Annotated in this window: 48 protein-coding genes (1 of these 48 running past the window's edge); 20 read left to right on the top strand and 28 right to left on the bottom strand. The window is 71.1% G+C overall.

Going from position 1 to position 57671, the window contains the following annotated elements; genetic code table 11:
* Nucleotides 1–449, top strand: partial view of a serine hydrolase domain-containing protein gene (locus tag C503_RS0103025; RefSeq protein WP_018680723.1) — the 3' end only. The gene continues 640 nt to the left of window position 1, outside the view; the window shows 449 of its 1089 coding nt (coding positions 641–1089); the start codon falls outside the window, past its left edge; it ends in the stop codon at nucleotides 447–449.
* A gap of 52 nt (nucleotides 450–501) precedes the next feature.
* Here C503_RS0103025 and C503_RS0103020 read toward each other — a convergent pair whose 3' ends face one another.
* The 3 genes from C503_RS0103020 to icmF all read right to left on the bottom strand — a co-directional run bounded on the left by C503_RS0103020 (nucleotide 502) and on the right by icmF (nucleotide 5516).
* Entirely contained in the window at nucleotides 502–1251 is a 750-nt protein-coding gene (locus tag C503_RS0103020; RefSeq protein ID WP_018680722.1) for a hypothetical protein, read from the bottom strand.
* Between the two features lie 128 nt (nucleotides 1252–1379).
* On the bottom strand, nucleotides 1380–2237 hold the full coding sequence (locus C503_RS0103015) for a 3-hydroxybutyryl-CoA dehydrogenase (protein WP_018680721.1): 858 nt from the start codon (nucleotides 2235–2237) through the stop codon (nucleotides 1380–1382).
* A 39-nt stretch (nucleotides 2238–2276) separates the two neighbouring features.
* Nucleotides 2277–5516, bottom strand: coding sequence for a fused isobutyryl-CoA mutase/GTPase IcmF (gene icmF / locus C503_RS0103010; RefSeq protein WP_018680720.1), 3240 nt, complete (start codon nucleotides 5514–5516; stop codon nucleotides 2277–2279).
* A gap of 125 nt (nucleotides 5517–5641) precedes the next feature.
* Between icmF and paaI the strand changes: the two genes are divergently transcribed.
* Nucleotides 5642–6007, top strand: coding sequence for a hydroxyphenylacetyl-CoA thioesterase PaaI (gene paaI, locus C503_RS0103005; protein ID WP_033400179.1), 366 nt, complete (start codon nucleotides 5642–5644; stop codon nucleotides 6005–6007).
* An 18-nt stretch (nucleotides 6008–6025) separates the two neighbouring features.
* Here paaI and C503_RS0103000 read toward each other — a convergent pair whose 3' ends face one another.
* On the bottom strand, nucleotides 6026–6721 hold the full coding sequence (locus C503_RS0103000) for a methyltransferase domain-containing protein (protein ID WP_026315923.1): 696 nt from the start codon (nucleotides 6719–6721) through the stop codon (nucleotides 6026–6028).
* Between C503_RS0103000 and C503_RS0102995 the strand changes: the two genes are divergently transcribed.
* Complete coding sequence (locus C503_RS0102995) at nucleotides 6720–7151, top strand: MerR family transcriptional regulator (protein WP_245572390.1); 432 nt, start codon at nucleotides 6720–6722, stop codon at nucleotides 7149–7151. The genes C503_RS0103000 and C503_RS0102995 overlap by 2 nt on opposite strands.
* A gap of 80 nt (nucleotides 7152–7231) precedes the next feature.
* On the opposite strand, the gene C503_RS0102990 is transcribed toward C503_RS0102995, so the two are convergent.
* The 3 genes from C503_RS0102990 to C503_RS0102980 form a co-directional block, all read right to left on the bottom strand.
* Nucleotides 7232–8260, bottom strand: a complete 1029-nt coding sequence (locus tag C503_RS0102990) for a hypothetical protein (protein ID WP_156892937.1) — start codon at nucleotides 8258–8260, stop codon at nucleotides 7232–7234.
* A gap of 368 nt (nucleotides 8261–8628) precedes the next feature.
* Nucleotides 8629–10068, bottom strand: a complete 1440-nt coding sequence (locus C503_RS0102985) for a hypothetical protein (RefSeq protein ID WP_018680715.1) — start codon at nucleotides 10066–10068, stop codon at nucleotides 8629–8631.
* 13 nt (nucleotides 10069–10081) lie between these two features.
* Complete coding sequence (locus tag C503_RS0102980; protein ID WP_156892936.1) at nucleotides 10082–10696, bottom strand: hypothetical protein; 615 nt, start codon at nucleotides 10694–10696, stop codon at nucleotides 10082–10084.
* Between the two features lie 559 nt (nucleotides 10697–11255).
* Here C503_RS0102980 and C503_RS37665 point away from each other — a divergent pair.
* Both C503_RS37665 and C503_RS0102970 read left to right on the top strand, forming a co-directional pair.
* Nucleotides 11256–13130 carry a YVTN family beta-propeller repeat protein gene (locus tag C503_RS37665; protein ID WP_018680713.1) on the top strand — a complete coding sequence of 625 codons (1875 nt, stop codon included), beginning with the start codon at nucleotides 11256–11258 and terminating at the stop codon, nucleotides 13128–13130.
* A gap of 128 nt (nucleotides 13131–13258) precedes the next feature.
* Nucleotides 13259–13840: a hypothetical protein gene (locus tag C503_RS0102970; RefSeq protein ID WP_018680712.1), complete on the top strand. Its 582-nt coding sequence runs from the start codon at nucleotides 13259–13261 to the stop codon at nucleotides 13838–13840.
* 310 nt (nucleotides 13841–14150) lie between these two features.
* Here the strand turns inward: C503_RS0102970 and C503_RS0102960 are convergent, their stop codons facing one another.
* Entirely contained in the window at nucleotides 14151–14879 is a 729-nt protein-coding gene (locus tag C503_RS0102960; protein ID WP_018680710.1) for a TetR/AcrR family transcriptional regulator, read from the bottom strand.
* Nucleotides 14880–15009: 130 nt separating this feature from the next.
* Between C503_RS0102960 and C503_RS0102955 the strand changes: the two genes are divergently transcribed.
* On the top strand, nucleotides 15010–16458 hold the full coding sequence (locus C503_RS0102955) for an MFS transporter (protein WP_018680709.1): 1449 nt from the start codon (nucleotides 15010–15012) through the stop codon (nucleotides 16456–16458).
* Between the two features lie 33 nt (nucleotides 16459–16491).
* Here the strand turns inward: C503_RS0102955 and C503_RS0102950 are convergent, their stop codons facing one another.
* Nucleotides 16492–17079, bottom strand: coding sequence for a YwiC-like family protein (locus tag C503_RS0102950; RefSeq protein WP_018680708.1), 588 nt, complete (start codon nucleotides 17077–17079; stop codon nucleotides 16492–16494).
* Between the two features lie 232 nt (nucleotides 17080–17311).
* Between C503_RS0102950 and C503_RS0102945 the strand changes: the two genes are divergently transcribed.
* Genes C503_RS0102945 through C503_RS0102935 form a run of 3 tightly spaced genes read left to right on the top strand, consistent with a single transcriptional unit; the run spans nucleotide 17312 to nucleotide 19823 of the window.
* Nucleotides 17312–18598, top strand: a complete 1287-nt coding sequence (locus tag C503_RS0102945) for a class I SAM-dependent methyltransferase (RefSeq protein ID WP_033400177.1) — start codon at nucleotides 17312–17314, stop codon at nucleotides 18596–18598.
* Entirely contained in the window at nucleotides 18595–19362 is a 768-nt protein-coding gene (locus C503_RS0102940; RefSeq protein ID WP_018680706.1) for a DUF1295 domain-containing protein, read from the top strand. Before C503_RS0102945 ends, C503_RS0102940 begins: the two co-directional genes overlap by 4 nt.
* Nucleotides 19359–19823 (top strand): peroxiredoxin, encoded by a 465-nt coding sequence (locus C503_RS0102935; RefSeq protein ID WP_018680705.1) that lies wholly within the window; start codon nucleotides 19359–19361, stop codon nucleotides 19821–19823. The genes C503_RS0102940 and C503_RS0102935 overlap by 4 nt, the downstream gene beginning before the upstream one ends.
* Before the next feature lie 51 nt (nucleotides 19824–19874).
* On the opposite strand, the gene C503_RS0102930 is transcribed toward C503_RS0102935, so the two are convergent.
* The 6 genes from C503_RS0102930 to C503_RS0102905 all read right to left on the bottom strand — a co-directional run bounded on the left by C503_RS0102930 (nucleotide 19875) and on the right by C503_RS0102905 (nucleotide 25998).
* Entirely contained in the window at nucleotides 19875–20594 is a 720-nt protein-coding gene (locus C503_RS0102930; protein ID WP_026315921.1) for a peptidylprolyl isomerase, read from the bottom strand.
* 137 nt (nucleotides 20595–20731) lie between these two features.
* Nucleotides 20732–21937 carry an LCP family protein gene (locus C503_RS0102925; protein WP_018680703.1) on the bottom strand — a complete coding sequence of 402 codons (1206 nt, stop codon included), beginning with the start codon at nucleotides 21935–21937 and terminating at the stop codon, nucleotides 20732–20734.
* Between the two features lie 114 nt (nucleotides 21938–22051).
* A complete protein-coding gene (locus C503_RS0102920; protein ID WP_018680702.1) occupies nucleotides 22052–23284 on the bottom strand; it encodes an SAM-dependent methyltransferase in 1233 nt (410 codons plus the stop codon).
* Nucleotides 23281–24006, bottom strand: a complete 726-nt coding sequence (locus C503_RS0102915; RefSeq protein WP_026315920.1) for a DUF1365 domain-containing protein — start codon at nucleotides 24004–24006, stop codon at nucleotides 23281–23283. Before C503_RS0102915 ends, C503_RS0102920 begins: the two co-directional genes overlap by 4 nt.
* Nucleotides 24003–25277, bottom strand: coding sequence for an NAD(P)/FAD-dependent oxidoreductase (locus tag C503_RS0102910; RefSeq protein ID WP_018680700.1), 1275 nt, complete (start codon nucleotides 25275–25277; stop codon nucleotides 24003–24005). The genes C503_RS0102915 and C503_RS0102910 overlap by 4 nt, the downstream gene beginning before the upstream one ends.
* 10 nt (nucleotides 25278–25287) lie before the next feature.
* Nucleotides 25288–25998 carry an alpha/beta fold hydrolase gene (locus C503_RS0102905; protein WP_018680699.1) on the bottom strand — a complete coding sequence of 237 codons (711 nt, stop codon included), beginning with the start codon at nucleotides 25996–25998 and terminating at the stop codon, nucleotides 25288–25290.
* An 86-nt stretch (nucleotides 25999–26084) separates the two neighbouring features.
* Between C503_RS0102905 and C503_RS0102900 the strand changes: the two genes are divergently transcribed.
* From C503_RS0102900 to C503_RS0102890, 3 genes are read left to right on the top strand one after another with little or no spacing between them, the layout of a single operon-like run.
* Complete coding sequence (locus C503_RS0102900) at nucleotides 26085–26909, top strand: alpha/beta fold hydrolase (RefSeq protein ID WP_018680698.1); 825 nt, start codon at nucleotides 26085–26087, stop codon at nucleotides 26907–26909.
* A gap of 19 nt (nucleotides 26910–26928) precedes the next feature.
* Nucleotides 26929–27525 (top strand): nucleotidyltransferase family protein, encoded by a 597-nt coding sequence (locus tag C503_RS0102895; RefSeq protein WP_018680697.1) that lies wholly within the window; start codon nucleotides 26929–26931, stop codon nucleotides 27523–27525.
* Nucleotides 27515–28240, top strand: a complete 726-nt coding sequence (locus C503_RS0102890; protein WP_018680696.1) for a sugar isomerase domain-containing protein — start codon at nucleotides 27515–27517, stop codon at nucleotides 28238–28240. The genes C503_RS0102895 and C503_RS0102890 overlap by 11 nt, the downstream gene beginning before the upstream one ends.
* A 50-nt stretch (nucleotides 28241–28290) precedes the next feature.
* Here the strand turns inward: C503_RS0102890 and C503_RS37660 are convergent, their stop codons facing one another.
* Both C503_RS37660 and C503_RS0102880 read right to left on the bottom strand, forming a co-directional pair.
* Nucleotides 28291–28989 carry an ABC transporter permease gene (locus tag C503_RS37660; protein ID WP_018680695.1) on the bottom strand — a complete coding sequence of 233 codons (699 nt, stop codon included), beginning with the start codon at nucleotides 28987–28989 and terminating at the stop codon, nucleotides 28291–28293.
* A complete protein-coding gene (locus C503_RS0102880) occupies nucleotides 28986–29903 on the bottom strand; it encodes an ABC transporter ATP-binding protein (protein ID WP_033400162.1) in 918 nt (305 codons plus the stop codon). Before C503_RS0102880 ends, C503_RS37660 begins: the two co-directional genes overlap by 4 nt.
* A gap of 146 nt (nucleotides 29904–30049) precedes the next feature.
* Here C503_RS0102880 and C503_RS37655 point away from each other — a divergent pair, with 146 nt between their 5' ends.
* Nucleotides 30050–31195 (top strand): sensor histidine kinase, encoded by a 1146-nt coding sequence (locus tag C503_RS37655; RefSeq protein WP_018680693.1) that lies wholly within the window; start codon nucleotides 30050–30052, stop codon nucleotides 31193–31195.
* A complete protein-coding gene (locus C503_RS0102870; RefSeq protein WP_018680692.1) occupies nucleotides 31192–31788 on the top strand; it encodes a response regulator transcription factor in 597 nt (198 codons plus the stop codon). Before C503_RS37655 ends, C503_RS0102870 begins: the two co-directional genes overlap by 4 nt.
* Nucleotides 31789–31800: 12 nt before the next feature.
* Here the strand turns inward: C503_RS0102870 and C503_RS0102865 are convergent, their stop codons facing one another.
* Nucleotides 31801–33657, bottom strand: coding sequence for an ABC transporter ATP-binding protein (locus C503_RS0102865; protein WP_018680691.1), 1857 nt, complete (start codon nucleotides 33655–33657; stop codon nucleotides 31801–31803).
* A 172-nt stretch (nucleotides 33658–33829) separates the two neighbouring features.
* Between C503_RS0102865 and C503_RS37650 the strand changes: the two genes are divergently transcribed.
* Complete coding sequence (locus C503_RS37650) at nucleotides 33830–35200, top strand: glycosyltransferase 87 family protein (RefSeq protein WP_018680690.1); 1371 nt, start codon at nucleotides 33830–33832, stop codon at nucleotides 35198–35200.
* Nucleotides 35201–35230: 30 nt separating this feature from the next.
* On the opposite strand, the gene C503_RS0102855 is transcribed toward C503_RS37650, so the two are convergent.
* Nucleotides 35231–35440, bottom strand: a complete 210-nt coding sequence (locus tag C503_RS0102855) for a helix-turn-helix domain-containing protein (RefSeq protein WP_018680689.1) — start codon at nucleotides 35438–35440, stop codon at nucleotides 35231–35233.
* Between the two features lie 186 nt (nucleotides 35441–35626).
* Nucleotides 35627–37255 (bottom strand): ABC-F family ATP-binding cassette domain-containing protein, encoded by a 1629-nt coding sequence (locus C503_RS0102850; RefSeq protein WP_018680688.1) that lies wholly within the window; start codon nucleotides 37253–37255, stop codon nucleotides 35627–35629.
* A 194-nt stretch (nucleotides 37256–37449) separates the two neighbouring features.
* On the opposite strand from C503_RS0102850, the gene C503_RS0102845 reads away from it, so the two are divergent.
* Nucleotides 37450–38217, top strand: a complete 768-nt coding sequence (locus C503_RS0102845; protein WP_018680687.1) for an SDR family oxidoreductase — start codon at nucleotides 37450–37452, stop codon at nucleotides 38215–38217.
* Between the two features lie 320 nt (nucleotides 38218–38537).
* On the opposite strand, the gene C503_RS0102840 is transcribed toward C503_RS0102845, so the two are convergent.
* Both C503_RS0102840 and C503_RS0102835 read right to left on the bottom strand, forming a co-directional pair.
* Nucleotides 38538–38972, bottom strand: a complete 435-nt coding sequence (locus tag C503_RS0102840) for a hypothetical protein (RefSeq protein WP_156892935.1) — start codon at nucleotides 38970–38972, stop codon at nucleotides 38538–38540.
* Nucleotides 38973–39278: 306 nt separating this feature from the next.
* The gene (locus C503_RS0102835; RefSeq protein WP_018680685.1) at nucleotides 39279–39944 is read right to left on the bottom strand and encodes an acVLRF1 family peptidyl-tRNA hydrolase; all 666 of its coding nucleotides are present in this window, start codon (nucleotides 39942–39944) and stop codon (nucleotides 39279–39281) included.
* 301 nt (nucleotides 39945–40245) lie between these two features.
* Between C503_RS0102835 and C503_RS0102830 the strand changes: the two genes are divergently transcribed.
* Nucleotides 40246–41463, top strand: coding sequence for an IS30 family transposase (locus tag C503_RS0102830; protein WP_018680684.1), 1218 nt, complete (start codon nucleotides 40246–40248; stop codon nucleotides 41461–41463).
* Nucleotides 41464–41527: 64 nt separating this feature from the next.
* Here C503_RS0102830 and C503_RS0102825 read toward each other — a convergent pair whose 3' ends face one another.
* Together C503_RS0102825 and C503_RS0102820 are read right to left on the bottom strand one after the other, a co-directional pair.
* Nucleotides 41528–44347, bottom strand: a complete 2820-nt coding sequence (locus tag C503_RS0102825; protein ID WP_425393497.1) for a S8 family serine peptidase — start codon at nucleotides 44345–44347, stop codon at nucleotides 41528–41530.
* A 186-nt stretch (nucleotides 44348–44533) separates the two neighbouring features.
* Nucleotides 44534–46069: a deoxyguanosinetriphosphate triphosphohydrolase family protein gene (locus tag C503_RS0102820; RefSeq protein WP_026315917.1), complete on the bottom strand. Its 1536-nt coding sequence runs from the start codon at nucleotides 46067–46069 to the stop codon at nucleotides 44534–44536.
* A gap of 284 nt (nucleotides 46070–46353) precedes the next feature.
* On the opposite strand from C503_RS0102820, the gene C503_RS0102815 reads away from it, so the two are divergent.
* From C503_RS0102815 to C503_RS0102805, 3 genes are all read left to right on the top strand, one after another.
* Nucleotides 46354–47475: a lycopene cyclase family protein gene (locus C503_RS0102815; RefSeq protein WP_018680681.1), complete on the top strand. Its 1122-nt coding sequence runs from the start codon at nucleotides 46354–46356 to the stop codon at nucleotides 47473–47475.
* A gap of 96 nt (nucleotides 47476–47571) precedes the next feature.
* Nucleotides 47572–49257, top strand: coding sequence for a bifunctional diguanylate cyclase/phosphodiesterase (locus C503_RS0102810; RefSeq protein WP_018680680.1), 1686 nt, complete (start codon nucleotides 47572–47574; stop codon nucleotides 49255–49257).
* An 89-nt stretch (nucleotides 49258–49346) separates the two neighbouring features.
* Nucleotides 49347–49925: a hypothetical protein gene (locus tag C503_RS0102805; RefSeq protein ID WP_018680679.1), complete on the top strand. Its 579-nt coding sequence runs from the start codon at nucleotides 49347–49349 to the stop codon at nucleotides 49923–49925.
* A gap of 93 nt (nucleotides 49926–50018) precedes the next feature.
* Here the strand turns inward: C503_RS0102805 and C503_RS0102800 are convergent, their stop codons facing one another.
* From C503_RS0102800 to C503_RS0102785, 4 genes are all read right to left on the bottom strand, one after another.
* Entirely contained in the window at nucleotides 50019–52697 is a 2679-nt protein-coding gene (locus tag C503_RS0102800) for an AAA family ATPase (protein ID WP_169514486.1), read from the bottom strand.
* A 280-nt stretch (nucleotides 52698–52977) separates the two neighbouring features.
* On the bottom strand, nucleotides 52978–55116 hold the full coding sequence (locus tag C503_RS0102795; protein ID WP_018680677.1) for a M4 family metallopeptidase: 2139 nt from the start codon (nucleotides 55114–55116) through the stop codon (nucleotides 52978–52980).
* A 190-nt stretch (nucleotides 55117–55306) separates the two neighbouring features.
* Nucleotides 55307–57136: a glutamine--fructose-6-phosphate transaminase (isomerizing) gene (gene glmS / locus C503_RS0102790; RefSeq protein WP_018680676.1), complete on the bottom strand. Its 1830-nt coding sequence runs from the start codon at nucleotides 57134–57136 to the stop codon at nucleotides 55307–55309.
* A gap of 48 nt (nucleotides 57137–57184) precedes the next feature.
* Nucleotides 57185–57454 carry a hypothetical protein gene (locus C503_RS0102785; protein WP_018680675.1) on the bottom strand — a complete coding sequence of 90 codons (270 nt, stop codon included), beginning with the start codon at nucleotides 57452–57454 and terminating at the stop codon, nucleotides 57185–57187.
* Nucleotides 57455–57671 lie beyond the last annotated feature (217 nt).

The raw sequence follows: 57671 nt of genomic DNA, 5'->3' as shown, positions 1-57671 counted from the left end.
TGCCCGCGGACTCGCCGTTCTGGCGGCTCGCCCCGCCCGCGGTGAACCCGTCGGCGACCTTCGGCAACCGCGCGGACGTGCTGCGGGCCGACATCCCGGCGGGCGGCAAGGTGACCGCCCGCGCCATGGCCCGGCTGTACGCGGCGCTGGCCGGGACCCTGGATGTCCGGCTGCTGTCCGACGAGCGCGCGGCCGACCTGTTCAAGGTCGCCTACAGCGGACCGGACGAGCTGCTGGGCATGCCGTCGACCTGGTCGCTCGGCCTGGCCTGCGGACGTCCCGGCACACAGCCGGGGACCCAGGACAGCTGGTTCGGCTGGCACGGCGTCGGCGGCAGCTACGCGGGCGTCGACAGCGCGACCGGGGTGGCGCTGGCGGTGTGCAAGAACCGGCTCACCATGAACTTCGATGCCGCGGGCAGGCTCGCCGCCCTGGTGGACGAGGGGTAGGAGGTGCCCTGGTCGGGCGGGCACACCCCCGCCCGACCAGGGGATCGAGGGGTCAGGCCCACGCGCCGGTGGTGCTGGTCGCGGTCGTCGTGGACTGCTGGTAGAGGGTGCTGAGCATGGCCTGGCTGACATTGGCCGACGAGCTGTAGTCGGAGCCCTGCGCGAGGTCGAAGGCCATCCGGTCGGTGCTGTCGTCCGGCTTCGGCGGGCCCTGGATGATCTTGTCGGCGAGCTCGTCGGCCTGGTCGGCGGACAGCGAGGTGTCGCTCTTGGTCAGCGCCGAGGTGATGGTGGTCTTGAGGGTGGCCGCGTCCATGCCCTTCGACGCGGCGACGTCGGTGAGGCTGGTGCCGGACTGGAGCTCGTCCTGCAGCTCGTCGGAGGTCAGACCGAGGGCGTCGGCGACGGAGTCGAGCGCGTCGTCGACCTTCTGGTCCTTACCGCCACCGGGCGGCGGGCCCGCCGGGCGCGCGCCACCCGGGCCGCCGGGGCCACCGTGGCCGCCGGGACCGGCCACCACGTGCTGGGCGACCTCCTTGGCCTTGGACGCGTCCAGGGTGCTGTCGGCGCCGGTCAGCGCGTCGCTGATGGCCGAGGTGAGGGTGTCGGTGCTGACGCCCTTGCTCTGCGCCAGCGAGGACATCGACTGCCCGTTCTTCAGGGCGCTGCGCAGGTCGTCGGTGGACATGCCCAGGGTCTTGGCGGCGGCGTCGAACGCCTTGCGCATGGTGGCGTGGTTGTCCGAGCGCTGGGTGGGAACGTAGGAGACGTTCGAGCTACCCGAGATGGAGCTGACGGTCATGTGCTTCCTGCCTCGCGGTGGGGTTTCGCTTGCCCCCGTGAGGTCGGCCCGGCGGTCCCCCGTCCGAGGGAACCGCCGATCCGCACAGCCAACTCATACGCTTCACAGCGCATTCCCAGCTACGGCCCTCAGTACTGGTAGAAACCGCGGCCGCTCTTCTTGCCCAGCAGGCCCGCGTCCACCATGCGCAGCAGCAGCGGCGGTGCCGAGTACAGCTGCTCCTTGAACTCCGAGTACAGCGAGTCCGCGATGGCCTTGGTGGTGTCCAGGCCGATCAGGTCGGTGAGCCGCAGCGGGCCCATCGGGTGCGCGCAGCCCAGGACCATGCCGTTGTCGATGTCCTCGGCGGAGGCGAACCCGGACTCCAGCATCCGGATGGCCGACAGCAGGTACGGGATCAGCAGCGCGTTCACCACGAACCCGGCCCGGTCCTGGGACAGCACGACCTGCTTGCCCAGCGTCCCCTCGACGAAGTCCTTCGCCCGGTCGCGGGTCTCGGCCGCGGTGAGCAGGGACGGCACCAGCTCGACCAGCTTGAGCACCGGCACCGGGTTGAAGAAGTGCACGCCGACGACCTGCTGCGGGCGCGCGGTGGCCATGCCCAGCTTCATGATCGGGATGGACGAGGTGTTCGAGGCGAAGATCGCGGCCGGGTCCTCGACGACCTTGTCCAGGGTGCGGAACACCTCGGTCTTCACCTGCTCGATCTCGGCGACCGCCTCGATGGTGAGCTGCCGGTCGGCGAACTCGCCCAGGTCGGTGCCGAACCGCAGCCGCGCCAGCGCCGCGTCCCGCTCGTCCTCGCTCAGCTTGCCGTTCTTCACCCCGCGCGCCAGGGACTTCTCGATCCGCCCCCGGCCCGCGTCCAGGGCGGCGGCGTTGACCTCGGCGACGAGCACGTCCAGCCCGGCCCGCGCACACACCTCCGCGATGCCCGAGCCCATCAGACCCGACCCGATCACACCGACGCGGCTGATCTCACTCACCCGACTGTCCCTCCTCCAACGCACGGATCCCGGCCAGCATCACACATTCCGCCGGTACTGCCCACCGACCTCGAAGAAGGCCTCGGTGATCTGGCCCAGCGTGCACACCCGCGCGGCGTCCATCAGCACCTCGAACACGTTGCCGTCGGACGCGGCCACCGCGCGCAGCCTCGCCAGCGCACGCACGGCCTCGTCGCGGTGTCGCTCCTGGTAGGCGCGGGTGCGGTCGACCTGCGAGCGCTTCTCGTCCTCGGTCGCGCGCGCCAGCTCGATCTCGACGACCTCGTCCTCGTCGCCCTTGGCTGGCAGGAACGTGTTCACGCCGACCAGCGGCAGCGAGCCGTCGTGCTTGCGGTGCTCGTAGCGCATCGACTCGTCCTGGATGCGGCCGCGCTGGTAGCCGGTCTCCATGGCGCCCAGCACGCCGCCGCGGTCGGAAATGCGGTCGAACTCGGTGAGCACCGCCTCCTCGACCAGGTCGGTCAGCTCGTCGATGACGAAGGAACCCTGCAGCGGGTTCTCGTTCATCGACAGGCCCCACTCCTTGTTGATGATGAGCTGGATCGCCATCGCGCGGCGCACCGAGGACTCGGTCGGCGTGGTGATCGCCTCGTCGTAGGCGTTGGTGTGCAGGGAGTTCGCATTGTCGTAGAGCGCGCACAGCGCCTGCAGCGTGGTGCGGATGTCGTTGAAGTTCATCTCCTGCGCGTGCAGCGAGCGACCCGAGGTCTGCACGTGGTACTTGAGCTTCTGCGACCGCTCCGCCGCGCCGTAGCGCTGCTTCATCGCGACCGCCCAGATCCGGCGGGCGACACGGCCGATCACCGAGTACTCGGCGTCCATGCCGTTGGAGAAGAAGAACGACAGGTTCGGCGCGAAGTCGTCGATGGCCATGCCGCGGGCCAGGTAGGACTCGACGTAGGTGAACCCGTTGGCCAGCGTGAAGGCCAGCTGGCTGATGGGGTTCGCGCCCGCCTCGGCGATGTGGTAGCCGGAGATCGACACCGAGTAGAAGTTGCGGACCTTGTTGCGGATGAACCATTCCTGGATGTCGGCCATCATCCGCAGGCTGAACTCGGTGGAGAAGATGCAGGTGTTCTGGCCCTGGTCCTCCTTGAGGATGTCGGCCTGCACCGTGCCGCGCACGTTCGCCAGCGCCCAGGCGGTGAGCTCCTTGCGCTCCTCGGCATCCGGCTCGCGATTGTGCTCCAGCACGAACGCGTCGACGCGGCGGTCGATGGCGGTGTTGAGGAAGTAGGCCAGGATCGTGGGCGCCGGGCCGTTGATGGTCATCGAGACCGAGGTGGTGGGCGCGGTCAGGTCGAAGCCGTCGTAGAGGGCCTTCATGTCGTCCAAGGAGGCGATCGACACACCGGAGGTACCGATCTTGCCGTAGACGTCCGGCGGGGTGTCGGGGTCGCGGCCGTAGAGGGTGACCGAGTCGAACGCGGTCGACAGCCGGGTGGCCGGGTTGCCCTCGGACAGCAGCTTGAACCGGCGGTTGGTGCGGAACGCGTCGCCCTCGCCCGCGAACATGCGCGCCGGGTCCTCGCCCTCGCGCTTGAACGGGAACACGCCCGCGGTGAACGGGAACCGGCCGGGCAGGTTCTCCTTGCGCAGGTAGCGGACGAGCGTGGCGTCGTCGTCGAACCGCGGCAACGCGACACGCGGGACGCGGTTGCCGGACAGGGTCTCCCGCCAGAGCTGGGTGTGCAGCTCCTTGTCGCGGATCTTGACCACGAGCTCGTCGGCGCGGTACTCCTCGACCGTCCGCGGCCACTGCGCCAGCAGGTCCTCGGTGTCGCGCTCGACCCGGCGCGCGGCCTCGGCGGCCAACCGCTCGATGTCCTCTGTGGACGCTCCGGCCGCGTCGAGTGCCTTGTGCGCCAACTGCAGCGCGGAGTGCGCGCGCACGGCCTCGACCTGCTGGTCGGTGGCACGGTGGTAGGCGCGGACGGTCTCGGCGATGTCGGACAGGTACCGCGCGCGCTGCGGCGGCACGACCGTGGCGGCCGAAGTGGACACCCGGCCCTCCACCCGCGGCAGCACGCCCTCGGCGAACGGGACGCCCTTGTCCGCGAGGAGGGTGCGCAGCTCCTGGTAGAGGGCGGTGACGCCGTCGTCGTTGAAGGTGGCGGCGCTGGTGCCGTAGACCGGCATGTCCTCCCAGGACTGGCCGAACGCCTCGCGGTTGCGCACCAGCTGGCGGGCCACGTCGCGGCGCGCGTCCTCGGCGCCCCGGCGCTCGAACTTGTTGATGGCCACCACGTCGGCGAAGTCGAGCATGTCGATCTTCTCCAGCTGCGAGGCCGCGCCGAACTCGGGCGTCATCACATACAGCGAGACGTCCACATAGGGCACGATCGCCGCGTCGCCCTGGCCGATGCCGGGGGTCTCCACGATCACCAGGTCGTGGCCCGCCGCCTTGGCCGCGGCGATCGTGTCGGACAGGCCCTCGGGCACCTCGGACCCGGCGCCGCGGGTGGCCAGCGAGCGGAAGAAGACCGGGTCGGTGCCGCCGCCGAGCGAGTTCATCCGGATCCGATCGCCCAGCAGCGCGCCCCCGCCGCGGCGCCGGGTCGGGTCCACGGCGATGACCGCGATCCGCAGCTTGTCCTGCTGGTCCAGGCGCAGCCTGCGGACCAGCTCGTCGGTGAGCGAGGACTTGCCGGAGCCGCCGGTGCCGGTGATGCCCAGCACCGGGACCTGCCGGTCGACGCCCGCGAGCGCCGCCCGCACGTCGTCGGCCAGGGTGCCCGCCTCGATCTGGGTGATGGTCCTGGCCAGCGCCGCGTGGTCGCCGGACACCAGCGCCTCGCGGCTCGCCGGGGCGGCCGCGGCCGGGTCGACATCACAGGCCTCGACCATGGAGTTGATCATCTTCGCCAGCCCGAGCCGTTGCCCGTCCGCGGGCGAGAAGATCCGCGCCACCCCGCGCGAGTGCAGCAGCCTGATCTCTTCCGGGACGATCACGCCGCCGCCCCCGCCGAACACCTTGACATGGCCTGCGCCGCACTCGGCGAGCAGCTCGACCAGGTAGCTGAAATACTCGACGTGGCCGCCCTGGTAGGCGCTGATCGCCACGCCCTGCACGTCCTCCTGGATGGCCGCCGCGACCACCTCGCGCACCGAGCGGTTGTGCCCGAGGTGGATCACCTCGGCACCCTGCGACTGCAGGATCCGGCGCATGATGTTGATCGCCGCGTCGTGCCCGTCGAACAGGCTGGCCGCGGTGACGAACCGGACCGGGTTGGCCGGTCGGTACAGCTCGGCGGGCATGGTGGCCTCCGGATGGGTGGGTCCTGTGAATAGTCTGGCTTCCTACTTTCGGACGTGCAACCACCTGTGGGGTATCCGACACGCCGTGCTTGGATGACAGCGTGACCCCCGACCCGGTGACCCGCATGCTGGCCGACGACCGTGCCTCCGGCGCCCTCGGCATCACGCTGCGGTCGGCCGGGCTCGGCTGGGCCGAGGTCACCATGCCGGTGACCGAGAACATGGTGAACGGCCACGACATCGGTCACGGCGGGTATGTGTTCCTGCTCGCCGACACCGCTTTCGCGTGCGCCTGCAACAGCCACGGACCGGTGACGGTGGCCGCGGGGGCGGACATCACGTTCGTCGCGCCGGTGCGGTTGGGGGACGTGCTGGTGGCGCGGGCGGAGGAACGGACCCGGTATGGGCGCAGCGGCATCTACGACGTGACCGTGACGCGTGGGACGGAAGTGGTCGCGGAGTTCCGCGGCCGGAGCCGGATTCTCCGCTGACCGCTCCGGAAGGCGCCCCTACCCCTGGGCCGCCACCAGGAACATCGGGATGGCGACGAAGATCCGGTCCGTGCGGTGACGTTCGGTCTGCTCGGCGAGCCAGGCGGGGTCGTCGGTGATCCGGTGGACGAGGGCGAGCGCGGTGTCGTCGGTGAGCACGAGCGTGTGCACCTCGACGACCGGATCGGTGAACCCGGCGTCGAGCAGCAGGTTGCGGTGGCGGCGGGCGATGCGCGGGGACGGGAACGAGTCGGCCTTCGCGTGGACCAGGCGGCGGGTGGTCGCCGGGTCGTCCGAGTCGATGACGATCGTGTCCCAGTCCGAACCGAGCAGCGCGATCCGGCCGCCCGGCGCCAGTACCCGGCGGGCCTCGGCCATGGCGCGCGCCGGGTCGTCGAGCAGGTGCAGCACCTTGTCGGCGCGGTAGCCGGTGACCGATCCGGACTCAAGCGGCAGGTCGTAGGCGTCACCGTGGCGGAACTCGCCGGACGGGAAACGCTTCCGGGCGGCGGCGATCATCTCGGGACCGGGGTCGACGCCGATCGCGCCTGCGCCGCGTTCGGCCAGTTCGGCGACCGCGCGGCCGCCACCGCAACCGACGTCGACCACGGTCTGTCCGGGGAGGTCGCCGAGCAGGTCGTAGGACCGGGCGCGGAGCCGGACGGCCGCGGGCTGCGCGTCACCGGCGTCGAGTACGGCAAGCAGGCTGGACATGCCCACCATGCTCGGACTTAATGTCGACATGAAGTCAACCCCGATGACGATCGGCGAGGTTGCCGACCACTTCGGCCTGCCGACCCACGTCCTGCGCCACTGGGAGTCGGTCGGCCTGCTCTCCCCCGGCCGCGTCACCGGCGGCCGCCGCCGCTACACCCGCGACGACCTGTTCCGAGTGGCGTCGATCGTGCGCGCGAAGGAGGCAGGCCTGTCACTACCGGACATCCGCACATTCCTCGCCGCGTGCGACCCGGCGGCCCGCAAGGACATACTCCGCCGCAACCAGCGCGCGCTCCAGGCCAGGATGGCGGCATTGCGGTCCGCGCTCGAACTCGTGGAAGCCGGGTTGAACTGCTCACACGAGGACATCACGACCTGCCCGAACTACCGGGCCCGACTCGCGACCCTGGTCGACACCCAGGACTGACGTCCCTCCACGCATCGCCGGACTGCCACGCGAAGCACCTCAGGGGCAGTGGTCCGCATAGTGACTTCGTGTGGGTGGGATCAGGCGCCGACGGTGAAGGTGATGGTGTAGTCCGCCATGTTGATCCGAGCGGAGGCGGCGTCTTCGCCGTGCGCCCCGTAGCCACCTGCCTTGACCGCGTTGGTGAACGTGATGGTGTAGCGGCCGAGCGGTAGGTCGGCGAGGGCGAACTCGCGGGTGAACGACAGTGGGTATGGCGGCTTTGCGCCCTTTGCCGTGACCTCCTCGGTGCTGACCACATTGCCGTCGGGGCCGGTCAGGGTCAGTGTTCCCCAGACCACCGGTACAGCCGCATCGACCAGGTGCAGGTTCTCCGACAGCCACATCACCGCGTCCCAGCGCAGCGGCGTGGCGTGGAAAGACACCGTCGCCTTCTGGTACGAGTCGTCGTCCCAGCCCAGGATGAGGTCGAGGTGGGACTCGACCTTGTGGTACCTCTCGCTGTCGGTGCGCTCTCCTGACTCGGGGCTGCGCAGTGCGCGGTAGACGTCCGGATCGGACAGCCGCTCGTCGGTGATGATCCAACTGATCCCACCGAGCGCGCCCACTGTCCACGCCGACACCTTGTAGTGGCCGTGCCCCATCGACGTACGACGGAGTTTGCCCCGGGTGTGAGTACGACCGTTGCTATCACGGGCGGTCTCAAACGTCTCGATGCGCGCCTGTTCGACCAGCCCCCGCAGTTCGGCGTCGGCCTGCGCCCGATCCGCCTCCGCGAGCGACACCCGGGCGATATTCAGTCGTTCCACCTTCTCGTCTTCCACCTCGAACGTCCATCGAACGCCGACGAAATGCAGGCACCAACTCGTGAGCCCGGTCAACGTCAGACCGTCCGCACTCTGATCGGTCACCGCGAGCACCGCCTCAGCGTGCAGGAACTCGCTGAGGTTGCCCATCAAGAGATCGGCGTCGTCGTCGAAATCGGAGGTGATGAACATGAAGTCATCCGAGGTGGCATCGGCCAACACCCGGTTGTCCCGCTCGCGCAGAGCATCGACGAAGGCGCGGACAGTCGGCTGGGTCAATTCCGTGGCAAGCAGCATGCCCATCAGCATGGCCACCTCACACCGCGATCGCACCAGCACCAGAGATGATCGCGCACCCGGATTGTTCCCTACTTACCGGCGCCACCCTGGGTGTTTCCCTTTGGTTACCACGTCGACAGATCCACCCGATCGCGCCTGGCCGCGGGCGCCAACGCCTCGGCGTCCAGCACGGGTCTCCACTGACCGCCGCCCCGGGCGAGTGCGCTTCCTGCCAGGTGGTGCGCGCGGTTGTGACAATGCATGAATTCATCATTGGACGCAACGAACTTGAACCAATCTCTCGTTCGAGTGGTTGGCCTTGTGTTGACTCGCCCCAGGTGGGCGTCGTTGCTGATTTCTGCACCGCAGAGCCGGTTGTTAGCACAGTGTGGTCAGGCGAGGGCGCCTGCGAGGCGGCGCAGCGAGGAGCGGCCGTTGCGGCGGTACATCTCGGCGCCCATCTCGACCCAGTCGCCGACCTTGTTGAGCGTGTGGTGGCCGATCTCCAAGCCCGCCGCGGTGTTCTCGGCGACGTCGACCGCGTCGTCGTCGACGCCGAGGCTGATCGCGGTGGGGATCTGGGTGGCGAGGTCCACGGCGCCTTTGAGCACCTTGGCAGCGATCTTGCCGTTCTTGGCGCTCGCGCCGACGAGCTTCGCGCCGCGGGTGCCAAGGTAGTTGGCGATCTTGCCGACGTCGCCGGAGGACTTGACCGAGGCGGCGAGGAACGCCCGGCCCGCCGATTTGGTCGCGACGGAGACCTTGCCGACGGACTTCATCGCGGCCTTGCCCGCTTTGGCGGCCTTGCCCACGGCGCCGACGAACGGGATGGCGCCCAGCGCGTCCGCGCCGAGTCCGACGACGGTCGCGGCGTCCCAGTCGCCCTTGAGCACGGCGTCGACGGTGTTCGCCGCCAGCGATCCGGCCGCAGTGATCAACGCGACCGGGCCCATGATCGGCGCGAGCACCGGGATCAGCGCGAGGACACCGGTCACCGCGGAGACGATGCCGAGGATGTCACCGAGAATGCCCCACCCGGTGGACGCGGCCTTCTCCGCCTCGGCTTTGGCGAGGAGGTAGTCGTACTCGGCGCCGCGGGTGTCGATGAGCCGGTCGAACTCGCGGTCCAGAAGCAGCGACTGCAACTGGTACTCCGCCTGCACCGCCAACACCAGATCCACCAACGCGCGCAGCGCGTCGTGCGGGATGCGGTCGGAGCCGTAGCCGACGTCCTTGAGCCGCCACATACCGCAGCGGCCGAACGACATTCCACCCCTGGCCAAGGAGGCCACGTGGCCGAGGTCGCGGGCGACCTCCGGGTCGGTGAGGTCGATGATCGCGCCCGCCGGTGCGCGCAACCTGAACCACTCGCCGTCCTTGGGCGGTATCTCGCGCGGGGGCCTCTTGCCGAACTCGCGGTACTCCTCAACGCGCTTCTGGTACCGGGCCTCTTCCGCAGCCTCGATCTCCGCCACCAGGGTGGCGCGGCGGTCGTAAAGGCTCTGGGTGAAGGCATCGATCGCCTCGGCCGTTTCCGCCGAGGACTCCCTCAGCGCCGCGAGGTCGTGGTCCAAGCGGCGCAACGCGGCCAGGATGCGCTCCTCCTGGTAGAGGAAGATCCGGATGAGTTGGTCGATGTGGTAGCGGTCCTCGTCGCGCAGTGCGTCCGGTTTCCACCCCCAGATCCGCAGCGACATCTGCTCGTCGGCGGTGTACATGCCGAGTTTGGAGTGCACAGCGGCCACGATCTGGTCGTCGCCACCCGCCTGGTAACCGAGGGTCGGCATCGGGAAGTACCCGTTGCCATCGATGGTCCGGTACAACGTCTGCATGTCCAACCCCTGATCAGGCGAACTCGATGGTCTTGCACACCGCGCCGACGATGTCGACACACTCGTCCCACTGCGGGATGTTCTCCGTGGCGACCGCGAAATCCGCCATCGCGTAGCGGTCGGGGATGGGCACGAACACGTGCATCTGCCGCACCCGCGTGGGACCACCACCGTCGACCAGCAGGTTTACCGGTCGGTCGACCTTGGCCTCCTCGGTGAGCACCACCGCGTCCCCGCACGGCAGCCGCACCACCCCGACCTCAGCGTCCGGGTAGATCGCCCCCATCGTCCGCGCCAACCGGTGCACTGTCTGCTCGTTCGCCAATTCGCTCGGCCGCGCGGTGACGGTCAGCATGACCGAGCTCAGGTGGCCCTCGCCCTCGGGTCGGCACAGCAGGATGCCCGCCCACACCGCGCCCGCCGCGGCCAACATCTCGTACATCGCCTGTTGGGCCAGCACCGCGTGCGCGATCTGCTCGTCCGACGGTCTCGGGTTCACCATGTTCAACTTGTCGATCAACTTGTTGGTGTTGTCCTCCGCGGACACCGTGAAGTCGACCTCGTGGAACTGCTCCGGCACCGAGAACGACATCGGCAGCTCGGTTGTGGACGCGGCGGTCGGCGACACGGTCAACCCCTCGGACGAATCGGTACACGCTGACCCCACCAAGCCTGGCCACACTCACGGGCGGACTTCACCCGCCAACGGCCCCGATCACCCGATCCCGCCACGAAGACCACACGTTCCGATGACGACGGCGCCGGTCCCGCCTCGATCCCACGACGGGCACAGGTCCTCCACGGACAGGCCCACTGTGTGAAAACTTTTGTGCGACTGATCGACCAAGTGGATAACTACTGCACTCGCGACAGGATGGACCGATGCAGTTTCGGTACGGTTCATGTCAAGGCTTCCTCACTGATCCGAAACCGGTCGAGTCCGGTGTGAAAAAAACCGATAGCGCGGCGGGTGACAGTCGGGCGAACCCTTGATTTCCTGTTGCTACCCAACCAATGGCCCAACCTTCGAGCGTTAAGCCAAAAAGGTGACTCTATGCTCGCGCCCGGGCGAAGGGCGACCTTCTTATAGAACTTCGGCATCTGTGGTGATATTTGTACGAGCCGGGTGTCGCGCTTTCGTCGCCCATCCGAAATCACTGCCGCACTTTTCCAGGAAGAAGGCGCACGTGACTCGACACACGCAGGAACAACAACGACGCTGGGGCGCGCTCGGCCTCGGCGCGGCCATCGTCGCCGCCGCGCTGTCGGTGGTGACCGGTTCGCCTGCGCAGGCCGCGGCGACCGGCACGCTCTACGTGGCCAACCAGAGCACCAACACGGTCTCGGTCGTGAACGCGGCGACCGGCACGATCACCGCGACGGTCCCGGTCGGGTCGCAGCCCGACGACGAGGCGATCACCCCGGACGGCGCACGGGTCTATGTCGCCAACTCCGCCAACGGCATCGTCAACGGCACGGTCTCGGTGATCGACACCGGCACCAACACCGTGACCGCCACGATCGGGGTCGGTCGCAACTCCGGCGGGATAGCGATCAACCCCGACGGCCAGTCTGCCTACGTCACCAACGCCAGCGACAACTCCGTGTCGGTGATCAGCACCGCGACCAACACCGTCACCGCGACGATCCCCGGACTCGACTTCCCGCTGTCGGTCACCTACAACCCCGCGGGCACCCGCGCCTACGTCGGTGACCAGGCCGCGGTCCGGGTGATCGATACCGCCACCAACACCGTGATCGCGGTCATCCCGATCGGCGGCAGCGTCTCCGCGGTGGAGGTCAACCCCGCCGGTACCATGCTGTACGCGACCGACCGGGACAACAACAACCTGGTCGTGATCAACACCGCCACCAACGTGATCAGCACGACGATCCCGGTGGGCTCCTTCCCGAGCGCGGTCGCGCTCACCCCGTCCGGCGGCACGGCCTACGTCACGAACCTGCTCGGCAGCTCCGTGTCGGTCGTCAACACCGCCACCAACACCGTGACCGCCACCGTGTCGGTCGGCTCGTACCCGAGCGGCGTCGCGGTGTCGGCGGACGGCAGCACCGCCTACGCGACCCATGGCAGCACCGCGTCCGTGATCGACACCGCCACCAACACCGTGACCGGCACCCTCAGCGGATTCCACGCCGCCACCGCCATCGTCATCGGCCCGGCGCCCGTGATCGACGCCGACCTGTCGGTGTCGGTGGCCGACTCCACGGACCCGGTCGCTCTCGGCGGTGACCCCTACACCTACACCGTGAGCGTGGCCAACGCCGGACCGCTCGGGGCGACCGGGGTGACGGTGTCCACCACCCTGTCCGGCGCCAACCGCACCATCAACTCCGCCACCTCATCACAGGGCTCGTGCACGGTGTCCGCGCCGACCGTGTCCTGCGCTCTCGGCGCCGTCGCGGTATCGGGTTCGGCGACCGTGACGATCTCGGTCACCCCGTCGGCCACCGGCACGATCACCGCCACGTCGACCGTGTCGGCCACTGAAACCGACCCGAACGCAGGCAACAACACCGACGCCGAGTCCACCACCGTGAACAACGCGTTGGGCTGCACCATCACCGGCACACCCGGCAACGACACCCTCAACGGCACCAACGGCGCCGACGTCATCTGCGGACTGGGCGGTGACGACACGATCAACGGCGGAAACGGCGACGACGTCATCTACGGCGGCGCGGGCAACGACACGATCGACGGCGGAAACGGCGACGACGTGATCCACGGCGGCGACGGCGACGACGTCATCGGGGGCGGCAACGGCGCCGACTACCTCTACGGCGAGGCGGGCAACGACACCAACTACGGCGAGACCCTGCTCGGGTCGCTGCTGTACCTGTTCGACAACGGCAACGACCACATCTACGGCGGCCCCGGCAACGACGTCCTGGTCGACCACGACGGCACCGACACCATGAGCGGTTCCAACGGCAACGACACCATCGACGTCCAGGACGGCGTCGGCGGCGACACCGCCAACGGCGGACTCGGCACCGACACCTGCACCGTCGACGCAGGCGACACGACCACCAGCTGCTGACCACAAAGGACAGGTGCGCCCGCTACCCGCGGGCGCACCCGCCCCCTTCGTGCCCCTGATCAGACGGCAACGACGCCACGCCCGCACCGAAAACCGCACGACAACCAGCCGAACGGGACGGTACCCCGATGAACACCACCACCCACCCCAGCCGACGCATCGTCACGGTACGGCCCAGGCGCCGTGCGAGCGCCGTCGCCGCGCTGACCGCCCTGTGTGCCCTACTGCCCGCCCCAGCCGCGCACGCCGCGGTCGGCTCGGTCACCTGCACCGGAAACAGCCACGTCACCTACACACCCGGCCTGACCCTCACCCCGCAGACCGTCACCGTGCAGGAAACCGACACCATCCCCTCCTGCACCTCCACCGACCCCACCCTGACCAGCGTCATCACCGGCGGCCCGTTCTCCTACCCGGCCCCGGACGCCGCCTGCAACTATCTCGAACTCAACCCCACCGGCGGCGGCACCCTCACCATCCACTGGAACAACGGCCAGACCTCCACCCTCACCGGCCTCGCCAGCACACTGACCGCCACCGGCGGAATCGTCCAGAACACCGCCACCGGCACCGTCACCGCAGGCGAGTTCACCGGCGCCAGCGCCACTATCGCCTGGATCTACGCACTCGTGAACCCGTTGCAATGCCTGGCACCCGGCGGCCTGACCACCCAGGACGGCACCATCCTGCTCCAGATCAACGGAATATGACCAACACCGCCGTGGCCAAGTCGGCCACCGAGTGGACCGCCTGGAAATCGGCCACGGCACCCTCAACCAGGTCGGCGACTGGATCGAGATGGGCGCCGAGATGTACCGCCGCGACGGCCGCAGCTCCCTCCGCCGCAACCCTCACCTGACGTGCTCCGATCAAACAGGACCATCTGGCTGGACCTCATTCCTGGGCAGCACGGCCGAAGGCATCACCCGGCGGAGCAGGCGTGCGCGTCGATGATGTCCATGTCCGCGACTTGGGCAACGGCGATGCAGCGAGCTGTCCACAGGTGTGAGGTGCATTCCCCTAGCCGGTCGGGAGCCCGGTCAGCATGAGGGTGATGGTGAAGTCGAAGCGGTCGTGGCCGGTGCCCGCGGTCAGCTCGGCGGCGTAGCGCTTGGTCTGGGGGAAAGTGTCGGGCAGGGCACCGAACCGGCGTAGCAGTTCGTCGCGGCTGATGACCCAGTTGTCGTTGCCGCGGCCGCGTCGACTGTCCGCAAGGGACACTTCGAGGCTGTAGGCGTTGACGTAGAGGTACAGCGAGTCGATCGCCCAGGCAGCCGCCCACGGGGGGACGCCGCCCGCCAGCAGGATGGCGAGCATGCCCTCGGTCACCCGCAGGGTGTCCAGGTTGGACGGAGCGGTGGCGAAGGCGGCCCGGGAGATGCCGGGGTAGCGCAGGTATCGGTCGCGCAGCTGAGTGCAGACGTCGGTGATCTGTCGGCGCCAGGTGGCGGGGTCCGGCTCGGGCAGGTCGATCCCGGCGCACAGGCGGCCGAGGAGCAGTTCGTCCAGATCCTCCTTGTTGACCACGTGGGCGTAGAGCGAGGACGGCCCCGTCTCCAGTTCGGTGGCCAGGCGGCGCATCGTCAGGGCCTCGTATCCCTCGCGTTCCACGATGTCGAACGCGGTGTCGACGATGGCCTCGACCGTGATCGGCTTCTTCTGCCCGCCGGACGGGCCACGCCGGGCCGCGGGCGCGTCCGTGCCGAGCTGGTGCCGGGCGGCGCGGCGCTGCTGCGGAGTCGGTGACATGCGGGCAGTCTAGCGCGTCGCCGAACAGTGTTCCTCATCACAAGAACAGTGTTCGCACTATTCAGAACACCGTTCCTATGATGCAGTGTTCACGTCCACTGACCTGCGCTTACCCCCGAAAGGAGCGCTCATGAACCGTCCACCTCAGTCCCTCCGAGCGGCCTGGGTCGCTCTGACCGGACTGTCCGCGGTGTTCCTCTTCGAGATGCTCGACAACTCGATCCTGAACGTCGCCCTGCCCACCATCGGCCGCGACCTGCACGCCTCGACCGTCGCCCTGCAGTGGGTGACCGGCGTCTACGCGGTCGTGTTCGGCGGCCTGATGCTCGCCTTCGGCGCCCTCGCCGACCGCTTCGGCCGACGGCGCGTCATGCTCATCGGCCTCGTCCTGCTCGGCCTCGCCAGCCTGGCCACCGCCTTCGTCAGCACGGCACCCCAACTGATCGCCACCCGCGCGGTCACCGGCGTCGCGGCGGCGATGACCACCCCTGGCTCGATGGCCCTCGCCTTCCGCCTGTTCGACGAGGACGGCCTGCGCGTCCGGGCGACCACGCTGATCTCGACCGTCGGCCTGGTCGGCCTCGCGATCGGCCCGACGGTCGGCGGCTTCGTGCTCTCGGTCGCGCCCTGGCAGGTCCTGTTGCTGGTGAACGTGCCGATAGCCGCACTCGCGATCATCGGCATCCGGGCGGGCATCGCCGCGGACGACCCGACCGACCTGCACCGCGACCCGGCCGACCTTCCCGGTGCCGTGCTCGGCACGGCCACGATCGTGCTCGCGCTCGTCGCGCCGACGCTGTTCGTCAACGAGGGCACCGGCTCGTGGGCACCGTGGACGGTCACCGCGGCCGCCGTCGTCGGCATGTTCCTGTTCGTCCGCCGGGAACGCTCGACCCGCTACCCGCTCCTCGACCTGAAACTCGTCGCCCGCCCCCTCGTCGCCAGCGGCCTGGCCTTCAAGGCCGCCGCCGGACTGGCCACCGCGGGCCTCGGCTACCTGGTCACCCTGCAGCTGCAGCTCGACTGGGGCTGGACGCCCGCGCTCGCCGCCATCGGCCTGCTGCCCCAGGTCGTCGTCCTCATCGCGGGCGGCGCCTTCGTCAACCCGTTCGTCCAGCGAGTCGGCCTGGAACGAGCCGCCTGGCTGAGCGCGGTGGCGGTCGTCGCAGGTCTCGCCGTCTACGCCCTGTTCGGCAACCTCGGCTACATCTGGGTCGCGATCGCCCTCGTTCTCGTGGCCGCCGGTCTGCGCGTGGTCGGCGTGGTCGCCGCGCTCAACGTGCTGCGCGGCCTACCCAAGACCCGGACCACGATCGGTGTCGCGCTCACCGATACCGCTACCGAGGTCACCTCCGGTGCGGGCATCGCGGTGACGGGCACGATCATCGCGGCCATGTTCACCGGCAACATCGCGACGCACGGCTGGACCGCCGCCCGGACATCCGAGTTCCGGGGCGCGGTCACCCTTTCCAGCCTCGTCCTGACCCTCGCCGCCGCTGCCCTCGTCGGCTGGGGAATCCTCCGCACCCGACGAGCCCCGACCGACGAACCAAGCCCCTCGACCGCCAACGTCGCCTGAGGCCCGCACAACCGTGGTCCTGGGTCACTGGGGTCAGGGGACCAGGAGGAAAACGGTGCCGCCGACGAGTGGGCCGGTGAGGGCGCCCGCGATCACCTGGGTCGGGGTGTGGTCGCCGAGGGTTACGCGGGACCAGCAGACGAGGGCGACGATGGCGATCAGGAGGAGGGACCAGGGGCCGTAGCGGAGGGTGACCATGGCGACCGCGCCGCCCGCCACGGCGCCGTGGATGGAGATCTTCCAGGCGCGGGTGATGGCCACGCAGACGGCGAGGGTGGCGAACATGGCCAGGGCGAGGGCCAGGACGTCGTGCGGGGCGTCGGCGACGACCAGGATGGTGATGCCGACGGCCGTGGAGCCCAGGCCGACCGCGAGGGGGAGGAAGCGGTGTTCGCGGTCGCGGACGTGGTGGCCGTCCCAGCGGCCCGCGCGGGCGCCGCGGATGATGAAGAGCATCGGGAGGATGCTGGAGAACAGGGCGACCTCCAGGCCCCACAGCAGGGTGCGCGCCCAGTCGTGGCCGGTGGCGGCCCAGGCCACGGCCAGTGGGAGCACCAGCACCACCACCGCCGGGGAGAACACCTCGGTCACCACCCGGGCCAGCCGGTTCGGCGCGGTCACAGCCGTATCCACGTGGATATCCCACCACACGGCGGCACGTTCACCGGGTAGCCCACCAGGTCGACGTATCTGCGAGCCAGAAGGCCGGACGACCGCGCCCACCACGTCTGCTCGACCGACGGTCGACACGGTGGCCCGCCCTGGCTGCCAGGTATCGGACGCGGTCCCAATCCTCCGAGGGCACTGCCGCGAATGACCGGTGGTCGACATTCCCGACGATCGGAGTCTCCTGGTGGCCACACGCCCTGTCGCGGCCGTTCTCGCCGATGTTGCCGAGCGGGTGCTCGGTGCGGCCCTGCCGATCCGGCTGCGGGCCTGGGACGGCAGTGAGGCCGGACCCGCGACCGGGCCGGTCGCCGTGGTGCGGACGCGGCGGGCGTTGCGGCGGTTGTTGTGGGACCCGAACGAGTTGGGGCTGGCGCGCGCGTATGTGTCCGGTGATCTCGACGTGGAGGGAGACCTGGCCGAGGCGTTGGCCCGGTTCTGGGCACTGACCAGGTCGGGACGGATCGGTCGGCCGACCGTGCGGGACAAGGTGGGACTTGTCGGGAACGCGTTGCGGCTCGGCATCGTCGGTCCGCGGCCCGCGCCGCCCGGGGAGGAGGCGCGGTTGTCGGGGGCGAAGCACACCAAGGTGCGGGACCGGGCCGCCATCGCGCACCACTACGACATGTCGAACGACTTCTACGCGAGTGTGCTCGAACCGAATATGGCGTACTCGTGCGGCTATTGGACATCCGACGCACCGGACTACACGGTCGAGGACGCGCAACGGGACAAGTTGGAACTCGTGTGTGTGAAGCTCGGGCTGCGGCCGGGCATGCGCATGCTGGATGTCGGCTGTGGTTGGGGCTCGCTCGCACTGCACGCCGCACGGCACCACGACGTGCACGTCACCGGGATCACGCTGTCGCAGCAGCAGCAGGAGTTCGTGCAGGCCCGGATAGAACGGGAGGGCCTGGGCGACCGGGTGGAGGTGCGGTTGCAGGACTACCGCGATCTCGCCGATGAGCCGTTCGACGTGATCGGCACGTTGGAGATGGGTGAGCACGTCGGCGCCGAGAACTACCCCGCCTACGCGGCCACCCTGTTCCGGATGCTCAAGCCGCAGGGCCGGCTGCTGTTGCAGCAGATGTCGCGCGGTGCGGTCGCGCAGGGTGGTGGGGCGTTCATCGAGACCTACATCGCGCCGGACATGAACATGCGGCCGGTGGGGCAGACGGTGGACATGCTGGAGAGCGCGGGCCTGGAGGTCCGGGACGTGGAGGCGCTGCGCGAGCACTACGTGTGGACGTGTCGGGCCTGGGGTGAGACCGTCGAGCGGAACTGGGGCGAGCTGGTCGCCCTGGCGGGTGAACAGACCGCCCGGGTGTGGCGGCTCTACCTCGCGGGGAGCGCGTTGGCGTTCGCGGAGAACCGGATCGGGGTGCACCAGGTGTTGGCTGTGCGGCCGACGGCGGAGGGGCTGTCCGGCCTGCCCAGGACCCGGGCGGAGCTGCTCGCGCGGGAGCCGGTGTGACGTTCCTGCTGTCCCTGGCCACCGTGGTCGTCGTGCTCGCGGCGACCTTCGCGGTGAGTGTGCGCCGGGGGAAGTACGACACGATCGATACCGTCTGGGGTCTCGGTTTCGCGGCGATCGCGGTGGTCTCGGCAGCGGTGTCCACAGGGGAGGCCCGGCTGCCCGTCGCGGCGATGACCGTCGTCTGGGGTGTCCGGCTGGCGGTCCACCTGCACCGCCGCAACCGGCACAGGCCCGAGGACCGTCGCTACGTCGCGATCCTCGCGAACGCCCCGGGCGACCCACGCCGGCACATGCTGCGCCGCGTCTTCCTCCCCCAGGGCGCGATCATGTGGTTCGTGTCGCTGCCCGTGCAGGTGGCCGTCAAGGGCGACCTGGGCCCGCTCACCTGGGTCGGCGTCGCGGTGTGGCTGGTGGGCCTGGTGTTCGAGACCGTGGGAGACTGGCAGCTGGCCCGGTTCACCGCCGACCCGGCCAACCGGGGAAGGGTGCTGGACACCGGGCTGTGGCACTACACCCGCCACCCCAACTACTTCGGCGACGCCTGCGTGTGGTGGGGTCTCTACCTGACCGCCTGCACGTCCTGGGCGGGCGCCGCCACCGTGCTCGCCCCGGTGCTCATGACGTACCTGCTCGCCAAGGGGACCGGGAAGCCGTTGACCGAGAAGCACCTGTCGGGCAGCCGCCCCGGCTACGCCGACTACGTCGCGCGGACCAGCGGGTTCTTCCCGCTGCCGCCCCGAAAACCTGGAGCAGGCACATGAACGTGGGAGAGCGGGTCGCCGACTTCACCCTCCCCGACGAGACCGGCACCGACCGCGCGCTGCGCGACTTCCTGAAGACCGGGCCGGTGGTCCTGTTCTTCTACCCGGCGGCGATGACCGGTGGCTGCACGGCGGAGAGCTGTCACTTCCGCGACCTGGCGGCGGAGTTCGCCGAGGTGGGGGCGCACCGGGTCGGGATCAGTCCGGACGCGGTGGGCAGGCAGGCCGAGTTCTCGGCGGTGAACTCGTTCGACTTCCCGCTGCTGTCGGACGTGGACGGGGCCGTGGCCACCCGGTTCGGGGTGCGGCGTCGGTTCGGGCCGTTGTTGACCAAGCGGAAGACGTTCGTGATCGAGACGGACGGGACCGTGTTGGCCGCGATCAAGAGCGAGCTGCGGATGGCCGTGCACGCGGACCGGGCGTTGGAAGTACTGCGGAACCGGCAGTCGAGAACGGCGTGATCGGGTGAACCGAGAGCGGCCCGTGCGCCGACGACGCACGGGCCGGGACTCTCAGCAGGCCACCCGTGGCCGGAGGATCTTGGTGGTCTTCACCGGCGCGCCGTCGACCGGGGCCGGGTCATCCGCGGTCGGCACGATCCCGCCCGCGGCGACCTTGTCCAACGTGGACAACCCGCGCTGGTCGACGGAACCGAAGACGGTGTAGTTGGGCAGCAGCCGGGAGTCGCCGTAGACCAGGAAGAACTGGCTGCCGTTGGTGTCCGGCCCGGCGTTCGCCATGGCGAGCAGCCCGCGCGCGTACAGCTTCCGGGTCCCGGTGGTGTCCCCCGGGTAGTCGGGGAGATCGGTGGGCAGCTCGTCCTTGTACTTGTAGCCCGGCCCCTTCTCCCCCGTCCCGCTCGGGTCCCCGCACTGCAACACCTTCAGCGTCGGGTAGGCGGTGAGCCGGTGACACGTGGTGAAGTCGTAGAAGTGGTGCTCGGTGAGGTGCAGGAAGCTCTGCACGGTGCACGGCGCCTTCGCCCGGTCCAGGGTCAGCCCGATCTGTCCCTGCGAGGTGGGCAGGTCCACCCGCACCCGGCCCCGGTCCGGCGTGTGCCGCGGGTCGGGCGGCAGCGGGACGGGACGGGCGGCGGGGTCGTCCGGGGTCGCCGTGTACTGGCACGGGCCCTTGGTGACCTTCGGCGGCCGCGGGTGGGCGTCGGCCGACGCCGCGCCGGGCACGAGCACGGCCGCGGACACCGCCAGTGCCGCCGCCACCACCCCTCGCATGAGCAGGGACGTCACAGGGTTCCTCCTTGTGCGGCGGCCGGGTCTCGACCGCCGACGGCGAGGGTAGGGCACGGTCCCGTCACCAGAACAGGTCCGACCGTCCACACCCGGTGGCGGCCGAACGGCGCAACCGGCCGCTACTTCGGCGGGGCCACGATGACGTCGGCCGGGACCGCCGTGTCCGTGCGCAGGGCGTCGAACAGGCGGGGTGCCTTCTTGTCGTCCCAGAGGACCACCGAGCCGACGCCCTTGACGGTCGGGGTGGCACCGATCGGGACCGTGGTGGTGACCAGGCCGTCGCCCGCGCCCATGGCGAAGGCGAGACCCGGCAGGTTGTGCAGGTGGTCGCCGTCGTCCAGGGTGACCGCGTCCGGGGCGCTGCCGAGCAGTGGGAACAGGCGGAACGGGTTGACCAGGGTGCCGAAGCTGGTGGCCTTGTCGGTCAGCGCGGCGATGAACTGGCGCTGCCGGATCACCCGGTCGAGGTCGGCGCGCGGGCCCTTGCGGGTGCGCACGTAGCCCAGGGCGTTGGCGCCGTCCAGCTCCTGGCAGCCCGCGGGGAGGTTGATGCCCGCGAGCGGGTCGTCGATCGGGGCGGGCAGGCACATCTCCACGCCGCCGACCGCGTCCACCACGTCCGCGAAGCCGCCGAAACCGATCTCGATGTAGTGGTCGAGGCGCAGGCCGGTGCTCTGCTCGACGGTCCTGGCCAGCAGGGGGGCGCCGCCGAAGGCGTAGGCGGCGTTGAGCTTGTTCTTGCCCTTGCCGGGGATGTCCCGGTAGGAGTCCCGCAGCAGCGACACCAGCGTCGGTTTGGTGTCGTTGTCCGGCAGGTGCATCAGCATGATCGTGTCGGTGCGCTTGCCCTTGGCGTCGCCGGTGGCCAGCCGGTCCTCGTCCGCGGCGGACAGGTCCTCCCGGCTGTCGGAGCCGACGATGAGCCAGTTGGTGCCCGCGCCCTGGGCGGGCCTGCCAGGGTAGTCGGTGAGCGCGGCGACGTGGTTGAGCGAGGTCTCCAGGTACACCCAGGTGCCGCCGATCAACGCGATGATCACCGCGAAGACGATCAGCGCGATCCGGCCCTTGCGCCGCTTGCGACGCGGCGGTGGCGGCGGGTGGCCCGCGCCGCGATCGGACGGCGGTCCGCCCGGGCGTGACGGCGGACGCGACGGGCCCTCGTGCCGTGACGGGCCCTGGTGGCGGGACGGCGGCTCGTACGGTGGCACGCGCTCCGGCACGTACGGCGGCGGGCGGTGTCCGCGCTGCTCGTCGTACGGTTGCGGCATCTTGCGCGTCGGGTTGTAGCGCGGCCGCCCGGGGCCGTTGCCCTGCCCGTAGCTCATCCGAGTCCCCCAACCTGGCACGTCACCGTGGCCTGTCCCCTCGCGTGGGTACCGTTCGACGGGATTGTCCCATCCCCTAGACGCGGCACGACGTCGTCGGTTGCCCGACAGGGGTCAGCGGCCGATGGCGAACTGGCGGACGCCCAGGTAACCGGACCGGAACCCGGCCTCGCAGTAGGCCAGGTAGAACTCCCACATGCGCCGGAACGTCTCGTCGAACCCGAGCGCCGCGACCCGGGGCCACCCCGCCAGGAACCGTTCGCGCCACAGCCGCAGGGTCGTCGCGTAGTCCTGGCCGAAGTCGCGGTAGCGCTGCACGCGCAGGTCGGTGTGCCCGGCGAGCGCGCGGTCGATCGCCTCGGGGGACGGGATGATGCCACCGGGGAAGACGTACTTGTGGATCCAGGTGTAGCTGCCCTTGGTGGCCTGCAGCCGGTCGTCGGCGATGGTGATGGCCTGCAGGCCGAACCGGCCCCCGGGTTTGAGCAGCCGGTCCACCGCGGCGAAGTAGGTGGACCAGTACCGCTCCCCCACCGCCTCGATCATCTCCACGCTGACCACCGCGTCGTAGCAGCCCCGGGCCTCGCGGTAGTCGCGCAGCAGCACCTGCACGCGGTCGGACAGGCCCGCGGCCGCGATCCGCTCCTCGGCCAGCGCCTTCTGCTCGGCGGAGATCGTCAGCGTGGTCACCCTGGCGCCGCGCTCGGCCGCGCGCACGGCCAGCGAGCCCCAGCCGGTGCCGATCTCCAGCACCCGTGTCCCCGGGCCGACGGCCGCGTAGTCGAGGACGCCGTCGAGCTTGCGCAGCTGGCCCGCGCGCAGGTCGGTCGAGCCGGGCTCGAACAGGGCCGACGAGTAGGTCATCGTCTCGTCCAGGAAGACCGAGAACAGGTCGTTGGACAGGTCGTAATGCCTGCGGATGTTGCTGCGCGAGCCGGTGACCGTGTTCTCCTCGGTGGTCGGCTGGCGCCGCTCGGCGAGCCTGCGGAAGCGTTGCAGGGCGGGCGGGACCAGGGTCGCCATCCGCGCGGAAAACTCGGTGAGCAGGTCGGGCAGCGCGGTGGTGGTCCAGTCGCCGACCATGTAGGACTCGCCGAAGCCGATCTTGGCGTCGGCGCCGAGCCGGTGGAAGAAGGAGTCCGGGCGGTGCAGCCGCATGACCGGGGTGTCCGGGCCGCCCGCGCCGACGCGGCGGCCGCCGGGGTAGACGACACGGACGGGCAGTGTCCGCACGGCGTTGTGGAACAGGGCCTGCGCGATCCGGGCGCGCGCGGGGCTGTGCGGCGTGGTGAACAGATCCCCCCACTGTGGGACGGACAGTGTCGGCCGGACACGGGTGTCGGTCATCGGACTCCTTCTCGGGGAACGTGTCTGGGGCGCGGGACGACCGGGATCCGCCGCAGCCACAGCGCGATGCCGTGTGCGCGGATCGACGCGGTGACCCGGTGGGGCATCAGGGGCTTGCGCATCACGGCGCGCGCGACCGCCGCCGTGGTCGCGGGGGCCCGGGTGCCGACCATGGACGCGGTGAACGGTGTCGTCCCGTTCTGCCGCAGGGTGATCGTCAGCGCCAGCCGCTCGTTGGGCCGGGGCAGGCGCATGAGGTAGTGGCCGCCCATCGCCAGGAACGGCGAGACGTAGAACTCCTTGTCGACACTGTCTCGCCCGGCCTCGTCCGTCCGAAGCAGATAGCAATGCCGTTCACCGTAAGTGTTGTGCACCTCGGCGACCACGCAGTCGAGCGCGCCGGTGGCGTCGTGTACCCAGAAGACGGTCAGCGGGTTGAACACGTATCCGAGCACGCGCGCGTTGGTGAGCATCAGCACCTGCCCACGAACCTCGATGCCTTGGCCTGCCAGCCACCGCGTCAGGTTGTCCTTGATGGACAGCGCGGGGTCGCCGAGATGGTCGCGTGCGGCGAACCGGGCGAACGGGCGCAGCCAGCGCGGCAACCGAGGCAGGTCGTCCAGGTCGACCAGCCACATGTACACCGAGTGCTCGAACCGGGTCTTTATCCGCTCGTGCCGGATGTGGCGGACCCGCGCGTGGTACAGCGCGGCGGACGTCACCGCCGACCACACCCGAGCGACTCGGCCGCCCGCACACCCGACAGACACCCGTCCTCGTGGAAGCCCCAACCGTGGTAGGCACCCGCGTAGGCCAGTGTTCCGTCGTTCAGCTCGGGCAGCCTGCGTTGGGCGGCAAGGCTTTCCGGGGTATAGATCGGGTGCTGGTAGACCATCCGGCGCAGTACGCGGTCCGGGGCGACGCGCTCGTGCGAGTTGAGCGTGACGACATAGTCCTCGGGCTCGGCGAGGCCCATCAGCCGGTTCATGTGGTAGCTCACGCGCACCGGCCCATCGCCGGAGTCGCACGCGGGTTTGAGGTAGTTCCACGAGGCGCGGGCGCGCTCGGCGCGGGGCAGGACCGAGGTGTCGGTGTGCAGCAGGGTCTCGTTGGTGGAGTAGTCGATCGCGCCCAGCACGTCCCGTTCGGCGGCGGTCGGCTCGGCCAGCAGCCGCAGCGCCTGGTCGGGGTGCGTGGCGACCACCACGTGCCGGAACTCGCGCACGCGGTCGGCGTCGTCGCGCACCTCGACCCGGTCGGCGCCGCGCCGCACCTCGCGGACCGGCGTGGACACCGACACCGAGGTCAGCTGCTTGGCCACCAGGTCGACATAGGTCCGCGAGCCGCCCACCACCGTCCGCCACTGCGGCGAACCGGACACGGCCAGCATCCCGTGGTGGTCGAGGAACCGGAACAGGTACCGCGCCGGGTAGCGCATGCTCAGCTCCGCGCCCGCCGACCACACCGCGGACACGACCGGGATCAGGTAGTGGTCGACGAAGTACCGGGAGTAGCCACCCACGGTCACGAACGCGCTCAACGGGAAGTCCGCCGACTCCGGCGCGCGCAGCACCCGGCGGGCGTGCAGGAAGAACCGCTGGATCTCGACCAGCATGCGCAGGTACCGGGGCCGCCGCAGGCTCGCGGGCTGGGCGAACACGCCGAGCAGGCCGCGCGCGCCCGCGTACTCCAGGCCGCAGCCGTCGCAGCGCACGCTCATCGACATCTCGGTGTCGCGGGTGGTCACGCCCAGCTCGCCGAACAGCCGCAGCAGGGTGGGGTAGGTGCGGTCGTTGTGCACGATGAACCCGCTGTCGACCTGGGTCACCCGACCGTCCGGGGTGGGCAGGTCGTGCGTGTGCGCGTGCCCGCCGAGCCGGTCGTCCGACTCGAACAGGGTCACGTCGTGCCGCCGTTGCAGCAGGTGGGCGGCGGTGAGTCCGGAAACCCCGCTCCCGATGACCGCCACCTGCCGCCGATCGCCACCCGTCACGGGGCCTCCTCTAGAGCGGTATGCGCAACCCTCCCGGTGAGGGCTGCCGCATGGCATTCGTAATCCGGGGGTCGTCCGGTTGGGTCGCCAGCGCACCCAGCGCGAAAGCGGTCACCATCCGGGTCCACCGGACGGCGCGGCGGAGCATGGCGTGCCGCTCGCCGTGCACGTCGAAGCGCGCCACCCGGTCGGTGACGTCCTTGGCGCGGCGGGCGTACTGATAGGACGCCCGCGGGTCGGTGGTGCGGTCGAGCAGGCCGTGCGCGATCAGCACCGCGCGGCCCGCGAGCTGCTCGACCGGCTCGTCCGGCTCGGTCCACGGCGCCAGCGCGCACACCGCGACCACCGCCGGGTCGTCGGCCACGCGCAGCGCGACCCGGCCGCCCATGGAGTGCCCGACCAGCACCACCGGCACGTCGCCGTACTCGCGGCGGATCTCGCCGAGCGCCCAGCGGGCGTCCCGCACGGGGTCCAGGTCGGGTTCGTTCCAGCCGCGGACCCGGTTGCGCAGCAGCCGGACCGTCACGCCGTGCCGCGCGCCGTTGGCCGCGATGTCCCGGGCGAAGGGCACCATCCGCAGGTAGGCGAGCTGGTGACGGGTCACCGGGGCGTGGCTGTGCTCCCGTCCGCCGTGCAGCACGAGGACCGCCGCGCGCACGGCCGCGGGCGCGGTGGCACCGTACGCGGCGAGGTGGGGGCGGGGCGGGATCGGGTCGGTCACAGCACAATCTTCGCGCACGGCCCGGTTTCGGCTTGGTGAGCGGACGGCCGCCGGGGCTGTCGGTAGCGCTCGGTAGCCTGCCCGGCGTGACCGAGCATCGCCAGATCGAGACCGCAGCGGGCGCGTTCGACGCGCTGGTCGCGGGCCCGCCCGGGGCCCGGCCGGTGCTGCTGCTGCACGGCTTCCCGCAGGCCGCGGTGGCCTGGGAGCACCAGGTGGGCGTACTCGGGCATGCCGGGCTGCGCGCGGTCGCGTTCGACCAGCGCGGCTACTCCCCCGGTGTGCGCCCGGCCGAGGTGGCCGACTACCAGGTGGACGAGCTGGTCGGGGACGTGCTGGCGGTGGCCGACGCGCTGGGCTGGGTGGAGTTCGACCTGGTCGGGCACGACCTGGGCGCGGTGGTCGGCTGGCACGTGGCGGCCGAGCGGCCGGATCGGCTGCGCACGTTCACCGCCGTGTCCGCGCCGCACCCGGCGGCGCTGGCGGCCGCGCAGCGCGAGGACGAGGACCAGGCCCTGCGCTCGCAGCACGTGCCGCTACTCAAGGACCGCTCGGCCGAGCGGCGGCTCTCGGCGGACAACTCGGCCGCGCTGCGCCAGCTGTTCGAGTGGCGGATCCCGGGGTCGGCGATCGAGGACTACGTGACGCGGCTGTCCGAGCCGGGCGCGCTGACCGCCGCGTTGAACTGGTTCCGCGCCGAGCGGTGGAACGTGGCGCCGGACCTGGTGTCCGTGCCGACGATGTACGTGTGGGGCACCGAGGACGTGACGGTCGGTTCCACGGCCGCGTTCGGCTGCGCCAAATGGGTGAATGGTCCATACCGGTTCGAGCTGGTCGAGGACGTCTCGCACTGGGTACCGGAGGAGGCTCCCGACCTGATGACGGGCCTGCTACTCGATCATCTGCGGTAGTGCCCTCTACGCTCTGCCCATGGCGGTCGCCGGGGTGGCGGGTCTGCTGCTCGCCGCGGGCGGGGGCAGGCGCTTCGGCATGCCCAAGGCGCTGGCGCCGCACCGGGGCGGGCTGCTCGTCGAGCACGCGCTGAGGGCGCTCGCCGGGTGCGCGCCGCGGGTGGTCGTGCTGGGCGCGGGCGCCGAGCGGGTGCCGCCGCTGGACGCCACCACCGTGCTCAACCCGGACTGGCCGACCGGCCTGGGATCGTCGCTGCGCGTGGGTCTGGCCGCGCTCACCGGGACCGACGCGGTGGCCGCGGTCGTGCTGCCCGTCGACACCCCCGGGATCGGGGTCGCCGCGGTGCGCAGGCTGGCCGCCCTGGCCGCGCCGGACGCGCTGGCCCGCGCCACCTACCGGGGCGAACCCGGGCACCCGGTGCTGATCGGACGCGCGCACTGGGCGGGGGTCGCCGAGCTGGCCGTCGGCGACGCGGGTGCGCGGGACTACCTGGCCCGACACCCGGTCACCGGCGTCCCGTGCGCGGACATCGCCGACGGGGCCGACGTGGACCGGCCCGAACAACTCACCGAACAGTGCCCACGCGGAACCCAAGGAGACACACATGCAGGCTGACGTCTACGGCGAGCAGGTCCTGGCCCATCTCGCCAAGGTGGGCGAGCACAACGCGGACACCCTGGAGGACGTGTCCGACCTGGTGCTCGCGGCCATCCGGGCGGACGGCCTGGTGCTGACCGCGGGCGCGGGCCACTCGCTGGCCGCCGTCGCCGAGACGTTCTTCCGCGCGGGCGGGCTGGCCTGCGTGCGGCCGCTGTTCACCGAGGAGCTGCAGGTGTTCGGCGGCGCCCGGCGGGCCACCGCGGCCGAGCGGCGGCCCGGCCTGGCCCGGTCGGTGTTCGGCATGGTGCCGCTGTCCGGGCACGAGGTGCTGTTCATCTTCTCCAACTCGGGCATCAACCACTACCCGGTGGAGCTGGCGGTGACCGCGCTGGCGGCGGGCTGCCCGGTGGTGGCGGTGACCTCGCCCGCCGCGTCCGCGGACACGCTGCCGCGGGCGGGCACGAAGCTGTCGGTGAACGCCACGATCATCCTGGACACGCTGACCGGGCCGGGGGACGTCAGCTACCCGGTGGACTCGCCGGTGACCGCGTCGCTGTCCACGCTGAGCAACGCCTACCTGTGGAACCAGGTGCTGGCGCGGGTGTTCGACAAGGCCTCGGCGGCCGGCGTGGAGCTGCCGCTGTGGCGCAGCTCCAACGTGGAGGGTGGCGACGCGGCGAACGCGGGACTGCTGGAGCGCTACGGCGACCGCGTCCCCCAGCTGGGCTGATCCGCCCCTGGCGGGCCGGTTCGTCCCGGCCCGCCAGGGTTTCCCCTCGGTCAGCCCCGGCGGTCCCACCGCACGTGGCGCGTGCCCAGCGACCAGCCGACCACGGTCCACACGACCAGCACCGCGACCGGCTGCCAGAGCCCCAGCGCGGGCCCGCGCACCAGGTCGGCGACGGCGCCGCCGGGAAGCAGCAGGATCCAGCGGGTGACCTGGCCCGGGTCGGTGGCCAGCAGCCAGATCGCGCCGCCCAGCCCGGCGAAGAAGAACGGCGCGGTGGTGATCTGCGCGGCCTCCGGGGTGGCGGTGAACGACGAGGTCAGCAGGGCCGCGGCCGCGTTGACCGTGACGCCGCCCAGCACCGCGGCCGCGTAGGGCAGCGGGTCCGGGGCCGGGGCGCCCGCGATCAACGACGCGGCGGTCAGCAGCAGGCACTGCACCAGGCCGAGCGCGACGAAGGGCGCCAGCACGCCGCCGAGGATCTGCACGTCGGACAGCTCGCCGGTGCGCAACCGCTTGAGCGAGAGATCCTGTCGGCGCCCGGCGAACGCGGTGGTGGCGCTGATGTAGACGGTCAGCGCCTGGGCGGCGACCAGCTGCAGGGTCAGCGTGAGGTCCCAGTCGGGAACGCCGGTGCCGAACAGCAGGAACGCGCCCATCACCAGCGGCAGCAGCAACGCCATGCCCGCCGTGGTCTTGTTGCGCAGCAGCTGCAGGATCTCCGAGCGGGACAGCGCTATCACGCCGTTCATGCCGCCACCGCCTTCTCGCGGACACCGTGGAACACCTCGGCCAGGGACGCGTGGTTCGCCTTGAGCCGGGACAGTTGCAGGTCGCGCGCGGCGGCCCAGGACAGCAGGACCGTGAGGTCGTCCTGCAACGCGCGGGTGCGCACTTCGACGCGTCCGGCGGCGAGCGCCTCGCCGTCCACCGAACCGACCAGCGCGGGCAGGTCGCCCGGGGTGAGACCGGTCGGGCGGTCGAAGGTGATCCGGGACGCCTCCCGCTCCAGCACGTCGACCAGCGAGCCGGAGACCGCGATCCGGCCCTCGTGCATGATCGCCAGCCGGTGCGCGAGGTGCTCGGCCTCCTCCAGGTAGTGGGTGGTCAGCAGGACGGTCGTGCCGCGCGCGACGAGGCCGCGCAGCAGCGCCCAGGTCTGTCGCCGGGACTCCGGGTCCAGGCCGGTGGTGGGCTCGTCCAGGAACAGCAGCTCCGGGTCGCCCAGCGTCGCCACGGCCAGGTCGAGCCGCCTGCGCTCGCCCCCGGAGAGCCTGCCGACCCGAACGTCCGCGCGCCCGGTCAGCCCGACCGAGGCCAGCGCCTCGTCCACATCGGACGGCCGGGACACCAGCGAACGCCACAGCCGCAACGTCTCCACCACGGTCAGCTCCCCGCCCGACCCGCTGTCCTGCAACAACACCCCGGTGCGGGGCCGCACCCGCGCGCGGTCCGCGTCCGGCCGCAGCCCGAACACCCGCACCTGCCCGTCGGTGGGCGAACGCAGCCCCTCCAGTACCTCCAGCGTGGTGGTCTTCCCCGCGCCGTTGGTGCCCAGCAAGGCGAACAGCTCCCCCGAGCCGACCTCGAAATCGATCCCCCGCACGGCCTCGAACGCGCCATACGCGCAGCGCAGGTCGTGCACCCCGATCACTGCCTCTCTCATGCGGTCCAGCCTGTCGGGCCGGGCGGGCGCGGACCAGGATCGGCGATCAGCAGTTCCCGGGCCATCCACCCGGGTCCGCCGTGACAAATGTCAGCTCCCCGTCCCGCGACGGGTCACCCGGCGTTCCCGCTCGTTAGATTCACGGTGTGGACCGACGACCGTCACCGCTCGACCGGGTGCGCCGCTACACCTGGCTGACCCTGGGCTTCACGGCGGCGATCTTCACCCTGACCCTGGTGTTCAGCCTGTCCACCCGCCTGATGGGCGCCCCACAGGCGATCGTCCTGGGCGTCGTGGCCTGCCTGCTGGCGCCCCAGTACGTCCGGTTCAGCGCGTTCGGCATGCCCGGCCTCGGCAAGGCGACCGCACGCCCCGGCGAGATCCCGGTGACCGTGGCGCTCGCCGTCGGCGCCTGGCTGTGGGTGGCGGCGGTCCTGCCCGAGGCGGTCATCTTCACCTTCATCCCGGCCTTGATCCTCGGCGCCCTCATCGCCGCGGACCGACCGATCCGACGCTGGCCGGTGTCCTTGGCCGCCGGGATCGCCCTCGCCCTGGCAGGCCTCGCGGTCACGACGGCGGCGGGCCACGCGGCGAACACCGGATGGCTGGTGGTCATCACGATCACCGTCCCCCTGATCACGGCCACCAACGCCCTGCAGATCTGGCTCTGGTCCGTCGTCCGCCAGCTCGACGAGGCCCGGCACATGGCGGCCGAGCTCGCGGTGGCCGAGGAACGTCTCCGGTTCGCCACCGAGCTGCACGACATCCAGGGCCACCACCTGCAGGCGATCGCGTTGAAGGGCGAACTCGCCGAACGCCTCATCGGCCACGACGACGCCGCCGCTCGCGTGCAGGCATCGGAGCTGACCGAACTTGCCCGGACCGCGTTGCGCGAGACCCGTGCGGTGGTGCACGGGTATCGACGATCGAGTCTGTCCACCGAGATCGGAAACGCGGTGGATATCCTGCGCGCGGCCGGAATCAGCGCGACAGTGCGCGGGGACGCGGCCGAGGTACCGCCGCCGTTGCAACCGTTGTTCGGGGCGTTGGTGCGGGAAGGGACCACGAACGTGCTGCGGCACAGCACCGCGACGGAATGCGCGGTCACGGTCGCCATCGCCGACGGCCGGGTGCGGGTCGACGTCCGGAATGACGGCGTGCGCGCTTCGGCGGTGGTTCCAGGGAGCGGCATCCTGGGCTTGCGGGAACGGTTCGCGACCGTGGGCGGTGTCGTTCGTGCGGAGTGCTCGGATGACGCGTTCCGGTTGACCGGTGAGGCGGTGACGCCGTGATCCGGGTCGTGCTCGCGGACGACGAGGACCTGATCCGGGGTGCGTTGGCCGCGCTGCTGGAGCTGGAGTCGGATATCACCGTGGTGGCGCAGGTCAGCGATGGGGACGCCGCCGTGGCCGCGGTGGCCGAGTTCGCACCGGATATCGCGGTGCTGGACCTGGAGATGCCGCGGCGGGACGGGGTTGCCGCCGCGCGGGCCATCGGTGCCGGGACGGCTGTGGTGATCGTGACCCGGCATGCTCGGCCCGGGGTGCTGCGGCGGGCGTTGGCGGCCGGGGTCCGGGGGTTCGTGCCCAAGACGACCCCGGCCGCTCGGTTGGCCTCGATTCTGCGGGATGTGCATGGTGGGGGCAGGTATGTGGACTCGGAGATCGCCGCCAGTGCGTTGACGGCGGACAGCTGTCCGTTGACCGGGCGGGAGCTGGAGGTGCTCCGGTTGACCCGGGGTGGGGGGTCGGTTCAGGACGTCGCGCAGGAGGTGCACCTGGCGCATGGGACCGTTCGGAACTATCTCTCCTCGGCGATGACGAAACTCGGTGTGACATCACGGCATGACGCCGCCCGGAAAGCCTGGGAGGAGGGCTGGATCTGACCGGCGGCCCTGTCATGCGGCCGGGGTGAACTGGGTGTTGTAGAGGTCCGCGTAACGGCCACCGAGGGCAAGCAGCTCGTCATGAGTCCCGCGCTCCACCACACTTCCCTCCTCCACCACCAGAATCAGATCCGCCGCCCGGATCGTGGACAACCGGTGCGCGATCACCAACGCGGTCCGCCCCACCAAGGCATCCGCCAACGCCTCCTGCACCGCCACCTCCGACTCGGAATCCAGATGCGCGGTGGCCTCGTCCAGAATCACCACCCGAGGCTGCGCCAACAGGATCCGCGCGATCGTCAACCGCTGCCGCTCCCCACCGGACAACCGATATCCCCGCTCCCCCACCACCGTGTCCAACCCTTCCGGCAGTGAATCGAGCACAGTGGACAGTCGAGCCCCGCGCATGGCCGCCACCAGCTCCTCGTCCGTGGCATCGGGTCGCGCGTAGGCCAGGTTCGCCCGGATCGTGTCGTGGAACAGGTGCCCGTCCTGGGTGACCACCCCCACCGCGCCCCGGATCGCCGCGAACGAGAGATCCCGGACGTCGACCCCGGATAACCGCACGGCCCCGGAATCGACGTCGTACAGCCGGGGCACCAGGCTCGCGATGGTCGACTTGCCCGCCCCCGAAGGCCCCACCAGTGCGACCATCTTCCCCGGCTCGGCGGTGAACGACACCCCGTGCAGGATCTCGTGCCCGCCCCGGCGATCCAGCACGGCCACCTCCTCCAACGACGCCAGGGACACCTTGTCCGCCGCCGGGTATCCGAAGTGGACACCGGAGAACTCCACCGACACCGGGCCGTCGGGCAACGGCCGGGCGTCGGGTTTCTCGGCGATCGCGGGGGCCAGGTCGAGGACCTCGAAGACGCGTTCGAAGGACACCAGGGCCGTCATCACGTCCACGCGGACGTTCGCCAGTGCGGTCAGCGGGGAGTAGAGGCGGGTCAGCAGGAGGGCGAGCGCGACCACGGTGCCGGGCGCCAGTTCGCCGGTGAGGACCAAGTAGCCGCCGAGCCCGTAGACCAGCGCCTGGGCCAGGGCCGCGACCAATTGCAGGCCGGTCATGAACCAGCGGGCGGCCATCGCGGTGCGGATGCCGATCGCGCGGACCCGGTCGGCCCTGCCGCCGAACTCCTCGGCCTCCGCCTCGGGGTGGCCGAAGAGCTTCACCAGGGTGGCGCCGGGCGCCGAGAACCGCTCGGTCATCTGGGTGGTCATCGAGGCAGACAGGCCCGCCGCCTCGCGTTGCAGGTCGGCCATGCGCCTGCCCTGGCGCCGGGACGGCAGGACGAAGACCGGCAGCAGGACCAGGGCGAGCGCGGTGACCTGCCACGACAGCGTCATCATCACGCCAAGCGACAGGACCAGCTGGATCACGTTGCCGACCAGGCCGGAGAGCGTCGACGTAAACGTCCGTTGGGCTCCGACCACGTCGTTGTTCAGTCTGCTGACCAGCGCGCCCGTGCGGGTGCGGGTGAAGAACGCCACCGGCATCCGCTGGACGTGTTCGAAGACGGCGCGGCGCAGATCGTAGATCAGACCCTCGCCGATGCTCGCCGACTGGCTGCGCTCGGCCAGGCCCAGGCCCGCGGTCAGGATCGCGAGCGCGGCGATCGCGACGGCCAGCCAGACCACGGTGGCGACGCTCTCGTGATTGACGAACGCGTCTACCACCCGGCCGGAGAGCAGCGGGGAGGTCACGCCCAGCACCGACGAGATCACCGTGAACAGCAGGAACAGCAGGAGCCGCGGCCGATGCCGGGCACTGAACCGGAACACCCGCCGGACCGTGCCCTTGCGCACGCCACGCGGGGCGTCCGCCGCCCGGATAGCGCCCATCATCACCCTGCGCGGACTGTCCATGCCCGATCCCCTTCCAGCCGACCCACGCCTCGATGATCCCGGCGCGCAACCATCAACGCCGCGAGCGGGTCCGGCATGCCCCGGACCGACCCGCGCGGCGACCCTCGGTAGCCTTGCCACCGGGGGACGCACGGGGGAATCGCCCGTGCGCGCACGGGGAGGACACCAGGGTATGGAGCGGGCCCCGGCACGCCGCGCACGCGCGCTCGACCTGACCGTTTACACCGGCGCGACGGCATTCGCCCTGGTCACCGCGTTCGCCTCGGAGTTCTACGGCTACCGGGTGTGGGCGAACTTCGCCACCCCGGCCTACCTGGTGGCACTGGCGCTCACCCTGCTCGGCATCGGGTCGCGCTGGCTGCCGGTGTGGATCAGCGCGGCGGTCGCCACCGTGGCGCCGTTGCTGTACCTGTCGTTCCGGCGGGATCCCGGGTTCACCTGGGGGCCGTGGCCGTGGTCGTTCCCGTCGCAGCCGGAAGTCTGGGTGATCGAGCGGTCCGCGCGCTCACTGCTCGCGCGCGGCACCCCGTACCTCGACCTGGCCACCCTCGGGCCGACCCCGCACGCCGACGACTACACCCCGTACGGCCCGTCGATGACGCTGTTCGGGTTCCCGCGCGCGCTGTTCGGCGACCACCCGCTGACCGACGCGCGGGTCGCCTTCCTGGTGGTGACCGCGGCCGCGCTGGTCGCGGCCTGGCTGGTCGCGGGCAGGCCCGCGGTGCCAGCGCGCGCCGGTCAGCTGCTGATCGCCAGCCCGCTGACCGCGCTCACCCTGGCCGTCGCAGGCGACGACGTCGCGGTGCTGGCACTGATCGTGCTCGCCTGCGCGCTGGCCTACCGGGGCGTGCCCGCGGGCACGCCGAACCAGGCACCGCGGGTACCGGTGAGTCCATGGTGGACGGCCGGGGCCGGGGCACTGGCCGCGGTCCTGGTCACCATGAAGCTGACCGCGGTGCCTGCCGCCGCCGTGCTGGCGATCGGCGTGCTGGCGAGCCGAGGGTCCCGCGCGCTGGCGGTGTTCCTCGGCTCGCTGGCCGTGGTGGGCGCGGCGATCGTGCTGCCGGTCCTGCTGGTCGACCCGACCGCGTTCGTCGAGCACGTGGTCAAGTTCCCGGTCGGGCTCGGCCGGGCGTCCTCGCCCGCGTCGAGCCCGCTGCCGGGCCACCTGCTCGCCGGTCTCGGGCCGGTCGGCCACACCGCCGCGCTGGTCCTGTTGGGACTCGCCGCCTGCGTGGTCGCCTGCTGGGTTGCCGTCCGTCCACCCCGGACCGCGGCGGACGCCGTACTGCGCGTCGCGGTGGGGCTGGGCGCGGCGATCGTGCTGCTCCCGGCGACCCGCTGGGGCTACCTGGTGTACCCGGTGGCGCTGCTGGGTGCCGCGCTCGCCTTCGCCGCCGCGCGGGTCCGGGTGGGGACCGGGGAGCCCGCATCGGTGGTCGGTTCCAGTGCTGATACCACAGTGGACACCAGCTCGGCTGCCACAGCGGTCGGCCCCGTGCCCGGCGCCGACGACACTGTGGACCGCTCCCGCCCGGGGTGAACCGGACCGACGCGGTACCGCCGCCCTACTTCACTTCTTCTTGGTCCGGGTGGCGCCACCCCGCCCGCGCAGCGTCACCCCGGCCTCCGACAGCACTCTGTGGATGAATCCGTAGGAACGGCCGGTGCTATCGGCCAGCGCCCGGATGCTGGCCCCCTTCTCGTACTTCTTCTTCAAGTCGGTGGCGAGCTTTTCGCGCGTGGCACCGGTGATCCGCGCGCCTTTCTTGAGGTCAGCCACGTTGTCCGCCTTCCTTCGCGAGTGGCGGGGCCACGGGTGGCCCCTACCGCCGCAATGATCGAACACCGCCGCCCGAAATGCCAGACGAGATGTCCCGAAAGCCCGCCCGGGGGGCGCTCACCGTCGATGCGGGTCCGGGAACCCAGCGTGATCCGGCAAAACAAGATCCCAGCAAAACGGCCAATTTCAGGCGAGCTGAACGAGTTCCAGGTACTCCGCGGACCAGTGGTCCTCGGTCCCGTCTGGGAGCAGGATCACCCGCTCGGGTTCCAACGCCTCCACCGCGCCGGGGTCGTGCGTGACCAGCACGACCGCCCCGGAGTAGCGGCGCAGCGCGTCCAGCACCTGCTCGCGGCTGGCCGGGTCGAGGTTGTTGGTCGGCTCGTCGAGCAGCAGCACGTTCGCCGCGCTGGAGACCAGGCCCGCCAGCGCCAGCCGGGTCTTCTCGCCGCCCGAGAGGGTGCCCGCGGGCTGATCCAGCTGCTCGCCCGCGAACAGGAAGGTGCCCAGCAGCGAGCGCAGCTGCTGCTCCTGGGTGTCCGGGGCGGCGTGCCGGATGTTCGCCCACACGCTGGCGTTGTGGTCGAGGGTCTCGTGCTCCTGCGCGTAGTAGCCCAGCCGCAGCCCGTGCCCGGCGACCACGCCGCCGGAGTCCGGTTTCTCCATGCCGCCCAGCAGCCGCAGCAGGGTGGTCTTGCCCGCGCCGTTGAGACCCAGGATGACCACCCGGGAGCCCTTGTCGATGGCCAGGTCGACCCCGGTGAAGATCTCCAGCGAGCCGTAGGACTTGCTCAGCCCCTCGGCCATCAGCGGCGTCTTGCCGCACGGCGCGGGCTCCGGGAAGCGGATCTTGGCGACCTTGTCCGCCTGGCGCACCTCGTCCAGGCCGGAGACCAGCTTCTCCGCCCGCTTGATCATGTTCTGCGCGGCGACCGCCTTGGTGGCCTTGGCGCGCATCTTGTCGGCCTGGGCCATCAGCACCGAGGCCTTCTTCTCCGCGTTGGCCCGCTCGCGCCTGCGCCGCTTCTCGTCGGCGGCGCGCGCGTCCAGGTAGCGCTGCCAGCCCATGTTGTAGACGTCGACCTCGCCGCGGGTGGCGTCCAGGAACCACACCTTGTTCACCACGTCGGCGAGCAGCTCCACATCGTGGCTGATCACGATCAGGCCGCCGTTGTGGCTCTTGAGGAAGCCGCGCAGCCAGGAGATGGAGTCCGCGTCCAGGTGGTTGGTCGGCTCGTCGAGCAGCAGGATCGTGCCTGCCCCGCCGCCGGCGCCCGCGTCGGAGGCGGCGAACAGGATGCGCGCCAGCTCCACCCGGCGACGCTGGCCGCCGGACAGGGTGCGCAGCGGCTGGGCCAGCACCCGGTCGGCCAGGCCCAGGTTGGAGCAGATCCGCGCCGACTCGCTCTCCGCGGCGTACCCGCCGAGCGAGGAGAACCGCTCCTCCAGCCTGCCGTACTTGCGCACCGCCTTGTCGCGCACCGACTCGTCGGCGTGCTCGGCCATCGCGGTCTGCGCCTTCTCCATGTCGCGCAGCAGCTCGTCGAGCCCGCGAGCGGAGAGCACCCGGTCCTTGGCGGTGACCGACAGGTCGCCCTCGCGCGGGTCCTGCGGCAGGTAGCCCAGCTCGCCGGTGCGGCGCAGCTCGCCCCCGTACGGCTCGCCCTCGCCCGCGAGCACGCGCAGCGTGGTGGTCTTGCCCGCGCCGTTGCGGCCGACCAGGCCGATGCGGTCGCCCGGCTGGACGCGCAGGGTGGCGCCGGAGAGCAGGATGCGCGAGCCCGCGCGCAGTTCCAGGTCAGTGACGGTGATCAAGGGAAGCTCCGTGGTTGGCGTGGTCGGGGCAGGCGTCGGCGGCCCGCGCGCCATGGCACGCGAGCCCGGCCGCCCGTCAGGCGGTGCGGATCACGCCGTCGAACCGGGTTCCGTCGAAGAGGACCACCACACCAGTCTACCGAGCCCCCGCGAGCCGTTTCCCGACGTCTCGCCGGTTGGCTAGGGTCACGCGGATGAGCGGTGACCTGACGGGGCGAACGGCGCTGGTCACGGGGGCCAGCCGGGGTATCGGGCTGGCCATCGCCACGGCGCTGGCCAGGGCGGGCGCGGCGGTGTCGGTGTCCGGACGCAGGCCGGAGCCGTTGGCCGCCGCGGCGGCGTCCGTGCGGGCAGCGGTGCCGGGGGCACGGGTGCTGGCGGTCACGGGCAACACCGGGCGAGACGCGGAGCGGGCGGAGGTGGTCTCGCGGACGGTGGCGGAGCTGGGCGGGTTGGACATCCTGGTCAACAACACCGGCATCAACCCGGTCGCGGGGCCGCTGGTCGAGATGGACCTGGACGCCGTACGCAAGATCTTCGACACCAACGTGGTGGCGGCGTTGGGGTATGTGCAGCTGGCCTACCGGGCGTGGATGGGCGAGCACGGGGGCTCGGTGGTGAACATCGCGTCGGTGGCGGGGCTGCGGTCGTCGGGGGTGATCGCCGCCTACGGGGCCAGCAAGGCGGCGCTGATCCGGCTGACGGAGGAGCTGGCGTGGCAGCTGGCGCCGGGGATCCGGGTGAACGCGGTGGCGCCCGCGGTGGTGCGGACACGGTTCGCGGCGTCGTTGTATGTGGGGCGGGAGGCGGAGGCTTCGGCGGCGTACCCGATGGGGCGGTTGGGGACCCCTGCGGATGTGGCGGAGCTGGTGGCGTTCCTGGTGTCGGACCGGGCGTCGTGGATCACCGGGGAGACGGTGCGGGTGGATGGGGGGCTGCTCGCGACGGGGACGCTCGGGTGAGGGCTCCTGGTCCGCGGGCTCGTTGGGGCTCGCGGGTGGGGATGCAGACCCGTTCCTGGGCGAGTCCAGGTTGCTTGACGCGCTCGGCTACCGCTGTGGGCGGGGCCGCCAGGCTGGGGGCGGCCGAACGCGCCAGGTGAGCGGCACTCTGTCGGGGCATGTCGGGCGTGGCGCATGGACTATGGGCCAGCGCCTCGGTGGGCCGGCGGACGTGCGCGCGGCGAGACGACGATCCTGGTGCGGGCAGCGGGCGCGCTGGTGCGTCGCACGCTGGGGTACGGCTCGCGGCGCGCTGGGCGGGTTCGCCCAGCGCGCCGGTGTCAGCTCGTGGGGGCGGGCTGGGTGGTCGGGGCCGCGCTGGTGGTGGACGGGGCCGGGGGTGCCTGGGTCGGGTTGGGCCGGTTCTGGCGGCCGGGCTGGTTGCCGTGCCACGGGCCGGGCCCGCCGCGGTGGAAGCCGGGGCCGGGGCCGCGGTCGCCGCCGGGGCCGAACCGGGCGACACCGGGCCGGTTGTCGCGGTCGGTGGTGTGGCCGATGGCGTAGCCGGTGATGCCGCCGACGAGCAGCAGCGCCACCCCGGCGAGCGAGGCGACGAGCAGGTTCACCGTCCGCTTCGGCGCCTTCTCGGCGGCGACCGGCTGAACGGGCTGAACGGGCTCGGCGGGTGGCGGCGGTGCCGGTGGGACGACGGGCGGCTCACTAGCCAACGGCTGAGTGGGCTGCGCGCCTTCCGATGGGGACGGGGCGTCGTTCATACCGCGCAGTGTCCTCCCGGAACCTGTGCTTCCCCTGTGAACCCCTTCACCGGAATTTCACCCCATCGAGCACTGGTCCGAAATCCGCGCCCCTGCTACCCCCTACTTCCGAGCAGCCCCCACCCATCCCGGGGGGACAGCCCCGCTCCATTTTATCGGGCGGGGGTGCCGGGGCGGTAGAAGTGGATCTTGAAAATGGTCGGGCTGTGGATAACTTTTGTCGCTGGGACGGGTGATGTTTTCGGTGTGATCATGGGGTGAGCCGGGGATCGGGCCGATTGTGGGCGCCGGGGCGGAAATCGGTTCTCAGTCCCGGATGACGATCTCCACGGCGAACGCCCGCTCGGCCGCGTCCTCCAGGACGGAGCGGCGCGGCTCGGGGACGTCCAGCACGCGGGCGCCTGCCAGAGCGAAGACGGGCGCGAGGCGACGGTCGGCGCGCAAGGTGTCCAGCGCGGCACGATCACCACCGAGCACCACGGCATCCAACTCGCCGACGCGACCGCCGAGCACCTCCACCACATCCCGCGCCGCCGCCTCCAACGCCTGCCGCGCCTGCCCTTCCCGCCGCCGCGCGAACCGCTGCTGCGACCAACCGCCTGCGGCGCTCCGCCCGTGCACGAGATGACGATCGGTGCGGGACAGGACGACCTTGCCCGCCTCCGCGATCCCGAGACTGTGCCCACCGAGCCGCACCAACAACAACCCGACCCGGCGCGGCATGGCGAGATGCGCGACCAACGCGGACACATCCAACCCCGCTGTCTCGCCCACTTCCCGCAACGGCGGGAACGGCACACCGGCGGTCGCGGTCGCTCCGTCTGCCGCTGTGGCAACGACTTCCTCGGCTCCGACGACCGTCCGCACCACTCCGTCGTGCCGCTCGGCGAACCGGTCGAACCATCCCGACACCCGCCCGGCCTCGACCTCCACGGCCCGCCCACCGCCTGCGACCGCCCGCCCGTTGCCCATACCCATAGACGCTACGACCTGGTCCCATCCGGGTGATTTCCCGGCCTCCGCTCCGCTGTCCCTGCCCTGACCTGCGGGCTGGTTATCCACAGTCCCGGAATCTGTCCACAGGCCCTTCGCACCCTCTTTGACCTGCGCCTATACCCGATAGAATGGCGTCAGGGCCAGCCCCCGGGAGGGTGGGGCCTTGTCCTGGGGCGAGTGCAGCGGAGCAGCGAGCTTGGGCGGGAAACAGGTAGCCGCCCCCAGCCGGGAGCTTGGGTTCTAGGAGTCGTCGCAACACCCCAGTTCAGGGGATGCGATGGACTTCGAGGTCCGGGACCGGTCGATCAATCAGGGCCGGCGTCTGACGCGCGAGCGCGAGGCCTATCTTGCGCTCGTGGGTCAGGGCGTGAGCAGCCGGGAAGCATGCAGGATCGTCGGGATCAACGTTCGGACCGGCAAACGCTGGCGCAACGGCAGTAACCCGACGAATGGCAGAGCAGGGGCGCCGCCGATCACCTCGGCGGCGCCTTCTGTTGTACGGGGCCGGTTCCTTGACGAGGACGAGCGCATCGTCATCGCCGATCGCCGGCGCGCAGGTGCCACGATCGGTCAGATCGCGGCCGAGCTGGACCGTGATCCCGCCACGATCAGCCGGGAGCTGCGACGCAACGCCCATCCCGGTAGCGGGGACTACCGGCCTCACGCAGCCCAGCGGCGTGCCCAGTCACGACGGCCGCGCCCGAAGACCGGCAAGATCGCCGCGAACCCCGAACTGCGGCAGATCGTCCAGGACGGTCTGGACCTGCGGTGGAGCCCGGAACAGATCGTGCGACGCTTGCGCCGGGACTTCCCCGACCGGCCGGAGCTGCACGTGGTGCACGAAACGATCTACCAGGCCCTCTACGTCCAAGGGCGTGGTGAACTGCGCCGCGAGCTCGCCGCCGCCTTGCGCACCGGCCGGGCACTACGCCGCCCACGCCGCCACACCCAGCAGCGCGTTCCGCGGATGGCCGCGCCGATGGTCATGATCAGCGAACGGCCCGCCGAGGCCGACGACCGCGCGGTGCCAGGACATTGGGAAGGTGACTTGATCATCGGCAAGGACGGCAAGTCCGCCATCGGCACCCTGGTCGAACGCGCTACCCGCTACGTCCTGCTCGTGCACCTGCCCCACGGACGCACCTCCGACGTCGTCCGCGACGCCCTCATCGACACCATGAACGGCTTGCCCGAACATCTGGCCAGGTCACTGACCTGGGACCAAGGCGCCGAAATGGCAAGCCACGCCGCGTTCACCATCGCCACCGACATCCCGGTCTACTTCTGCGACCCGCACAGCCCCTGGCAACGCGGAAGCAACGAGAACACCAACGGCCTGCTGCGCCAATACCTCCCCAAAGGCACAGACCTCTCCGTCCACAACCGCGAACACCTCGACGCAGTCGCCGTCCAACTCAACGGCCGCCCACGCAAAACGCTCGGCTGGGACACCCCAGCCGAGCGTCTCGCTACCCTGCTGACCGACGCCAGCTAACCACTCGTGTTGCGACGACCCCTAGAAACCGCCGAGGGGCTGGGGGCGGCTGGTCGGAAGAGCGTCAGGGGGTTGGGGGGAGGTAGCCGTAGACGTGCAGGGAGACGGCTCGGATCGAGCCTGTGTCGCCTGCCGTGGTGTCCACTGCCTTGTAGGTCCAGTCGCCGTCTGCCTGGGTCGTGGTGAACAGGGACAGGGGGGACGCCGGGCGCCAGGTGCCGGTGAAGGGGGCGTCGACGTAGGTGACCTTGGTGAAGTCCTTGGTGGCGGTGTCGTCGAAGAGGACCTGGCAGTAGTTCTTACCGGAGCCGCCGTTGCCGTTGTGCAGGGTGGCGATGCGGCCGTCCGGGGAGGTCAGGGTGCCGACCAGGTCGCCGACGTAGGTGTGGTCGATGCCGTTCGTGGTGGTGTTGGGGACGGCGCTGCACGTGGTGCCGTCGATGGCGAAGGTCACCCGGGAGGCGTGGCCGACGCCGGTGACCGGGATCGTCACCGAGGCACCCAGGGGGTTGGCGTCCGGGATGCGGACCGGGGCGCCGGTGTAGGCGAAGTCGCGGGCGGTCGGGGAAGGGCGGCCGATCTGGATGGGGAACGACGCGCGGGTCGGGGAGGCGGCGGCCGCGAAGCTGACCTTGGCGTCCAGGATGATCGGGGTGCCGACCGGGTGGGTGGGCGGGACGAAGAGGGTGAACTGACGGGTCACCGTCTGTCCCTTTTGGACGGTGCCGTAGCTCGCCGAACGCGGACCCGGTGCTACGCCCGGGGTCGGGGAGGTGAGGACGACGCTGGTGGAGACCGCGTCGGCGTCGCCGGTGTTGGTGACCGGGAGGGTGACCAGGACCGAGTCGCCCGGGTCGATGTAGGTGTCGCCGTCGGCCGGGACCGCGGTGGGGGTCTGGGCCTGGGCGCGCGGTTGCGGGCTGGCGCCGGTCCAGTCGAGGACGCGGTCGGCGAGCAGGATGCCCGCGCCGCTGCGGCCGTCCCAGCCGGGTGGGCCGAGGTCGACCGCGGTCCTGGTCAGCGCCTCGCGGACGTCCGCGGGGGCCAGGCCGGGGTTGCCGGACAGCACGAGCGCGGCGATGGCGGCCGCGTGCGGGGCGGCGGCGGAGGTGCCGTAGAACGGGTCGAAGCCGTCCACGCTGGTGCGCACGCCGTCGGCGGCGGTGAGGTCGGGCTTGTGGCGCAGTTCGCCGCCGGTCGCGGCCACGTTGCCTGGCGTGATCGGGGTGCCGTCGGCCTGGTAGAAGACGCGGCGCGGGCCGTCGGAGGAGAACCGTTCCAGGGCCGAGGTCGCGGAGAACGAGTTGGGCCACGGGCCGGTCGGGTTGGCCGGGTCACCGGGTTCGAGGTCGAACGGCAGCGCCTTGTCGGCCGGGGCCGCGGCCACGCTGAACGCGTCGCGGGCGGCGGAGTGGCCCAGGGTCACGCCCGGGGTGCTGAACGCCTTGAGGCCGCCGCTGTCGACGAACCGACCGCGTAACGCGGACAGGGACAGGTAGCGGTTCTGCCCCGAGTACTTCACGATCGCGACCCGCAGACCCTTGGGCGGCTGCGAGGACGTCTGCAACAGCTCGGTCGGATCCTGGCTGCCGTCCTGCACGTCCTGGCTGAACTGCACCACGTTGCCCGCGGCGTCGAGCAGGTACAGGTCGTAGTCGTCGGCGGCGTGGCCGAGCGGGTCGGACCAGAACAGGGTGATCGGGAGCCGCGCGGCGGAGTAGTCCGACAGCGGCTCGTAGATCTGCACGGCGCTGGACGGGTCGAAGTCGTGCGCGCTGCCGACGAACTTGCCGACGGTACGGCCGGAGTCGACGAAGTCGCCCTCCCAGTGCGCGGCAGTGCCGTCGCCGGTGTTGCCCTCGTTGCCCGCGGAAGAGAAGTAGAGCGCGCCGTCGGCGGTGACGTCGTTGACCGCCTGGGCGATCACGCCGTCCTGGAACGGGGACTCGGCGAAGTAGAGGACGTCATCGACGATGACATCGCAGTGCCGGTCGTGGCGCAGCGCGCGGATGTTGTCGGCGAAGCCGGCCTCGCCGTTGAACGCGGAGGCGAAGCCGAGGTCGGCGCCGGGCGCGACGTCGTGCAGGATCTCCAGCATCGCGGTGCCCTCGTCACCCTCGCCCGCCTGGGTGGGCAGCACGTCGACATCGGGCAGCTCGCCCGCGGCCTGCGAGGCGCGCAGCGAGTCGACACCGTCGGACAGCGCGCAGATCTTCACGCCCACGCCGGTGACGCCGAAGTGGCTACGCGCGACGTCGGCGCTGTGCGCGCGGTCGCCCTCGCTGGTGAGCGGGGCTGCGGACCGCTGCTGCACGGCGGCGCGGACGCGCGCAGCGATGCGGGCTTCCTTCTGCTGCTTGGTCTCCACCTTCGCGGGCGCCGCGGCGGGACTGGTCTCGCGCGCGGTGATCGCCCCGGACGCGGCGCTCACCTTGCGCACGTCGGCGCGGCCCGCGATGCCGGTCAGCGCACCGAACGGGACCTCGGCCCGGACGGAGCCGACCGTGGTGGACACGGCCCGGATCCCCGCGCCCGCCTTGGTGAGCGTGGCCAGCAGGTCGTCGGAGACCTTGGTGGCGGAGATGTCCACCAGCACCGTGTCGGCGCGGGAGGTCTTGACCCCGGTCTGCAGCCGGGGGGTCGCGGCCGCGGCGGAGCGGTCCCGGCGGAGCCGCTGCTCGACCACGAGCTTACTATCCAGTTTGGACTCTGCCTTGCCCAGCCCCTGCTTGAACCGCTGCAACGCGGCGATCTGCCTTGCCGCGTTGTCCTGTGCGGATCCCGCTCCCGGCAACGGTTGTTGTGCGGTCGCGGGGGTCACCGCGCCCAACACCAGCGCGAGCACCCCCACTCCCGCGACCGCCGCCTGGGCACGTCTGGACAAGCGTCTCGGTACGGACGATCGCACGTGTCCTCCCCCGTTCGCGCGTGCCCCGACCCACGCCGCCCTCTGCCGGAGGAGCCTCCGGCTCGGGCCAAACTAGGGTTCACGCTAACGGGGTGGCATCAGCCGATCGAGTGAGCTTTACCAAGCTATTGGTGACACTCGGTATTTTCTTACCGTGCTTTCTTACAGCACGAACGCGTCCGACCAGAACTGCCCGGTACGGCCGGAGAGTGCCTCCAGCAGGGTGGCCGCCTGCCCGTCGGCCAACGACGCCACGAAGTCGATCACCGCCCGGCCGCGCGCGAGCGCCAGCAGCGCTGCGGGCCCCTCCGGGATCTCCCCGGTGGCACCGACAAGCGCCGTCGGGTGTTCCTCCGCGAGCCTGCTGTACTCACCGCGGGCCAACTCGACCAGGTCGTGCAGCCGACGCGGCAGCCGGTCCGCCTCATAGCGGTCGCTGAGCCATTGCTCCAACGCCTCGACCAGTTTCGTGAGCAGCCGCGCCTGCCCGCGCTGGTGCAGCGCGAGATCGGGACGCAACAGGACGAAACGCCGGTGCACGAACTTGAGCACCTGCACCTCGTGCCACTGCTGGGGCGCGAGCAGCACATGCCCGGACCGCGTGGGCGGCTGCTCCAGAACGTGCATCCCCTCGACGAGCCTGGCGGTCCACCCGGCGGAGAACCTCCCGAACGCCTGCTCCGCGGCGACCGAACCGTCGAACGGCATGGCCAGGAGATCGTCGACCAGTTCGGCCCGGACCCGCGAGACGGCGGCGGCGAACGCGTCGTCGTCGACCATCCAGGAGTCCCGCGCGTGCAGCCGCCGCCGCAGCCGTTCCAGCGACTGCCCCGGCCTGCGCGCGGCGGCCAGCTCGTCCTCGTCCATCTTGCCGAACTCGGCGCGGTCCGCCTCCCACTGGCCGAGTTCCGCGGAGACCGGCGCGTGCTGCAGGACGCCGATGCGGTGGAAGTCCTCCAGATCGTGGATCGCGTAGGCGATGTCGTCGGCGTTGTCCATCACCGACGCCTCGATGGTCTGCTGCCACGGTTCGAGCGCGCCTGCGAGCGTGCGGGCCTCGACGAGGTCGTCGAGCTCGGTGACGTAGGCGGAGAACTTGCTGGACCCGGTCCCCGGGAAGTCACTCGGCTCGGCGGCACCGCGCGGCGGGTCGGGGAGGGTGCGGGGGTGCGGGGTCGGGTGGGAGAGGCGGGTCCAGGGGTACTTGAGGGTGGCGGCCCGGATGGCGGCGGTGAGATCGAGACCGGCGGCACGGGGACCACGGGTGTCGATGGTGGTGATGATCCGGAAACTCTGGGCGTTGCCTTCGAAACCGTCGGGGAGACCGAACCGGTGGCGGGCGAGGCGGTCCAGGACCTGCTCGCCGAGGTGACCGAACGGCGGGTGACCCAGGTCGTGGGCGAGGGCCGCGGCTTCCACGACGTCGGGATCGCAGCCGCCCAGGCGTTCGACGACGGGGTTGTTCTTGACGCGCTCGGCTATGGCGCGGGCCACCTGGGCGACCTTGAGACTGTGGGTGAGGCGGTTGTGCAGTAGACCGGAGCCGCTGGCGCTGACCACCTGGGTGACACCGCCGAGGCGGGCGAAGAAGGGGGAGGCGACGATGCGGTCGCGGTCGGCGCGGAAGGGGGTGGGGGCCAGGTCGCCCAACGAAGGAGTGCCGTCGCGGCGGGTTGTGCGGGGGTCGGTGGGCGACATGAGGGGAGCCTAGGGGGTGGCGCGAGTGGCGGCAGGGTGCGGGGTTTGTCGCAGGCGACCGCCGCAGGGTCCCTGGCCACGAGCAGGAACGGGATCCCGTTCGGCTGGCGGGATGGCTGCCGTTGTCGGTCAGGTTTGTTGTGCGGGGTGTCGGGGCGCGGGATGCGGTCGTTGGCGCTGATTGGTTCCTTCCCCGTGGCTAGTGGTGCGACTCAGGACGTCGGCCGTGTATCGGCGGGTCCAGACGCGGTCGACGTTCTGAGTCGCACCACTACGTTGTCCGCATGGATGTCGTGGTGGTGGGGTCCGGGCCTGCTGGACGGGCTGTCGCGTATGCGTGTGCTCGGCGAGGGTTCGACGTCGGCCTGGTCGGCCCCCCGACCGGCTGGCCCGCCACCTACGGCATCTGGTCCGACCAGGAACACGCCCTCCCGCCAGGCTCCGGACTGACCCGGGCCACCGCGGTCCACGCCTCCGGCCGCCTGCTCGCCCGTGGCTACTCCATCCTCGACAACCCCTCCGTCCTCCGCTCCTTCGCCCACCCCGCCATCCACCCCATCGACGACCAGGCCACGGCCGCCCGCTACGGCAGGCAAGGCGCCACCGTCCTTCTCAAGTCCGGACAGCGACTCGCCTGCGCGGTGGTCATCGACGCGAGTGGCGAGCGCCGGGTCCTCTCCGGCGGACCGGCCAAGGGGCAACGGATAGAGCAAACGGCCTACGGGGTCGTAGTGCGTTCCGAGGACGCCGAGGCGCATGTCCAGTCGGGTGAGGCGGTGTTCATGGAGTGGGGACCGGACGCAAGCTTTCTTTATGCGGTTCCGCTCTCGGATGGGCGCACCCTCCTGGAGGAGACGTCGCTCGCGGCGAGGCCCGGGGTTTCGTGGGAAGTGTTGCGGGACAGGTTGCGGTGCCGTATCGGACATGTCGAGCCGTTGGCCGAGGAGCGGGTCCGGTTCTCCGTGAACTCTCGACCGACACCCGTGTGGCACAGCGGTTCCGTGCCGTTCGGAGTAGCGGCGGGCATGGTTCACCCCGCCACCGGCTACAGCGTCGGTGACGCGCTCGCGGTCGCGCCGGGAGTGGCGGCGGCGATCGGTGACAACCTCGATACCAGCCCGGAAGCCGCCGCGGAAGCGGCCAGGCGGGTGATCTGGTCGCCCGCCGCGCGGGTCGTGCATCGGTTGCGGCGCTACGGGTTGCGGGCACTGCTGGCCATGTCGCCGGGGCAGCTCAGCACGTTCTTCCAGGTGTTTTTCGAGCTGCCGGACCAGCTGCAGCGGACGTTCCTCAGCGGGCGGGAGGACGTCCGGGGCACGGCTGCCGCGATGGTCGAGGTGTTCGGTGCGGTTCCGTGGGAGATTCGCGGGAAGCTGGCGCTTTCGCGGTATTCCTCACCACGGTGACGGTGTACGGTACGACCGTCGTTATCGAGAACACGGCTGGGTGAACAGATGGTGACTAACTATCACCTTCGCGGGTCCCCTTGGCACCATGACAGGGTGACCGTCGCGCCGGACGTCAGCTTCGCGTTTCAGCCGTTGCTCAGTACCCGTACCGGTGAACCGATCGCCGTCGAGGCGCTCGCCCGTCCCCGGACCGGTGCCGTCTACGATCTTCTCCGCGCCGCCGGGAAGGCGGGGCGGTTGATCGAGACCGACATCTCGCTCGCCAGCCGGGCCGTGCTCGCCTCCGCCCGACAAGAGCCGCCGCTGCCGCTGCACATCAACATCGTCGCCGCGACCGCGGCCGCGAGTGCCGACCTGGTGCGGTTCCTGCGCCCCGCGCTCGCGCAGACCCGCAGGCGGCCGTCCGACATCGTGCTGGAGATCACGCCGCCGTTCAGCCGGGTGCACCGGGGCAACCTGATCCGCGGGCTGGACGCGCTGCGCGAGGACGGGTACGGGATCGCGTTCGACGGGCTCGGGGATGGCGACCTGCCGCTCTCGCTGCTCGCCGATGTCGGGCCGGACCTGGTCAAGATCGACCCGCGACTGGTGGGCGGGCTGCCCGACGACGCGGCCGCGCTGGCCGTGGTCGAGTGCCTGGCGCAGTACTGCACCCGCACCGGGATCCGGCTCGCCGCGGTCGGGGTGGAGTCGGAGGAGCAGCTGCTCTGCCTGAACCGGCTGGGCGTGCGGCTGGCGCAGGGCAACCTGCTGGCGGGCGAGTCCCGCTCCGGCGGCATCAGCCTGCCGCTGCCCCGCCCGGTCGCCGAGATCATCGAGCTGAACGCGACCACCGGCGCGGCCACCGTGCCGCTGGTGTCCGACTTCCTGCGCCCGGCCACGATCATGGACCAGGGCGCGACCGCCGAGGAGGCGCGCGACACGTTCGCGCAGAACCCGCAGGTCAGCACCGTGGTGCTGGTCGACGCGGAGGGCAGGCCGGTGGTCTCGCTGCTGCGCAGCCGGTTCCTGCTGGCGGTCACCGGCCTCTACGGGCACGCGCTCAACGCCAAGAAGCCCGCGGTGCGGCACGGTGACATGGTGCGCGCCATCCGCGCCGACGCCACCTGCCTGCAGCTGCTCGACCTGGTCGGCGATGTGGACTGGGACCGGCAGGGCGACGAGGTCGTGGTGGTCGACGCGGACCGGGTCTGCGTCGGGGTGGCCCGGCTCTCCGAGGTGGTCCGCGGCATCGCCGAGGCCAAGATCGAGCAGGCCGCCGCGCTCAACCCGCTGACCCGGCTGCCCGGCAGCGAGGCGGTGGACCGGGAGATCGACCGGCGCATCCAGCACGCCGAGATGTTCGTGGTGGCCTGGCTGGACGTGGACTCCTTCAAGCTGGTGAACGACACCGTCGGGTTCGCCGCCGGGGACGACCTGATCCGGCACATCGGGCACGCGCTGGCCGAGGCCGAGCGGGACCTGCGCGGCACCCGGGTGGCACACGTCGGCGGCGACGACTTCCTCATCGTCACCGACCTGGACGAGATCGCCACCCTGGCGAGCAGGCTGGTGGACCGGCGGTGGGTCACCGAGAACATGACCGTCAGCGTGTCGCTGGCCTCGCTGGTCTGCGGGGTCGGCTCGGTCGGCAGCTACCGGGACGCCTCCCGGCTGCTCGCACCGCTGAAGAAACAGGCCAAGGCCGTGCCCGGGTCCAGCTGGGTGCTCGGCCGTCCGGGCAGCGACCGGGTCGAGGTGCTGCGCGGCTCCCGCGCCCAGCACGCCCGGGTGGGATAACGCGCGGAATCTTCACCGGTCCGCCACTCGGCGTCCGCGCACCCCGGTGTTCCCTGGGGTCGGAAGTGGACGGTCGACGAGGAGGCACCGTGGCGGGTGCGCGTTGGTGGCTGCCCTACGCCCTGCTGCCGGTCGGGTGGGTGCCGCTGGTCGCGCTCGGCCTGTATCTCGACGCTCGGTCGCTGGTGCTGATTCTCGGGGTGCCGCTCACGCTGTTCACCGGCAGTCTCACGGCCACCCGCGCCCGTCGGCACGGCTGGCGGCACATGGTGGTGGGGCTTGTCGCGACGGTCACGGTGGCGGCGGCGACGCTGCTCCCCCAGTGGTCGGCGGTGTACGCGCGGGTCTACTTCGCACTGCACCGCGCCGACTTCGCCGGTGCCGCCACGCTGGTCGAGTCTCCAGGGTGGATGGACGTCATCCCGCGCGAGCGCCGCGAACTGCCCGACCCGCTGGACGATCTGTCCACCACCGGCGACATCTACACCGTCGGCTACGACCGCGCCCACCCCGCGTGGTTCCTCAACCGGTCCAAAGACGACCCCGAGTACGCGCGCGGCTTCGTCCACCTCGACGGCGATCCCGACCAACAGATAGACCTCCATGGATTCCCGGTCCACCCATCTTTTGAACTAGGCGATGGCTGGTGGTGGGTGCAGAGCCATTGAGTCCCACCACCCGCCCCCACTTCCCGCCCGGCATCGTTCCCGATCCGGCAACCGCACAGTCACCGATGGAGCCCAAGCGTCGCGGGCATCCGACTACAAAGGCAGTTCGGCGCGGTTGCGGACCCCGAGTTTCCGGTAGAGGCGGGTGAGGTTGGCCTCCACCGCCTTCACCGACAGGTGCAGGGCGGCGGCGATCTGCCGGTTGGTGGCGCCATCCCGGAGCTGGTCGAGGATCCGGTGCTCCAACTCGGACAGTGGCGCGTCCGGCGCGTCCACTTTGGCCACCTCCTGGGCGACGCGCTCCACCCATGGCAGGCACCCGGCGGCGGTGTAGCGGTTCAGCGCCTCCGCCAGGGCGTCACGGGCGGCGGCCTTGCGGCGCGAGCGGCGTTCCAGCACGCCCAGGGTGAACCAGGCGCGGGCCAGCTCCAGCGGGTACGGGTGGGACTTGGGGATGGCGGCGCGCAGGGCGTCCGCGCCGCCGCGCGGGTCGCCGGTGATCGCGGCGAGCACCGCGGCGGCACGGTCCAGCCCGAGGGTGATCACCGTGCGGCCCTGGGCGGCGACCCGGGCGCGGGCGTCGCGCAGGGTCTCCGCGGCCTGGTCGGTGCCGCCCGACCAGGCCAGCGACTCGACCAGGTCGGCGTCCACCAGGAACAGCGCGGGGTCCGGGAAGCCGATGTCGTGCAAGGTCCGTCGGCAGATCCCGAGCAACCGGGCCGCCGCGCGAAAGTCCCCCTGCAGGAAGGCGACCCGACCGCGTAAACCGTTGGCGTAGGCGGCCCACTCGCTGTCGCGGGCCTGCTCGTCGGCCGCCGCGGCGCGCTCCAGCAGCGTGGTCGCCTCGGCGAGGCCGCCGGTGTTCAGCTCGGCGATGGCCCGCATGGTCAGGCCGACGCCCGGGTGCCGGTCGACGTCCACCCGCAGCCGCGCGCCGAGCAGGGCGGTGCGGCGGACGTCGGCGCAGCGGCCCGCGCGCTCGTAGGCGGAGGTCAGCGAGTACAGCACCATGATCTCGTCGCGGACCCGGCCCGCCACCTCGGTCTCGTGCCGCAGCCGCTCCAGCAGCTCCACCGCGCGGGAGGTGGCGCCCCGGCGCAGGCTGATCACCGCCAGGTAGAGCCGGGAGAACACCACCGACTCGGACAGCGGCAGGTCGGCGGTGTGCCGCTCCAGCCTGCCGAGCAGGTCCGACTCGACCTCGGGCCCGGCGGTGGCGGCGAACGGGATGCGCATGATCAGCGCCCGGGTGGACAGGTCCGGGTCACCCGCGCGCGCGGCCAGCTCGTCTGCCTCGTCCAGCAGCGCCTGCACCTCGGCGAGGTGCCCGAGGTTGGTGCCGACCTCGGCGCGGCGCAGCACGACCGCCGCGCGCAGGCCCGGGTCGTCGCCCGCGTCGGCGGCGACCTCGTCGAGCAGCCCGGTGACGGCCACGATGTCGCGGCCCGCGAGGTCGAACAGCTGCAACCGCGCCCACGCGCGGGTCGCGCCGGTGGCCGTGCGGATCACCGCGCGGCACAGGTCAGCGGCGGTATCGGTGAGTCCGGCGTCGGTGGCGGCACGCGCGGCGGCCAGCAGCCGCTCCCCGCGCGGTCCGGCCGCGGGCGTGCGGTGCGCGGCAAGTCTCAGCAGGTCGGCGGCGGTCGCCGGGGCGCCGCGCGCGGTGGCCAGCCGAGCGGCCTCGACCAGCTCACCCGCGATCGGCGCGTCCGGCCTCGGCGTGGCCAGCGCGCGGTGCCGGGCCCGTTCGATCGGGTCGGTGACCACGGCCGCCATCGCCGCGTGCGCGGCCATCCGCTGCTCCGGCGTGGCCGCCGCGGACACGATCTCCCCCAGCAACGGATGCCCGAACCGCAACGCACCGTCCTGGTCGGCCACCAACACCCCGGTGGCACGGGCGGCGGCGAGCCCGGGGTCGCCCAGGGGTAACAGATCGAGCCCAGGCCGAACGGCCACGGTCACCAGCCGCAGCACCTCCCAAGCCTGCTCGGGCAGCTCCGCCAACCGGTCACCGACCAGCTCACGCAGCCGATCCGGCACCGGTAACGGCTCATCCGCCCCGACCGTGCCATGCCGGACCAGGGCACGCCCCAGCTCCAGCGCGTAGAACGGATTCCCGCCACTGGCCCGCGCCACCCGCGCGATGATGTCCGGCTGCAACGGCTGCTCCAACCGCGTACGCAGCAACTCGGCGGTGGTCTCCTCGTCCAACCCGGACACCTCGACCTCGACCGCGGGCGCCGGGACCAGGTCGGTACGCGTCGGCCCACCATCAGCACGCTCGGCCACCAACACCCGCACCGGATGCTCAGCCAGCCTGCGCGCCGCAAACGCAAGCACATCCGCACTCGCCGCATCCAGCCACTGCGCGTCGTCGATGACCAACAACACCGACCCACGCTCGGTGAGCCCCCGCAGCAGATCGACCACGGCCAACCGCAACGCCAACGGATCAACCGGCCGATCCGGCGCCGCCCGCAACAACGCCGCATCGAGCGCGGCCCTCAAATGCGCGGGCAACCGCACCCCGGACGTCCCCAACACCTTGGCGAACAGATCGAACAGGGCCACATACGGCAACCCCCGATCAGCCACCGCGGGCGAGGTGCGCAGCACCAGCTCCACACCGGACTCCCCCACCAGCCTCTCGACCAGCAGCGACTTCCCGATCCCCCCAGCCCCGAACAACACCACCCCGCCCCCGTCGACCAACCCCACCCGCCCACGAGCGATCACCGAGGCCCGCCCAAGAACCGGAGTCAGCGCCGACATGCCCGAGAACGTACCCAACCACCAACACGCTGTGCTTGTTGGCTCGGCTTCGCCTCGCGGCTCGATCGCTTTCAGCCGGTCTCTTCCCACCCGATCCCGTGCGGCCCGGGGGGCCGAACGGGATCGGGTGGGAAGAGACCGGCGCGATCTCGCGGTGGGGGGAGGGGGTTGGGGGGGAAGGGGGGGAAGAGAGAGGAGGGTGTCTCGACTACCCAGAACCCCAGGGCCCATTGCCCCGTTCTCCGGCAGTGCCGCCGCCGGAGAACGGGGGCAAAGAGAACTATCCGATACTCACGTCATCAACCAGGAAGTTGGTCGCCAGGTACGCGTCTTCCACCCCGGCGAACCGCAACGTCACCGTCTGTCCCCGGTAGGCGGACAGATCCAGCACCCGCTGCACATACCCGGTCCCCGCGTTCGCGTTGGAGTACGTGGTCAACGTCGTCCCGTTGACCTGCACCCGCAGTACGTCGTAGGCCGTGCTGCCGGTCTCCTGCGTAGTGATCTTCAACCAGTACCGCAGAGTAGGCGTCCCCGTGGACGGCACGGCGACCTGCTGGCTGATCGACTCGCTCGCGGTGCTGCCATTGCCCAACAGCCACGCGTAGTACGAACCACCATGCGGCGTCTGCTGGGTGTTGTTGGTGACCACCGCGGACTCGTTCCAGCCGGTCTGGCCGGACTCGAAGTCACCGTTGCGGACCGCGTTGCCGGTCGGCGGCGTGGTCGTGGTGGTCGTGGTGGTGGTCGGGTTGGTCGGGCCGGTCGGGCTCGTGGTGCTCGTCGGACGGGTGGTGGTCGTGGTGGGCGGCGGCAGTGCCGTGCCCACACTCACCGCGGCCCACGCGACGCTGACCAGGTACCGCTCCTGGCTGCCGGACCCGTACAGGTCGGCGGCGGCCTGCAGGGTCGCGGTGCGCGCCCCGGAGTAGTTCGTGGTCGACGTCATGTAGGTGCTCAGCGCCCGGTAGAAGATCGCCGCGGCCTTGTCCCGACCGACGCCCGCAAACGTGGTGCCATTGCAGGTACCACCGTTGTGCGAGAGCCCACCGATGGTCTTCGCACCGGTGCCCTCGGACGCCAGGTAGAACCAGCGGTTGCCGATGCCCGAGGAGTAGTGCACGTCGACCGAGCCCGCGCTGCTGTTCCAGCAGCCGAGGCTGCTGCCGTCGGCGGCGGGGTTGTCCATGCGCCGGAAGTACCCGGTGGGCATGCGCAGCTTCTCGCCGATGTAGTAGTCACCCGGGTCGTTGGGGTTGTTCGCGGAGAACTCGACCATGGTGCCGAAGATGTCGCTGGCGGACTCGTTGAGGCCGCCGGACTCGCCGGAGTAGTTGAGGTTCGCCGTGGCCGCGGTGACGCCGTGGGTCATCTCGTGGCCGACCACGTCGATCTGGGTCAGCGGGGTGTTCCCGTTCTGCGAGCTGCCATCGCCGAAGACCATGCAGAAGCAGGAGTCGTCGTAGAAGGCGTTGAGCAGGCCGGATCCGATGTGGACGTACATCGTGTGGCCCTGGCCGTTGTTGCGGATGCCGTTGCGGCCGTAGGTGTTCTTGTAGAAGTCCCAGGTCTTCGCCAGGCCGTAGTACGCGTCCACGGCGATGGTCTGGCGGTTGCTGAGCTGGCCGTTGCCCCACACGTTGTCGGCGTCGGTGTAGGCGGTGGCGCGGGAGGACGGGCTGTTCTCCGAGCCGCCGTTGCCGTCGAGCACCCGGGTGTTGCCGCGGGTGGTGTCGGTCAGGGTGTAGTTGCCCGCGCTGCCGCTGGTGGAGATGTCCACCGTGCCGACGTGGTAGCCGTTGCCGGTGGCCTGGTGCCGCTTCTCATAGCGGTCGAGCAGCGCGCCGGTGGCCGCGTCGGTGACCACGACCTCCGCGCCGCCGCCCTCGACGGTGGTGCGGTAGGCCAGGACCGGCTTGCGGTTGACCGCGTAGACGACCAGCTCGGGCTTCGCCGTGCCGGTCTTGTTCTCCGCGGTCAGCGCGGGCGCCGCGGCGGCGGCCTTGGGGGCCGCGATCGCGGGGGTGACCGTCGGGACGTTGATCGTCTCGCCGGTCGCCTTGTCGGTGGTGCTGATCCGGCCGTCCGCGGCGCGGTGCACCACGATGTCGCCGCCGACCACCGGCAGCGCGTCGTAGGTACGGTCGTAGCGGACGTGCCGGGTGCCGTCGTTGTCCACGACGACGTCCTTGGCGACGAGCTTCTCCTTGGCGCCCAGGCCGAGCGCGCGGGCGGTCGAGTCGGCTTCCGCGCCTGCGCGGTCCAACTCGGACGCCCGTGCCTGCGGGCTCAGCGCCTTGGCGCCGCGGGTGGGCTGGTCCTGCGCAGCGCCCGCCGATGAGGCGGTCACCCCGATGACCACGCCCGCCGCGGCGGTCGCCACCGCGGTCGCGGCAGCGACCACAGCCTTGCGTGACATGTCGTTTCTCCTTCACCGGCCCGGAAGGACAGGGGACCCGGCGTGCCTCGCGGCACGACACGGGCAAACGGGCCGGTGCGTGGAAACTAGGTGTCACATGGCGAACGGTGAATATTACAAAGGGATGGGCAAGGGTTGCTCAAGGGTGGGTATCCGGTTGGTATGGCACCCCTTGACCATCCCGTTCGCACTACTCCACGGTGACGCTCTTGGCCAGGTTGCGCGGCTTGTCGATGTCGCGGCCCAGCGCGGTGGCGGTGTGGTAGGCGAGCAGCTGCAAGGGGACGGTGAGCAGGATCGGATCCAGCTCCGGCTCGCCGCGCGGCACCCGGATCACCTCGTCGGCCAGCCCGTCCGGCAGGTCGGCGTTGGTGACCGCGATGACCGGGCCGCCGCGGGCGCGGATCTGCTCGATGGTGCCGATGTTCTTGGCCAGCAGCTCGTCCTCCGGCACGATCACCACGCTGGGCATCTCGGCGTCGATCAGCGCCAGCGGGCCGTGCTTGAGCTCGGCGGACTGGTAGGCCTCGGCGTGCACGTAGGAGATCTCCTTGAGCTTCTGCGCCCCCTCGCGGGCCACCGGCCAGCCGCGCACCCGGCCAAGGAAGAACATGTGCCGGGCGTGCGCGAACCGCTTGGCGATCCGCTCCACCTCGGACTCCCCGGCCAGGATCTCGTCGACCCGCTCGGGCAACGCGCGCAGCCCGGTCACGATCCGCTGCCCGGCGGCCGCGCTCAGGTCGCGCACCCGGCCCAGCAGCAGCGCCAGCATGGCGAACGAGACGGTCATGTTGGTCAGCGCCTTGGTGGAGGCCACCGACACCTCGGGACCGGCGTGCAGGAACACGCCGCTGCCGCACTCGCGGGCGATCGCGCTGCCGACCACGTTGACCGCGCCGATCACCAGCCCGCCCTTGCGGCGCAGCTCCTGCACCGCGGCCAGGGTGTCCAGGGTCTCGCCGGACTGGGAGATCGCCACGTAAAGGGCGTCCGGGTCGACCACCGGGTTGCGGTAGCGGAACTCCGAGGCGGGCTCGGCGTCGGCCGGGATCCTGGCCAGCTCCTCCACCAGCGTGGCGCCCATCTGACCGGCGTAGTAGGCCGAGCCGCAGCCGAGGAACTTGACCCGCTTCACCGCGCGCAGCGCCATCGGGTCCAGCCCGAGACCACCCAGGTGCGCGGTGGCGAACCGCTCGTCCAGCCGCCCGCGCAGCGCCCGCGCGATCGCCTCCGGCTGCTCGTACATCTCCTTGCGCATGAAGTCGCTGTGCCCGCCGAGCTCGTAGTCGTCGGCGACCAGGTCGACGGTGGTGGGCTCCTTGCTGGTGCGCCGCGAGTCCAGGGTGGACGTACGGTACGCGCCTGCGGACACCGTGGCCAGCTCACCGTCGTCGAGGAACACCACCCGCTGGGTGTGGTGCACCAGCGCGGCCACGTCCGAGGCGACGAACATCTCGCCGTCGCCCACGCCCAGCACGATCGGGCTGCCGTTGCGGGCGACCACCAGCTCGTCCGGGCGGGTACGGTCCAGCACGACCAGGCCGTAGGTGCCCTCCACCCCGCGCAGCGCCGCCCGCACCGCGTCCTCCAGGCTGGGCGCGGTGGCCAGCTCGGCGGCGATCAGGTGCGCCAGCGCCTCGGTGTCGGTCTCGGACACCAGCTCGACACCGTCCGCGACCAGCTTGGCGCGCAGCTGCTCGGCGTTCTCGATGATGCCGTTGTGCACCACCGCGATCCGGCCCTCGGCGTCCAGATGCGGGTGCGCGTTGCGGTCCGACGGCTCGCCGTGGGTTGCCCAACGGGTGTGCGCGATGCCCACGGTGGCCGGGCTCGGCGCCGACTCGGCCAGCCGCTCACGCAGGTCGCGGACCCGGCCCGCGGCCTTGGTCACGGTGATCCGGCCGCGGCGCAGCACCGCCACCCCGGCCGAGTCGTAGCCCCGGTACTCCAGCCGGTGCAGCCCCTCGACCAGCACGGGCGTGGCCACCCGACTCCCGATGTACCCGACGATCCCACACACAGGCGGCTCCCTCAGCCAGTAGAAGTTGTTTCCGGGTCGACCCGGGTCTCACCCGTAGACCAGCCTGCGCAGCTGCCGCTCGCTCAGCGGCGGCGCGGCCACCGGCCGGGCGGCCAGCTCGGCGCGCAGCAACGCCCAGATCTCGGCGTTGCGGTGCTGCCCGCGGCGCAGCTCCCCGTGCCTGCGCCGCACGTACTGCTCGACGGTCTCCCCGAAATAGGCCACGACATCGGCCACGACACGGGCGGCCACCTCGGGCGGCAGCCCGGTGGTGCCCACTACATGCCGGACCAGATCCGACGGCGGTGACTCGGTCACGCCAGACCCTGACACCTTGACGGCCGAGAGAGCAAGCTCTGTGCCCGATATCGGGCAGTGTTTGTTGGCTCGGCTTCGCCTCGCGGCGGGATCGCCTTTAGCCGGTCTCTTCCCACCCGATCCCGTTCGGCCCCCCGGGCCGCACGGGATCGGGTGGGAAGAGACCGGCGCGATCCCGCGTGGTGGTCCAGTTGGGGGTGGCTGGGGTGGGGGTGGC

Origin of the sequence: Actinokineospora enzanensis DSM 44649, assembly GCF_000374445.1 — a bacterium.
GTDB classification, from domain to species: domain Bacteria; phylum Actinomycetota; class Actinomycetes; order Mycobacteriales; family Pseudonocardiaceae; genus Actinokineospora; species Actinokineospora enzanensis.
The sequence above is the reverse complement of the archived record's forward strand: the minus strand, read 5'-3'. Positions and strand labels throughout refer to the sequence as shown.

What these genes read in the sequence shown, in the direction of transcription:
- paaI (WP_033400179.1), top strand. Translation starts at nt 5,642, where the DNA reads ATGCTGGCCGACGACCGTGCCTCCGGCGCCCTCGGCATCACGCTGCGG.
- C503_RS0102895 (WP_018680697.1), top strand. Translation starts at nt 26,929, where the DNA reads ATGGCGGTCGCCGGGGTGGCGGGTCTGCTGCTCGCCGCGGGCGGGGGC.
- C503_RS0103020 (WP_018680722.1), bottom strand. Translation starts at nt 1,251, where the DNA reads ATGACCGTCAGCTCCATCTCGGGTAGCTCGAACGTCTCCTACGTTCCC.
- C503_RS0102985 (WP_018680715.1), bottom strand. Translation starts at nt 10,068, where the DNA reads ATGCAGACGTTGTACCGGACCATCGATGGCAACGGGTACTTCCCGATG.
- C503_RS0102865 (WP_018680691.1), bottom strand. Translation starts at nt 33,657, where the DNA reads ATGGACAGTCCGCGCAGGGTGATGATGGGCGCTATCCGGGCGGCGGAC.
- C503_RS37650 (WP_018680690.1), top strand. Translation starts at nt 33,830, where the DNA reads ATGGAGCGGGCCCCGGCACGCCGCGCACGCGCGCTCGACCTGACCGTT.
- C503_RS0102960 (WP_018680710.1), bottom strand. Translation starts at nt 14,879, where the DNA reads ATGTCACCGACTCCGCAGCAGCGCCGCGCCGCCCGGCACCAGCTCGGC.
- icmF (WP_018680720.1), bottom strand. Translation starts at nt 5,516, where the DNA reads ATGCCCGCCGAGCTGTACCGACCGGCCAACCCGGTCCGGTTCGTCACC.
- C503_RS0102815 (WP_018680681.1), top strand. Translation starts at nt 46,354, where the DNA reads ATGGATGTCGTGGTGGTGGGGTCCGGGCCTGCTGGACGGGCTGTCGCG.
- C503_RS0102820 (WP_026315917.1), bottom strand. Translation starts at nt 46,069, where the DNA reads ATGTCGCCCACCGACCCCCGCACAACCCGCCGCGACGGCACTCCTTCG.
- C503_RS0102795 (WP_018680677.1), bottom strand. Translation starts at nt 55,116, where the DNA reads ATGTCACGCAAGGCTGTGGTCGCTGCCGCGACCGCGGTGGCGACCGCC.
- C503_RS0102800 (WP_169514486.1), bottom strand. Translation starts at nt 52,697, where the DNA reads ATGTCGGCGCTGACTCCGGTTCTTGGGCGGGCCTCGGTGATCGCTCGT.
- C503_RS0102990 (WP_156892937.1), bottom strand. Translation starts at nt 8,260, where the DNA reads ATGGGCATGCTGCTTGCCACGGAATTGACCCAGCCGACTGTCCGCGCC.
- C503_RS0102935 (WP_018680705.1), top strand. Translation starts at nt 19,359, where the DNA reads ATGAACGTGGGAGAGCGGGTCGCCGACTTCACCCTCCCCGACGAGACC.
- C503_RS0102925 (WP_018680703.1), bottom strand. Translation starts at nt 21,937, where the DNA reads ATGAGCTACGGGCAGGGCAACGGCCCCGGGCGGCCGCGCTACAACCCG.
- C503_RS0102845 (WP_018680687.1), top strand. Translation starts at nt 37,450, where the DNA reads ATGAGCGGTGACCTGACGGGGCGAACGGCGCTGGTCACGGGGGCCAGC.
- C503_RS0102880 (WP_033400162.1), bottom strand. Translation starts at nt 29,903, where the DNA reads ATGAGAGAGGCAGTGATCGGGGTGCACGACCTGCGCTGCGCGTATGGC.
- C503_RS0102955 (WP_018680709.1), top strand. Translation starts at nt 15,010, where the DNA reads ATGAACCGTCCACCTCAGTCCCTCCGAGCGGCCTGGGTCGCTCTGACC.
- C503_RS0102890 (WP_018680696.1), top strand. Translation starts at nt 27,515, where the DNA reads ATGCAGGCTGACGTCTACGGCGAGCAGGTCCTGGCCCATCTCGCCAAG.
- C503_RS0103000 (WP_026315923.1), bottom strand. Translation starts at nt 6,721, where the DNA reads ATGTCCAGCCTGCTTGCCGTACTCGACGCCGGTGACGCGCAGCCCGCG.
- C503_RS0102970 (WP_018680712.1), top strand. Translation starts at nt 13,259, where the DNA reads ATGAACACCACCACCCACCCCAGCCGACGCATCGTCACGGTACGGCCC.
- C503_RS37660 (WP_018680695.1), bottom strand. Translation starts at nt 28,989, where the DNA reads ATGAACGGCGTGATAGCGCTGTCCCGCTCGGAGATCCTGCAGCTGCTG.
- C503_RS0102830 (WP_018680684.1), top strand. Translation starts at nt 40,246, where the DNA reads ATGGACTTCGAGGTCCGGGACCGGTCGATCAATCAGGGCCGGCGTCTG.
- C503_RS0102930 (WP_026315921.1), bottom strand. Translation starts at nt 20,594, where the DNA reads ATGCGAGGGGTGGTGGCGGCGGCACTGGCGGTGTCCGCGGCCGTGCTC.
- C503_RS0102995 (WP_245572390.1), top strand. Translation starts at nt 6,720, where the DNA reads ATGCCCACCATGCTCGGACTTAATGTCGACATGAAGTCAACCCCGATG.
- C503_RS0102840 (WP_156892935.1), bottom strand. Translation starts at nt 38,972, where the DNA reads ATGAACGACGCCCCGTCCCCATCGGAAGGCGCGCAGCCCACTCAGCCG.
- C503_RS0102920 (WP_018680702.1), bottom strand. Translation starts at nt 23,284, where the DNA reads ATGACCGACACCCGTGTCCGGCCGACACTGTCCGTCCCACAGTGGGGG.
- C503_RS0102835 (WP_018680685.1), bottom strand. Translation starts at nt 39,944, where the DNA reads ATGGGCAACGGGCGGGCGGTCGCAGGCGGTGGGCGGGCCGTGGAGGTC.